This is a genomic window from Nocardia terrae (assembly GCF_009760405.1).
GTDB classification, from domain to species: Bacteria; Actinomycetota; Actinomycetes; order Mycobacteriales; family Mycobacteriaceae; genus Nocardia; species Nocardia terrae.
The window spans coordinates 115,344-171,194 of sequence record NZ_WRPP01000004.1; the positions used below are offsets into that span (position 1 = coordinate 115,344).

Annotated in this window: 54 protein-coding genes and 4 tRNA genes (1 of these 58 cut by a window edge); 27 read left to right on the plus strand and 31 right to left on the minus strand. The window is 67.5% G+C overall.

Going from position 1 to position 55,851, the window contains the following annotated elements:
- Nucleotides 1–744, plus strand: partial view of a tRNA glutamyl-Q(34) synthetase GluQRS gene (gene gluQRS / locus GPX89_RS20690; RefSeq protein ID WP_328602093.1) — the 3' portion only. 207 nt of this gene lie to the left of the window's left edge; the window shows 744 of its 951 coding nt (coding positions 208–951); its start codon lies beyond the left edge, outside the window; it ends in the stop codon at nucleotides 742–744.
- A 59-nt stretch (nucleotides 745–803) separates the two neighbouring features.
- Complete coding sequence (locus tag GPX89_RS20695; protein WP_157389317.1) at nucleotides 804–1,625, plus strand: RDD family protein; 822 nt, start codon at nucleotides 804–806, stop codon at nucleotides 1,623–1,625.
- 74 nt (nucleotides 1,626–1,699) lie between these two features.
- Here the strand turns inward: GPX89_RS20695 and GPX89_RS20700 are convergent, their stop codons facing one another.
- The gene (locus tag GPX89_RS20700; protein ID WP_157389318.1) at nucleotides 1,700–2,254 is read right to left on the minus strand and encodes a DUF4190 domain-containing protein; all 555 of its coding nucleotides are present in this window, start codon (nucleotides 2,252–2,254) and stop codon (nucleotides 1,700–1,702) included.
- A gap of 76 nt (nucleotides 2,255–2,330) precedes the next feature.
- Between GPX89_RS20700 and GPX89_RS20705 the strand changes: the two genes are divergently transcribed.
- Nucleotides 2,331–3,086, plus strand: a complete 756-nt coding sequence (locus GPX89_RS20705; RefSeq protein WP_157389811.1) for a queuosine precursor transporter — start codon at nucleotides 2,331–2,333, stop codon at nucleotides 3,084–3,086.
- 20 nt (nucleotides 3,087–3,106) lie between these two features.
- Here the strand turns inward: GPX89_RS20705 and tgt are convergent, their stop codons facing one another.
- The 5 genes from tgt to GPX89_RS20730 all read right to left on the minus strand — a co-directional run bounded on the left by tgt (nucleotide 3,107) and on the right by GPX89_RS20730 (nucleotide 9,353).
- Complete coding sequence (gene tgt, locus GPX89_RS20710; protein WP_157389319.1) at nucleotides 3,107–4,375, minus strand: tRNA guanosine(34) transglycosylase Tgt; 1,269 nt, start codon at nucleotides 4,373–4,375, stop codon at nucleotides 3,107–3,109.
- Nucleotides 4,376–4,437: 62 nt separating this feature from the next.
- Entirely contained in the window at nucleotides 4,438–6,402 is a 1,965-nt protein-coding gene (locus tag GPX89_RS20715) for an ABC transporter ATP-binding protein (RefSeq protein WP_157389320.1), read from the minus strand.
- Entirely contained in the window at nucleotides 6,399–8,132 is a 1,734-nt protein-coding gene (locus GPX89_RS20720; protein WP_157389321.1) for an ABC transporter ATP-binding protein, read from the minus strand. Before GPX89_RS20720 ends, GPX89_RS20715 begins: the two co-directional genes overlap by 4 nt.
- A gap of 55 nt (nucleotides 8,133–8,187) precedes the next feature.
- Nucleotides 8,188–8,727, minus strand: coding sequence for an RrF2 family transcriptional regulator (locus GPX89_RS20725; RefSeq protein WP_328602094.1), 540 nt, complete (start codon nucleotides 8,725–8,727; stop codon nucleotides 8,188–8,190).
- Between the two features lie 38 nt (nucleotides 8,728–8,765).
- Nucleotides 8,766–9,353: a TetR/AcrR family transcriptional regulator gene (locus GPX89_RS20730; RefSeq protein WP_157389322.1), complete on the minus strand. Its 588-nt coding sequence runs from the start codon at nucleotides 9,351–9,353 to the stop codon at nucleotides 8,766–8,768.
- A gap of 217 nt (nucleotides 9,354–9,570) precedes the next feature.
- On the opposite strand from GPX89_RS20730, the gene GPX89_RS20735 reads away from it, so the two are divergent.
- A complete protein-coding gene (locus tag GPX89_RS20735) occupies nucleotides 9,571–11,904 on the plus strand; it encodes an MMPL family transporter (RefSeq protein ID WP_328602095.1) in 2,334 nt (777 codons plus the stop codon).
- Between the two features lie 180 nt (nucleotides 11,905–12,084).
- Here the strand turns inward: GPX89_RS20735 and GPX89_RS20740 are convergent, their stop codons facing one another.
- Together GPX89_RS20740 and GPX89_RS20745 are read right to left on the minus strand one after the other, a co-directional pair.
- Nucleotides 12,085–12,573 carry a hypothetical protein gene (locus GPX89_RS20740; RefSeq protein WP_157389323.1) on the minus strand — a complete coding sequence of 163 codons (489 nt, stop codon included), beginning with the start codon at nucleotides 12,571–12,573 and terminating at the stop codon, nucleotides 12,085–12,087.
- Between the two features lie 189 nt (nucleotides 12,574–12,762).
- On the minus strand, nucleotides 12,763–13,872 hold the full coding sequence (locus GPX89_RS20745) for an FAD-dependent oxidoreductase (protein WP_198347524.1): 1,110 nt from the start codon (nucleotides 13,870–13,872) through the stop codon (nucleotides 12,763–12,765).
- A 97-nt stretch (nucleotides 13,873–13,969) separates the two neighbouring features.
- On the opposite strand from GPX89_RS20745, the gene GPX89_RS20750 reads away from it, so the two are divergent.
- Nucleotides 13,970–14,527 (plus strand): TetR/AcrR family transcriptional regulator, encoded by a 558-nt coding sequence (locus tag GPX89_RS20750; RefSeq protein WP_157389325.1) that lies wholly within the window; start codon nucleotides 13,970–13,972, stop codon nucleotides 14,525–14,527.
- Nucleotides 14,528–14,573: 46 nt separating this feature from the next.
- Here GPX89_RS20750 and GPX89_RS20755 read toward each other — a convergent pair whose 3' ends face one another.
- The 5 genes from GPX89_RS20755 to GPX89_RS20775 form a co-directional block, all read right to left on the minus strand.
- On the minus strand, nucleotides 14,574–15,008 hold the full coding sequence (locus tag GPX89_RS20755; RefSeq protein ID WP_157389326.1) for a hypothetical protein: 435 nt from the start codon (nucleotides 15,006–15,008) through the stop codon (nucleotides 14,574–14,576).
- Between the two features lie 107 nt (nucleotides 15,009–15,115).
- Complete coding sequence (locus GPX89_RS20760; RefSeq protein WP_157389327.1) at nucleotides 15,116–15,334, minus strand: hypothetical protein; 219 nt, start codon at nucleotides 15,332–15,334, stop codon at nucleotides 15,116–15,118.
- Between the two features lie 110 nt (nucleotides 15,335–15,444).
- A tRNA-Ser gene (locus GPX89_RS20765) sits at nucleotides 15,445–15,535 on the minus strand.
- Nucleotides 15,536–15,590: 55 nt separating this feature from the next.
- Entirely contained in the window at nucleotides 15,591–16,046 is a 456-nt protein-coding gene (locus GPX89_RS20770) for a nucleoside deaminase (protein ID WP_157389328.1), read from the minus strand.
- Between the two features lie 26 nt (nucleotides 16,047–16,072).
- Entirely contained in the window at nucleotides 16,073–16,612 is a 540-nt protein-coding gene (locus GPX89_RS20775; protein WP_157389329.1) for a tRNA adenosine deaminase-associated protein, read from the minus strand.
- Nucleotides 16,613–16,670: 58 nt separating this feature from the next.
- On the opposite strand from GPX89_RS20775, the gene GPX89_RS20780 reads away from it, so the two are divergent.
- Entirely contained in the window at nucleotides 16,671–17,621 is a 951-nt protein-coding gene (locus GPX89_RS20780; protein ID WP_157389330.1) for a prephenate dehydrogenase, read from the plus strand.
- On the opposite strand, the gene GPX89_RS20785 is transcribed toward GPX89_RS20780, so the two are convergent.
- Nucleotides 17,618–18,220 (minus strand): putative glycolipid-binding domain-containing protein, encoded by a 603-nt coding sequence (locus GPX89_RS20785; RefSeq protein WP_328602096.1) that lies wholly within the window; start codon nucleotides 18,218–18,220, stop codon nucleotides 17,618–17,620. The two genes, GPX89_RS20780 and GPX89_RS20785, sit on opposite strands and share 4 nt — an antisense overlap.
- Before the next feature lie 275 nt (nucleotides 18,221–18,495).
- Between GPX89_RS20785 and GPX89_RS20790 the strand changes: the two genes are divergently transcribed.
- The 4 genes from GPX89_RS20790 to GPX89_RS20805 all read left to right on the plus strand — a co-directional run bounded on the left by GPX89_RS20790 (nucleotide 18,496) and on the right by GPX89_RS20805 (nucleotide 21,751).
- On the plus strand, nucleotides 18,496–19,638 hold the full coding sequence (locus GPX89_RS20790; protein WP_157389814.1) for a DNA cytosine methyltransferase: 1,143 nt from the start codon (nucleotides 18,496–18,498) through the stop codon (nucleotides 19,636–19,638).
- A 70-nt stretch (nucleotides 19,639–19,708) separates the two neighbouring features.
- Nucleotides 19,709–20,131 carry a very short patch repair endonuclease gene (locus tag GPX89_RS20795; protein ID WP_157389331.1) on the plus strand — a complete coding sequence of 141 codons (423 nt, stop codon included), beginning with the start codon at nucleotides 19,709–19,711 and terminating at the stop codon, nucleotides 20,129–20,131.
- Nucleotides 20,132–20,245: 114 nt separating this feature from the next.
- On the plus strand, nucleotides 20,246–21,007 hold the full coding sequence (locus GPX89_RS20800; protein ID WP_157389332.1) for a DUF998 domain-containing protein: 762 nt from the start codon (nucleotides 20,246–20,248) through the stop codon (nucleotides 21,005–21,007).
- Between the two features lie 27 nt (nucleotides 21,008–21,034).
- A complete protein-coding gene (locus GPX89_RS20805) occupies nucleotides 21,035–21,751 on the plus strand; it encodes a maleylpyruvate isomerase family mycothiol-dependent enzyme (protein WP_328602097.1) in 717 nt (238 codons plus the stop codon).
- A gap of 33 nt (nucleotides 21,752–21,784) precedes the next feature.
- Here the strand turns inward: GPX89_RS20805 and GPX89_RS20810 are convergent, their stop codons facing one another.
- Nucleotides 21,785–22,684: a LysR family transcriptional regulator gene (locus tag GPX89_RS20810; RefSeq protein ID WP_157389334.1), complete on the minus strand. Its 900-nt coding sequence runs from the start codon at nucleotides 22,682–22,684 to the stop codon at nucleotides 21,785–21,787.
- A 96-nt stretch (nucleotides 22,685–22,780) separates the two neighbouring features.
- Here GPX89_RS20810 and GPX89_RS20815 point away from each other — a divergent pair, with 96 nt between their 5' ends.
- The gene (locus GPX89_RS20815; protein WP_198347525.1) at nucleotides 22,781–23,866 is read left to right on the plus strand and encodes a quinone oxidoreductase family protein; all 1,086 of its coding nucleotides are present in this window, start codon (nucleotides 22,781–22,783) and stop codon (nucleotides 23,864–23,866) included.
- Between the two features lie 81 nt (nucleotides 23,867–23,947).
- On the opposite strand, the gene GPX89_RS20820 is transcribed toward GPX89_RS20815, so the two are convergent.
- The 3 genes from GPX89_RS20820 to GPX89_RS20830 all read right to left on the minus strand — a co-directional run bounded on the left by GPX89_RS20820 (nucleotide 23,948) and on the right by GPX89_RS20830 (nucleotide 24,929).
- Nucleotides 23,948–24,020, minus strand: a tRNA-Arg gene (locus tag GPX89_RS20820).
- Nucleotides 24,021–24,058: 38 nt separating this feature from the next.
- Nucleotides 24,059–24,148 (minus strand) — tRNA-Ser (locus tag GPX89_RS20825).
- An 88-nt stretch (nucleotides 24,149–24,236) separates the two neighbouring features.
- Nucleotides 24,237–24,929 (minus strand): dienelactone hydrolase family protein, encoded by a 693-nt coding sequence (locus tag GPX89_RS20830; RefSeq protein WP_157389335.1) that lies wholly within the window; start codon nucleotides 24,927–24,929, stop codon nucleotides 24,237–24,239.
- 146 nt (nucleotides 24,930–25,075) lie between these two features.
- Between GPX89_RS20830 and hisC the strand changes: the two genes are divergently transcribed.
- Entirely contained in the window at nucleotides 25,076–26,155 is a 1,080-nt protein-coding gene (hisC, locus tag GPX89_RS20835) for a histidinol-phosphate transaminase (protein ID WP_328602098.1), read from the plus strand.
- On the opposite strand, the gene GPX89_RS20840 is transcribed toward hisC, so the two are convergent.
- Both GPX89_RS20840 and nicT read right to left on the minus strand, forming a co-directional pair.
- Complete coding sequence (locus GPX89_RS20840; RefSeq protein WP_328602099.1) at nucleotides 26,152–27,198, minus strand: alpha/beta hydrolase; 1,047 nt, start codon at nucleotides 27,196–27,198, stop codon at nucleotides 26,152–26,154. The genes hisC and GPX89_RS20840 overlap by 4 nt on opposite strands.
- Before the next feature lie 23 nt (nucleotides 27,199–27,221).
- Nucleotides 27,222–28,253, minus strand: a complete 1,032-nt coding sequence (nicT, locus tag GPX89_RS20845) for a Nickel transporter NicT (protein WP_157389816.1) — start codon at nucleotides 28,251–28,253, stop codon at nucleotides 27,222–27,224.
- Between the two features lie 173 nt (nucleotides 28,254–28,426).
- On the opposite strand from nicT, the gene GPX89_RS20850 reads away from it, so the two are divergent.
- Nucleotides 28,427–29,233, plus strand: a complete 807-nt coding sequence (locus GPX89_RS20850; protein WP_157389337.1) for an alpha/beta fold hydrolase — start codon at nucleotides 28,427–28,429, stop codon at nucleotides 29,231–29,233.
- On the opposite strand, the gene GPX89_RS20855 is transcribed toward GPX89_RS20850, so the two are convergent.
- The 4 genes from GPX89_RS20855 to GPX89_RS20870 form a co-directional block, all read right to left on the minus strand.
- Nucleotides 29,222–29,959, minus strand: coding sequence for an MmyB family transcriptional regulator (locus GPX89_RS20855; protein ID WP_157389338.1), 738 nt, complete (start codon nucleotides 29,957–29,959; stop codon nucleotides 29,222–29,224). The two genes, GPX89_RS20850 and GPX89_RS20855, sit on opposite strands and share 12 nt — an antisense overlap.
- Before the next feature lie 355 nt (nucleotides 29,960–30,314).
- Nucleotides 30,315–30,399: transfer RNA gene (locus tag GPX89_RS20860), tRNA-Ser, on the minus strand.
- A gap of 64 nt (nucleotides 30,400–30,463) precedes the next feature.
- A complete protein-coding gene (locus GPX89_RS20865; RefSeq protein ID WP_407939437.1) occupies nucleotides 30,464–30,979 on the minus strand; it encodes a MarR family winged helix-turn-helix transcriptional regulator in 516 nt (171 codons plus the stop codon).
- 92 nt (nucleotides 30,980–31,071) lie between these two features.
- A complete protein-coding gene (locus tag GPX89_RS20870) occupies nucleotides 31,072–32,250 on the minus strand; it encodes an alpha-hydroxy-acid oxidizing protein (protein ID WP_157389339.1) in 1,179 nt (392 codons plus the stop codon).
- Between the two features lie 324 nt (nucleotides 32,251–32,574).
- Here GPX89_RS20870 and GPX89_RS20875 point away from each other — a divergent pair, with 324 nt between their 5' ends.
- Nucleotides 32,575–33,567 carry an NAD(P)H-quinone oxidoreductase gene (locus tag GPX89_RS20875; RefSeq protein ID WP_157389340.1) on the plus strand — a complete coding sequence of 331 codons (993 nt, stop codon included), beginning with the start codon at nucleotides 32,575–32,577 and terminating at the stop codon, nucleotides 33,565–33,567.
- On the opposite strand, the gene GPX89_RS20880 is transcribed toward GPX89_RS20875, so the two are convergent.
- The gene (locus GPX89_RS20880; protein ID WP_157389341.1) at nucleotides 33,564–34,769 is read right to left on the minus strand and encodes a cysteine desulfurase-like protein; all 1,206 of its coding nucleotides are present in this window, start codon (nucleotides 34,767–34,769) and stop codon (nucleotides 33,564–33,566) included. The two genes, GPX89_RS20875 and GPX89_RS20880, sit on opposite strands and share 4 nt — an antisense overlap.
- A gap of 226 nt (nucleotides 34,770–34,995) precedes the next feature.
- Here GPX89_RS20880 and GPX89_RS20885 point away from each other — a divergent pair, with 226 nt between their 5' ends.
- From GPX89_RS20885 to GPX89_RS20915, 7 genes are all read left to right on the plus strand, one after another.
- The gene (locus GPX89_RS20885) at nucleotides 34,996–35,592 is read left to right on the plus strand and encodes a bacterial proteasome activator family protein (RefSeq protein WP_157389342.1); all 597 of its coding nucleotides are present in this window, start codon (nucleotides 34,996–34,998) and stop codon (nucleotides 35,590–35,592) included.
- A 153-nt stretch (nucleotides 35,593–35,745) separates the two neighbouring features.
- The gene (wzm, locus tag GPX89_RS20890) at nucleotides 35,746–36,579 is read left to right on the plus strand and encodes a galactan export ABC transporter permease subunit Wzm/RfbD (RefSeq protein ID WP_328602100.1); all 834 of its coding nucleotides are present in this window, start codon (nucleotides 35,746–35,748) and stop codon (nucleotides 36,577–36,579) included.
- A 7-nt stretch (nucleotides 36,580–36,586) separates the two neighbouring features.
- Nucleotides 36,587–37,408 carry a galactan export ABC transporter ATP-binding subunit Wzt/RfbE gene (gene wzt / locus GPX89_RS20895; protein WP_157389343.1) on the plus strand — a complete coding sequence of 274 codons (822 nt, stop codon included), beginning with the start codon at nucleotides 36,587–36,589 and terminating at the stop codon, nucleotides 37,406–37,408.
- A complete protein-coding gene (gene glfT1, locus GPX89_RS20900) occupies nucleotides 37,405–38,331 on the plus strand; it encodes a galactofuranosyltransferase GlfT1 (protein WP_157389344.1) in 927 nt (308 codons plus the stop codon). The genes wzt and glfT1 overlap by 4 nt, the downstream gene beginning before the upstream one ends.
- A 316-nt stretch (nucleotides 38,332–38,647) precedes the next feature.
- Entirely contained in the window at nucleotides 38,648–39,754 is a 1,107-nt protein-coding gene (gene rsgA, locus GPX89_RS20905) for a ribosome small subunit-dependent GTPase A (RefSeq protein WP_157389345.1), read from the plus strand.
- Nucleotides 39,755–39,946: 192 nt separating this feature from the next.
- Nucleotides 39,947–41,248 carry a sensor histidine kinase gene (locus GPX89_RS20910; RefSeq protein WP_328602101.1) on the plus strand — a complete coding sequence of 434 codons (1,302 nt, stop codon included), beginning with the start codon at nucleotides 39,947–39,949 and terminating at the stop codon, nucleotides 41,246–41,248.
- 28 nt (nucleotides 41,249–41,276) lie between these two features.
- Nucleotides 41,277–41,924: a response regulator gene (locus GPX89_RS20915; protein WP_157389346.1), complete on the plus strand. Its 648-nt coding sequence runs from the start codon at nucleotides 41,277–41,279 to the stop codon at nucleotides 41,922–41,924.
- Nucleotides 41,925–41,933: 9 nt separating this feature from the next.
- On the opposite strand, the gene GPX89_RS20920 is transcribed toward GPX89_RS20915, so the two are convergent.
- Nucleotides 41,934–43,421: an alpha/beta fold hydrolase gene (locus tag GPX89_RS20920; RefSeq protein WP_157389347.1), complete on the minus strand. Its 1,488-nt coding sequence runs from the start codon at nucleotides 43,419–43,421 to the stop codon at nucleotides 41,934–41,936.
- 47 nt (nucleotides 43,422–43,468) lie between these two features.
- Nucleotides 43,469–44,656 carry a serine hydrolase domain-containing protein gene (locus tag GPX89_RS20925; protein WP_157389348.1) on the minus strand — a complete coding sequence of 396 codons (1,188 nt, stop codon included), beginning with the start codon at nucleotides 44,654–44,656 and terminating at the stop codon, nucleotides 43,469–43,471.
- Between the two features lie 262 nt (nucleotides 44,657–44,918).
- Between GPX89_RS20925 and GPX89_RS20930 the strand changes: the two genes are divergently transcribed.
- Nucleotides 44,919–45,767: an SDR family oxidoreductase gene (locus tag GPX89_RS20930; RefSeq protein ID WP_157389349.1), complete on the plus strand. Its 849-nt coding sequence runs from the start codon at nucleotides 44,919–44,921 to the stop codon at nucleotides 45,765–45,767.
- A gap of 8 nt (nucleotides 45,768–45,775) precedes the next feature.
- On the opposite strand, the gene GPX89_RS20935 is transcribed toward GPX89_RS20930, so the two are convergent.
- A complete protein-coding gene (locus GPX89_RS20935; RefSeq protein WP_235947725.1) occupies nucleotides 45,776–46,540 on the minus strand; it encodes a hypothetical protein in 765 nt (254 codons plus the stop codon).
- Between the two features lie 141 nt (nucleotides 46,541–46,681).
- On the opposite strand from GPX89_RS20935, the gene GPX89_RS20945 reads away from it, so the two are divergent.
- A complete protein-coding gene (locus tag GPX89_RS20945) occupies nucleotides 46,682–47,269 on the plus strand; it encodes a TetR/AcrR family transcriptional regulator (RefSeq protein ID WP_157389350.1) in 588 nt (195 codons plus the stop codon).
- Between the two features lie 59 nt (nucleotides 47,270–47,328).
- Here GPX89_RS20945 and GPX89_RS20950 read toward each other — a convergent pair whose 3' ends face one another.
- Nucleotides 47,329–49,221 (minus strand): glycosyltransferase, encoded by a 1,893-nt coding sequence (locus tag GPX89_RS20950; protein ID WP_157389351.1) that lies wholly within the window; start codon nucleotides 49,219–49,221, stop codon nucleotides 47,329–47,331.
- Nucleotides 49,222–49,350: 129 nt separating this feature from the next.
- A complete protein-coding gene (locus GPX89_RS20955; RefSeq protein ID WP_328602102.1) occupies nucleotides 49,351–49,848 on the minus strand; it encodes a GtrA family protein in 498 nt (165 codons plus the stop codon).
- A 96-nt stretch (nucleotides 49,849–49,944) separates the two neighbouring features.
- Between GPX89_RS20955 and GPX89_RS20960 the strand changes: the two genes are divergently transcribed.
- The 3 genes from GPX89_RS20960 (at nucleotide 49,945) to GPX89_RS20970 (ending at nucleotide 53,585) form a co-directional block, all read left to right on the plus strand.
- Entirely contained in the window at nucleotides 49,945–50,907 is a 963-nt protein-coding gene (locus tag GPX89_RS20960; protein WP_328602103.1) for a glycosyltransferase, read from the plus strand.
- A gap of 50 nt (nucleotides 50,908–50,957) precedes the next feature.
- Entirely contained in the window at nucleotides 50,958–52,514 is a 1,557-nt protein-coding gene (locus tag GPX89_RS20965; protein WP_328602104.1) for a DUF2142 domain-containing protein, read from the plus strand.
- 93 nt (nucleotides 52,515–52,607) lie between these two features.
- A complete protein-coding gene (locus tag GPX89_RS20970) occupies nucleotides 52,608–53,585 on the plus strand; it encodes a glycoside hydrolase family 18 protein (RefSeq protein WP_328602105.1) in 978 nt (325 codons plus the stop codon).
- Here GPX89_RS20970 and rfbB read toward each other — a convergent pair.
- Nucleotides 53,582–54,586 (minus strand): dTDP-glucose 4,6-dehydratase, encoded by a 1,005-nt coding sequence (gene rfbB, locus GPX89_RS20975; RefSeq protein ID WP_328602106.1) that lies wholly within the window; start codon nucleotides 54,584–54,586, stop codon nucleotides 53,582–53,584. The two genes, GPX89_RS20970 and rfbB, sit on opposite strands and share 4 nt — an antisense overlap.
- Nucleotides 54,587–55,020: 434 nt before the next feature.
- Between rfbB and GPX89_RS20980 the strand changes: the two genes are divergently transcribed.
- Complete coding sequence (locus GPX89_RS20980; protein ID WP_157389354.1) at nucleotides 55,021–55,740, plus strand: hypothetical protein; 720 nt, start codon at nucleotides 55,021–55,023, stop codon at nucleotides 55,738–55,740.
- The last annotated feature ends 111 nt before the right edge of the window (nucleotides 55,741–55,851 follow it).

Consider the following 55,851-nt stretch of genomic DNA (forward strand, 5'->3'; position numbering starts at 1 on the left):
CAACTGGCGGACCTCGCGGCCATCGGATTGGACTGGGACCCGCCGGTGGTGTGGCAGTCCGAGCGACTGCTCCTCTACCGGGCGGCCATCGAACGCCTGATCGCGGCGGAACTGACGTATGAATGCTTCTGCACCCGAAAGGAAATCCAGCAGGCGGTCACCGCACCGCACGGACCGATGGGCGCGTATCCCGGAACCTGCCGGAATCTGACCGACCTGCAGAAACGGCAGCGCCGCGCCGAGGGCCGCCCCGCCGCACTCCGATTGCGCGCGGGCGTCACCGAATTCACCGTCACCGACCGACTGCTCGGTGAATACCGCGGCGCGGTCGACGATCTGGTGCTGCGCCGCGGCGACGGGACTCCCGCCTACAACCTCGCGGTCGTCGTCGACGACGCCGACCAGGGCATCGACCAGGTGGTCCGGGGCGACGACCTGCTGCCCTCCACCCCGCGCCAGGCCTATCTGGCGACCCTGCTCGAACTGCCCGTGCCCGAATACGCCCACGTGCCACTGGTACTGAACCCGGCCGGGCAGCGCCTCGCGAAACGCGACGGCGCGGTCACCCTGCGGGATCGGATGGCCCTCGGCGAGTCCCCGCAGCGTGTGCTGGGCCTGCTCGCGGAATCATTGGGCTACACCGACGCAACCACGCCATCCGGGCTTCTGAAACAATTCCGCCCGGAAACCCTGCCGCGCGAGCCGTGGAGACTCGACCCGAACGGGTTGTTGCAACCGAGCTGATATCCGTAACGTACGCACTCGACCAGATCCCGAACGAATTCGACGAGGACGGCGAAACAATGACGAGCGGTGGGTACGACCCCAACCAATATCCGCAGGGTGGCCAGCCGTATGGGCAGCAGCCGTACGGCCAGCAGCCCCAGCAGCCGTACGGGCAGCAGCCCTACGGCCAGCAGTCCGATCCCTACGGTCAGCAACAGCCGCAGCAGCCTTACGGTCAGCAGCCTTACGGTCAGCAGCCCTACGGTCAGCAGTCCGACCCTTACGGTCAGCAGCAGCCGCAGTACGGTCAGCAGCCCTCGTACGGTCAGCAGTCCGATCCTTATGGCCAGCAGCCCTCGTTCGGGCAGTCCGACGCCTACGGTCAGCAGCAGCCCTACGGTCAGCAGCCCTACCAGCAGTACCCGGGCGGCCAGCCCGGTTACGGCGCACCGGGTTTCGGCGGCACGCAGCCGGGTGACCTGTGGACCCGCTTCGGCGCGCGTGTCATCGACTGGCTCATCGCCGGTATCCCGGCCGGTATCGTCGTCGGGATCCTCGAGGTCGCCATGGGTGGCGGAACCGTCGCCTCCATCATCGGCATGGCCCTCATCTACCTGGTCATCACCGCGTACTTCGTGCTGATGGAGACCCAGATGGGTGGCCAGACCCTCGGCAAGAAGCTGCTCGGCCTGCGGGTGATGGGACCGGGCGGTGCGCCGCTCACCATCGAGACGTCGCTGAAGCGCAATATCTTCGTCGCGGCCAACATCGTCTACTGCCTGGGCAACCTGCTCAGCCTCGGCCTGATGATCTACATCGCGGTCACCATCGAGCAGGACCCGAACAAGCAGGGCTGGCACGACAAGTTCGCGGGCGGCACCCAGGTGCTGAAGGGCTGACGCCCTCCGCTGTACAGAAATGGGGACGCATCCTTTCCGGATGCGTCCCCATTTCTCTTGCTATCCAGCGCTTTTCAGTTGTACGGCGCGGACATGCCGAAAGCGAGGAGCGCCAGCAGCAGACCGAGGCCGATGACGGTGCCGACCGCGCCCACCCAGATGCCGGCCAGCGCCTGACCGCGACCGCCCTGCGGGTTGCTCTTGATCTGATTCAGCGCCACGATGCCCATCACCAGGCCGGCGATCGAGACGACCGGGACGAAGACGCAGATGAACAGGCTGGGCAGGCCGATGATCGACACCACCATGGAGGCGATGGCCAGCGAGTTGTTCTGCTGGACCGGCAGCGAGTAACCGTAGGGCTGGTAGCCCGGATAGCCGTAGCCCTGCGGCTGTTGGGCGGGCGCGGGATAGCCCGGAGCCGGATTCGCCTGCGGCGGCGGGTAATTCGGGTATACCGGCTGTGGCGGCGGGGTCATCGGCTGCTGCTGGTACTGCGGGGCGGAGCTGTATCCGGCCGGCGGTTGCGGGGGCGTCGGCTGCTGCGGTGCCGCGGGCGGGGTCTCGGGCGAGACGCCCTCACCGCCGTACTGCTTCCACCACTCGTCGGAATCGCCGGGATTCGTCATTCGCTCAGCCTAGGTCACCCACCTGCCGGTGCGTATCGCTCCAGGCAGGGATACTTTCCGCGTGAGTGAATCGAAAATGGTCGATACCGACCGATCTGGACACCCCACGTCGGAGCACGCGGCTTTCGCGGACGCGGCGGGGGGATATTTCACACCGGTGGCCGTCGCCTTCACGGCCGTACTGCTGATCTCCAATGTCTGCGTCGCCAAGGGCGTGCAGTTCTTCTCCGGGTCCCATATCTCCTTCGGGCCCATCACCGTGCTGCCGCTGACCATGGACGGCGCGTTCTTCCTGTTCCCGCTCGCCTACGTCATCGGCGACATCCTCAGCGAGGTCTACGGTTTCCGTGCGACCCGCCGCATCGTCTACTACGGGTTCGGCGCGCTGCTGCTGATGATCATTTGCTTCCAGATCGTCATCAAGCTGCCCACCGGCGACCTCGATCAGAACGGCTCGGCCTTCGGCGATGTCCTCGGCCATACGCCGCAGCTGGCCTTCGCCGGAATCGCCGGGTACTTCGTCGGCCAGTTCCTGAACTCGATCACCCTGGTGCTCATCAAGGAGAAGACCAAGGAGAAGCACCTGTGGGCCCGACTACTCGGCTCCACCGTGGCCGGCGAGGTCGGCGACACCTTCGTGTTCTGCTCCATAGCCGCCACCGCCATCGGCATCCACAGCTGGGGTGACTACTTCAACTACACGATCGTGGGCTTCGTCTGGAAGACCCTGGTCGAGATGTGCGTGCTGCCGATCAGCTACCGCTGCATCGCCTTCCTGAAGAAGCGTGAGCCCTCGTACCGCCCGCGCGAGCGCTCGGCCATCTACGAATAGGGGTTTCGGCGCGGTCGCGTCTAATTCCCTTGCAGTCCAGGGGCTTTGATGCGACCGCGCCAACGGCCGAGGAAATCGGTCTTGTAATCGTCGAAATAGCCGCCGTCCAGGCTTTCCCGCACCCGGTCCACCAGCCGAACCGTGAACCGCTCGTTGTGGATGGTGCACAGCGTCGCCGCGAGAATCTCTTTCGCCTTGAACAGGTGATGGATATAGGCGCGGGTGTAATTGGCGCAGGTATAGCAGTCGCAGGTCTCGTCGATGGGCGTGAAGTCCCGCTTGAACCGCGCCGTATTGATATTGAAGCGGCCCTCGTCGGTGTAGAGCGCCGCATTGCGGGCCACGCGTGAGGGATTCACGCAGTCGAAGGTGTCCGCGCCGTTCTCCACGGCGGTGAAAATATCCTCGGGCTCGCTGATGCCGAGCAGATGGCGCGGCTTGTTCTCGGGCAGTTCGTCGCAGCACCAGCCGACGATGGTGCCGAGATTGTGCTTCTCCAGCGCACCGCCGATGCCGTATCCGTCGAATCCGGTTCCGGCCTCGCCGCGCAGCGCCTCCAGATCGCGACATGCCTTGCGGCGCAGGTCCTCGTACTGCGCGCCCTGGATGACGCCGAACAGCGCCTGATACGGCCGATGCGAGCGCGCCGCGGTGAGCCGCTCGTGCTCGTCGAGGCAGCGCTTGGCCCACCGACGCGTGCGCTCCAGCGATTCCTCCTGGTAGCCACGGGTATTCATGAGCGTGGTGAGCTCGTCGAAGGCCATCATGACGTCCGCGCCCAGCTGATGCTGGATGCCCATGGACACCTCGGGAGTGAAGCGGTGCTTCGAACCGTCCAGGTGCGAGCGAAAGGTGACGCCGTCGTCGTCGACGTGGGCGAGGCGCTCCTTGCCCTTGGCGATCACGTCGTCGCTCTGCACGCCGACCGACTCCATGGCCAGCACCTTCTTGAACCCGACGCCCAGCGACATGACCTGGAAGCCGCCCGAGTCGGTGAAGGTCGGGCCCTTCCAGTTCATGAACGCGGCCACGCCCCCGGCCTCGTCGACGATGTCGGGACCGGGCTGCAGGTACAGGTGGTAGGCATTCGCGAGCAGCGCCTGTGAACCGAGTTCCTTCATGGTCTCCGGCAGTACGGCCTTGACCGTCGCCTTCGTGCCGACCGGTGTGAAGGCGGGCGTGGCGATGTCGCCGTGCGGCGTACTGATCACGCCCGTCCTGCCGTGCCGCCCTTCCAGACGGGTACCGACCTTGAACGAGAACTCGGAGGCAGCAGACACGAAGCCCATCCTCTCACTTCGTGAAAAGTGGCCTGGCCCGCACCTCTGGGTGCGGGCCAGGGCGGGCCGGACTACTTGGTCAGCGCGACCGCGTCCGGTTCCGGATCGTCCACATTGTTGCCCTCGCCATCGGTGATGGCGGCGGCGAACTGCGCGTTGTAGAGCCGGTAGTACGCACCCCGGGCCTGCAGCAGCTGCTCGTGCGTGCCCTGCTCGACGATCTTGCCCTTCTCCATCACCACGATGGTGTCGGCGTCGCGGATCGTCGAAAGCCGGTGCGCGATCACGAAACTCGTGCGATCCCGGCGCAGCGCCGCCATGGCGTGCTGCACCAGCAGCTCGGTGCGGGTGTCGACCGAGCTGGTGGCCTCGTCCAGGATCAGGATCGAGGGCTTGGCCAGGAACGCGCGCGCGATCGTGATGAGCTGCTTCTCGCCGGCGCTGACGCCGGAGCCCTCCTCGTCGATCACCGTGTCGTAGCCCAGCGGCAGCGCGTGCACGAACCGGTCCACGTACGCCGCCCGGGCGGCCGTGAGGATCTCCTCCTCGGAGGCGTTCGGATTGCCGTAGGCGATGTTCTCGCGGATGGTGCCGCCGAACAGCCAGGTGTCCTGCAGCACCATGCCCATGCGCGAACGCAGGCGGTCGCGGGAGATGCCGGTGATGTCGACGCCGTCGATGGTGATCGCGCCCGAATCCACCTCGTAGAACCGCATGAGCAGGTTGACCAGCGTGGTCTTGCCCGCGCCGGTCGGCCCGACGATGGCCACCACGTGTCCGGGTTCGGCCACCAGCGAGAGGTTCTCGATGATCGGCGTCTCCGGCTCGTAGCGGAAGGACACGTCCTCGAACGCGACCCGGCCGCGATCCACCGGCCGCGAATCCTCCGGATCCGGATCCGCCGACTGCTCCTCGGCGTCGAGGATCTCGAAGATGCGCTCGGCCGAGGCCACACCCGACTGCAGCAGGTTCATCATCGAACCGATCTGGGTGAGCGGCTGGGTGAATCCGCGCGAGTACTGGATGAACGCCTGCACCTCACCCAGCGACAGCTGACCCGACGCCACCCGCAGGCCGCCGACCACGGCGATCAGCACGTAGTTCAGGTTCCCGAGGAACATGATCGCGGGCATGATCAGGCCGGAGATGAACTGCGACTTGAACGAGGCGTTGTAGAGCTTCTCGTTGGTGGCGTCGAACTCCTCGCCCACCTCGCGCACGCGGCCGAAGGCCGAGACCACCTCGTGGCCGGTGAAGGCCTCCTCGACCTGCGCGTTGACCTGGCCGGTGTACTTCCACTGGTCCACGAAGTGCGGCTTGGAGCGCTTGGCGATCTGCGCGGTCACGATGATCGCCAACGGCACGGTGAGCAGGGCGATCAGGGCCAGGACCCAGGAGATCCAGAACATCATGATCAGGATGCCGATCACCGACAGCACGTTGATGAGCAGCTGCGACATGGTCTGCTGCAGCGTCTGCGCCATATTGTCGACGTCATTGGTGACGCGGGAGAGCACATCGCCGCGCGGCATGGAGTCGAAGTAGCGCAGCGGCAGCCGGTGCAGCTTCTCCTCGATCTGCGCGCGCAGCCGCTTCACGGTCCGGTTGATCACGATGATCAGCAGCTGCGCCTCCAGCCACTGGAACACCGCCGCCCCGATGTAGAGCGCCAGCACCCCGGCCAGCACATGGCCGACCGCGGTGAAATCGATTCCCGTACCGGGAATCACGTTCATGCTCGCCAGCATGTCGGCGAAGGTGTTGTTGCCGTTCGCGCGCAGCCCCGCGACCAGTTCGTCCTTGCTGTGCCCCGCGGGCAGCGACTTGCCGACCACACCGTCGAAGATGAGGTTGGTGGCCTTGCCGAGGATCTGCGGGCCCAGGGTGTTCAGCACCACCGAGCCCACGGCCAGCACGAAGACGATCGCGAGATAGAAGCGATCGGGTGCGAGCATGCGCAACAGGCGCTTCAGCGACGGGCCGAAGGACTTCGCCTTCGCGTCCGGCGCACCGGGATTGACGCCGCCGGGCCTCATCGCACCTCCTCCGCGCTGAACTGCGACTCCACGATCTCGCGGTATTCCGAACAGTCCCTCAGCAATTGGTCGTGGGTGCCGATGCCGGCCATCGCGCCGTCCTCCAGCACCACGATCTGGTCCGCGTCGCGAATGGTCGAGATCCGTTGCGCCACAATGATGACCGACGCGTTCGAGGTCTCCGGCTTCAGAGCGTCGCGCACCCGCACGTCGGTGGCCACGTCGAGGGCGGAGAAGCAGTCGTCGAACAGGTAGATGCGCGGCTTGCGCACCAGCGCGCGGGCGATGGCCAGGCGCTGACGCTGACCACCCGAGACGGTCGTACCGCCCTGTGCCACAGGCGTTTCCAGGCCCTGCGGCATCTCGCGCACGAAGTCGGCGGCCTGCGCGATCTCGAGCGCGTGCCAGAGCTCCTCGTCGGTGGCGTCGGGCTTGCCGTAGCGCAGATTGGAGGCGACGGTGCCGGAGAACAGGTACGCCTTCTGCGGCACCAGGCCGATTTCCGAACGCAACGTCTCCAATTGGAGGTGGCGCACATCGGTGCCGCCCACGTAGACCGCGCCGTCGGTGACGTCGATGAGCCGCGGAATCAGATTGACCAGCGTGGTCTTGCCCGAACCCGTCGCACCCACGATGGCGGTGGTGGTGCCCGGCGCGGTCTGGAACCGGATGGCCCGCAGCACCGGCTTCTCCGCGCCCGGGAACTTGAACTCCGCGAACTGCAGGTCCACCGTGCCCGGGTCGCCCTTGAACGGCTGCGGCAGTCGCGGTTCGGCCACCGAGGACTCGGTGTCGAGCACCCCGCCGATGCGCTCGGCGGAGACCGCGGCGCGCGGGGCCATCATGGCCAGGAAGGAGGCCATCATGACCGCCATCAGGATCTGCATGATGTAGGCGAGCATCGCGGTCAGCGTGCCGATCTGCATCTCACCGTTGTCGATGCTGTGGCCGCCGAACCAGATGACGCCGACCGTGGTCACATTGGAGATCAACATGACCACGGGGAACATGAGCGCCATGTACCGGCCGACATACAGCGACTGGTTGGTCAGCTCGGTATTGGCGACCCCGAAGCGCCAGGTCTCCTGCCGCTCCCGCACGAATGCGCGCACCACGCGGATGCCCGTGATCTGTTCGCGCAGTACGCGGTTCACCGCGTCGATGCGCTCCTGCATGCGCCGGAACCCCGGCACCATGCGGCTGATGATGAAGGCCATGGACAGGCCCAGCGCCGGCACCGCGATCAACAGCAGCCACGACAGCTGCACGCTCTCCTTCAACGCCATGAAGATGCCGCCGACGCACATGATCGGGGCCATGACCAGGATGGTGGCGCTCATGACCACGAGCAGCTGCACCTGCCCGACGTCATTGGTATTGCGCGTGATGAGCGACGGCGCACCGAACACGCCGACCTCGCGCGCGGAGAAGGTGCCGACCCGGTGCAGCAGGGCCGCGCGCATATCGCGCCCCGCGCCCATCGCGGCCTGCGAGCCCAGGTAGACCGAGAGCGCCTGGGCGACGATCTGGATGGCGGTCACCAGCAGCATCCAGCCGCCGGTGGACCAGATATAGCCGATATCGCCCTTGGTGACGCCGTTGTCGATGATGTCGGCGTTCAACGTGGGCAGATACAGCATGGCGATGACCGAGATCAGCTGGAGCACGACGACCCCCGCCAACTGCTTGCGGTAGGGCCACAGGAAGGTGCGTAGGAGTCGGATCAACATGATGGTGGCAGGCTACCGCCGAAACCGAACCGCCGCCGCGACGTTTTCCGGTCTGTCAGATGTCAGGCTGATCCAGATCACGCCACTCCACCGCGATCGGACCGCGCTCCGGGGTGGGGGCCGGGGTGGCCTCGGGACGGGGGCGGCGGGTCCAGGCGTCGGGGTCGCGGAGCAGTTCGTCCAGGAACGAGGGCAGCAGGTCGTGGGCGATGTCGGCGATGGTGACCCGCTCCAGGATCGAGCGGATGTTCACACGCAATCCGATCCACACCCGCTGCAGCGATTCGGCGGCGCCCGGGTAGGTCACGTCCTCGGGCCGCTGTCCGCGCACCGAGGCCAGCGGACCCTCCACCGCGCGGATCACATCCGCGACGCTGATCTCCGCCGCCGGGCGGGCCAGCCGGTAGCCGCCGTCGGGTCCGCGGCGGCTGGTGACCAGTCCGCCCTTGCGCAGATCCGCGACCACCGATTCCAGCACCTTGGGCGGGATGTCCTGGGCGGCCACGATGGCGTCGGCCTTCACCGAATCCGGTTGCGCCTTCGCGATTTCCACGAGCGTGCGCACCGCGTAATCGACCTTCGCGGTGATGTGCACGGGAGCTCCTGATCAAGATCGGTGGTAAGAGAAAAACCCTATCGCGCCGGATAGAGCACGCCGAGTGCGGCATTCAACAGTGTCGCCTCGATGTGATCGATATCGGTGTCGGGCACGATCTCCTGGGACATCATGGCGGTGCTGAGCACCTGCATGGCCGCGGTGGCGCGCAGCAGGGTATCGGCGTCGGCATGGGGCCCGGCCAGCCATCGGCAGGTGCGGTGGTGCAATTCGATCAGGTCGGGGTAGCGATTGCCGAGGGCGTTGACGATGGCGACCGTGTCGCGCATGCACAGCGCGCCCACTTTCCGATTGGCGAGGGTCGAACGCAGGCGTTCCCGGATGACCGCGCGCACGTTCTCGGGAGTGTGCGCGATCTCGTCGAGGCCCTCGACCTGCGTGCGCACCTCGTCGAACATCGGCTCGATGATCGCGACCAGCAGATCGACCTTCGAGGCGTAGTGATAGTAGAGCGAGGCTTTTGTGATTCCCACCGCATCGGCGACCTCACGCAGACTGCTGTGATCGAAGCCCTTGGTCGAAAACAGCTGGAGAGCCGCGTCCCGGATCGCGTCCTTGGTGCTGCGACCTGCGACGACCGTTCCGGAAACGACTGGGGCACCCATGGTCTCATCCTCTCACCCGCCCTCGAAATGCGACGCACGCCACCTAGAGTCGAGGTTGTTCCTCCGCTTAACCGCTCGGTAGTCTACCTACCGCACGGTAGGCAGAATTAGTTTCGTGGAGGCGGGGGGCCTTGGAGCTCCCGGCGGCAGTGCCTGTCTACGCGCTCGCGCAAGCACCCTGTTTCGCCCGATAACCATTCGCCCAGGAGAACCCCTCGTGTCCGTATACCTCTATCGGTGGGGAAAGTTCGCCTTCCGCCGGAAATGGATAGTCATCTCGGCGTGGATCGCCGGGCTGCTCATCATCGGCGGCACCGGCGCCGCCCTCGCCAAACCCTTCCAGGACAGCTTCTCCATGCCCGGCCTGCCGTCGGAGCGGGCCACCGAGATCCTCGACAAGCACTTCCCCGGTGCCTCCAAGGATTTCGACGCCAACGCCGTCAGCGGCACCTATGTGATCGCCGCGCCCGAGGGTAAGAAGCTGACCGACCCCGAGTACGCGAACGCGCTGCAGGGGTTCATGAACGACCTCAACGGTCTGTCGATCGTGGACAAGTCGGACCCGAAGAAGGCGCCGATGAATCCCGTCGACGTCACCAAGCAGATCGGCAAGGCCGCGGGCGTCGACTGCCTCGACGGCGATCGATCCGCTGCGAACTTCGCCGCCAGCTGCTCGAACGCACCGCTCAACGTCCTGAACAAGACCAACCCGGACTCGGTCGCGGTCGTCAAGGTCACGTACACCATTCCCAAGTTCTCCGACATCAAGCCGGCCGACCAGGACGCGGCCTATGACATCGGCAAGAACGCCCGGGCCGCCGGGCTGCAGGTCGAGCTCACCGGCAATATCGAGCAGAAGCAGGCCGCCGGTGGCGCGTCCGAGATGATCGGCATCGGCGTCGCGCTGGTGGTCATGATCATCGCGTTCGGTGCGATCGTCGCCGCGTTCGTGCCCATCATCACCGCGATCTTCGGTGTCGGCACCGCCATGGCCATCATCATGTTCGGCACCCACTGGCTGACCATGCCCAGCTTCACCCCGACGCTGGCGTCGATGATCGGCATCGCCCTGTCCATCGACTACGCCATGTTCGTCGTGTCGCGGTACAAACACGAACTGGCCGTATCGGATTCGCCGGAAGAGGCGGCGGGCACCGCGGTCGGCACCGCCGGTTCCGCGGTCATCTTCGCCGGTCTGACCGTCATCGTCGCGCTGGCCGGGCTCAGCTTCGTGGGCGTCAGCTTCCTCACCTACATGGGTATCGGCGGCGCGATCACGGCCGCGATGGCGGTGCTGGTCGCCGTGACCCTGATGCCCGCACTGATCGGCGCGTTCGGCAAGACCCTGTTCAAGCCGAAGCTGCCGCTGGTCGCCCAGCACGATCCCGAGGACGAGAACTCGGTCACCAATGGCATTCGGTTCGCGCGCTTCATCGGCAAGGCTCCGTGGCTGACCCTCGCGGCGTCGGTGGTGCTGCTGGGCCTGCTGGCCGCACCGGCCGCGAATCTGCAACTGGGCCTGCCCGGCGGCGACTCGATGCCCAAGGACACCACCCTCTACAAGGCATACGACTTGCAGACCAAGGGTTTCGGTGAGGGCTCCAACGGCACGCTGATGGTGGCCGTGGACCTGTCGAAGACGCCGGAAGGCGAGCGCGACAAGGCGCTCGGGGACCTGCGCAAGACACTGGCCGACTACTCCGGCATGGACTACCTGACCGCCACCCAGCGCAGTCAGGACGGGCAGGCCGCCCTGTTCATGGGCGTGCCCAAATCCGGGCCGAACAACAAGGAAACCAAGGATCTCGTCGAGAACGCGCGCGACGCGGAATCCAAGTTCAACAGCCAGTACGGCATGGAATACGGCATCACCGGCACCACCGCCATCTACACCGATGTCTCACAGGCCCTGCTGCACAAGATCATTCCGTACCTGTCCATCGTGGCCGGCGCGGCGTTCCTGCTGCTGCTGTTGGTCTTCCGCTCCATCCTGGTCCCGCTGACCGCCGCCCTCGGCTTCCTGCTCTCCATGGCGGCCACCTTCGGCGCGACGGTGCTGCTGTTCCAGGAGGGCAAGGGCGGCCTGTTCGACCCGCACCCGCTGGTCAGCTTCCTGCCGATCATGTTGATCGGCTTGGTATTCGGCCTCGCCATGGACTACCAGGTCTTCCTGGTCACCCGCATGCGTGAGGAATACGTCCACGGCAAGTCCGCCAAGGACGCCATGATCAGCGGCTACCACCACGGCGCCCGCGTCGTGACCTCCGCCGCCATCATCATGATCTCGGTCTTCAGCGCCTTCATGCTCGACGACAACGTGGTGGCCAAGTCCATGGGCTTCGCCATGGCGGCGGGCGTCTTCTTCGACGCCTTCATCGTCCGCATGGTGCTGATCCCGTCCCTGCTCGCCCTGCTGGGCAACTGGGCCTGGTGGATGCCCAAGTGGCTCGACCGCATCCTCCCCGACATCGACGTGGAAGGCTCCAAGCTCACCGAGCTGAAGCAGAACTCCGCGGTTGTCGAGGACAAGCAGCCGGTCACGGTCGGCTGATATATCGCTGAACGACGCGGCCCCCATCCGATTCCCGGATGGGGGCCGCGCCATATTACTGCGACCCCAGCGATCCCGGTCCCCACCCGACGGATTCGAGGTTCTTCATATCAATCTCCCCTTCGTGCATGAGATGCCCCGACGATGACGTCTGCCTGTCCCGACTTCCATCACCAGGCGCTAGCCGGAGAGGGAGCTCAGCAGCGGCCCGATCACCGGAATGGAACTCGCGCTACCGGTTCCGGCTCCACCGCCGGTGGGCTGGGTGCAACTCGATCCGGCCGGAGCGGACTGCACCACGGTGACCGCCAACGGCCCAGCGAAGGGGGTGCCATAGCCGCCCTGACTGAACGGGGCCATCATGAGCTGCCACTGCCCGGCCGCGGGCGGCGTCCACTGCACGGTCACGTCCCGGCCGGCGACATACTTCACCGGGGCCGAGACGGTTGTCGACAGCCCGCTACCGGCGGACGGTGTTTCCACCAGCGCCCACTCGTTCTGAGCGGTTTCGATGGCGGGCATCTGCGCCCACAGCGCAGAGGCGTCCGCCGCGGGGAGGGTGACGGCATAGGTCGTGCCGACACAGTAGGCCGGCGAGGTCGCAATGGTCATCTGGGCCGACGCGGTCGCGGTCACGAGGGCGGTAGCCGCCCCCGCGGTCGCAACCATAACGGCCACCCTCATCGGCACAGATCCCGCAATCCCCTTGCCTGCCAGACGGATTCGAGAGTTCTTCACGTAGCTTCCCCTTCACTCTTCCGACGTCGTCACGATCAACGCCATCGCAGAAGCTACAAGACCCCACCGACAATTTGAACTGCTAACATTTCAAATGGTGGATACGGTTGACGATCCACATCAGCGCATGAAACGGGTGATGGCGTTGCGGATCGTGATGCCTGTCGAAGTGGCGGGAACCATGAGGGCGCGCGCCGCGCGGAAGCCGCGTTGCCTGGGTTCGACGAGTCGGCGGTGGCGCTGTTCGTAGGCAGAGAGGGCGGCATGCGGATGATCCGGGGTCCGGGCGAGTTCGTGAGCGAGGGTGTGCGCGCCCGCGATGGCAAGAGTGGAGCCGTCGCCGAAGAGGGACAGGGATGATCCGGCGTCACCGAGCAGACCGACGCGGCCATTGAACCACTGCGGCAAGCTGATTCGGCTCACCGAGTCGAAGTAGATGTCATCGGCGGCCTTCAGCTGATCGAGGACTTCGGCGAAGATTCCGATCGGTTCGGCGAAGGCGTCGGTCACCAGCCGCTTGTGCTGGTCGAGGTCGCGGTGATCGAAACCGGGCACCGCCCGGCTGCGGAACAAGAAGGCCGCCACGGCTTTTCCCTTGGACGGATGAACCGAGACGGCGCGGCCCGGCAGATTCAGCATCACCACCTCGCGTTCGTCGCCGAAGGCGCGGTCGACCGGCAGTGTCGCGACGTACATGCCCATGTGGCCGATGAATTCGGACTCCGCGCCGAAGGCGAGCCGCCGGACGTTCGAGTGCAGGCCGTCTGCGCCTATGACGTAGTCGTAGCACCCGGCCGCACCGTTCTCGAACGTCACGTCAACCCCCGCCGAATGCTGCGCGATCTCGGAAATCGAATCAGACCAGCGGAGTTCGGCGAAGTCCCGTGCCGCCTCGAGCAGGATCGCCGCCAAGTCGGCACGGGTGATCTCGACTTCACGAGCGCCGGCCCCGCCTTGAAAAGCGCTCAGTCGCAGCCTCGATCGCTCTCGCCCCGCCGGATCGACGAAGCTCATCCGATCTACCCGCGACGCGGCCGCCCGCACACTCGGCATCACCCCCATCCCCTCGATCACATCGACAGCGGGGCCCTTCACATCGACGGGATTCCCGCTGGATCGCTGCGCGCGGGCCCGTTCCACCACGGTCACGTCGAATCCGTTGCGCCCCAGCCAATACGCGGCGGTCGAGCCGGCGATGCCCGCTCCGGAGATCAGCACTGTCTTGCTCATCGTCATCACCTTCGATCCAAGTGGACGATTTTCGTCCACTTCCACGAAGGTACGCTAACCGGAAGAATCTCGTCCACTTTTTCCGGAGGTGAGGACAATGGCCGAGCTCAGGGCCGACGCCCGCAGCAATCGCGACCAGATCCTGGCCGCCGCCCAACTGGTCTTCCGGGAACAGGGCGTCAATGTCTCCATGAAGGACATCGCCGACGCGGCAGGCGTCGGCGTGGGCACCCTCTACCGCCGCTTCCCCGACCGCGGCGCGCTGATCTCCGCCGCCGCCCACTCCTATTTGTCGGCCCTCGCCGACCTGGCCGCCACCGCCGAACGCGAATCCATCGACGCCTTCGACGCCATTTCCCGACTCCTACGCGAGTGCGCCGAACTTCGCCTCGGCGCCCTGGCCGCCGCCGTCGAGCCCGCCCTCCACACCGACATCAAGGCCGACTCGACCCTCATCGAAGTCCGCACCTCCATTGCCGACCGCATCGCGCGCCTGACCACCCGGGCCCACGCGGAAGGCACCCTCCGCCCAGACGTCACACCTGCCGATCTCTCCCGCCTGATGACCCTCCAGATCTACGCCACCCCGGACGAGTCCTACCCCACCGCCGTGAACCGCATCCTCGACTTGCTCTTCGACGGCCTCCGCCCTTGAAAACCAGGCCCCACAACGGTTTATCTGCGTGAGGCCGCGCCAGTGATCATGGGCGGGTACGAATCCAGCGGGTGGTGGAGGGGTGGGCGGCCAGCACGATGATGGCCAGGTAGAAGGAGAAGAAGGCCAGGGGGAACACCATGTCCGCGAAGCCATGGGGCCGGTACTCGGACAAGTCCGCGAAGCCGTCGGCGAAAGCGCCCAGCACGCCGACGATCACGAAGACACGGCCGACGGTGAGGCGGCGCAGCAACAGGATGCCGCCCAGGACGAGCAAGAGGGCCGCGAGCGGGCGGTAGATCAGGTGGGTTTCGGTGCCGAGAATCGAGTCCGAAGCGAGCTGGTAGCTCGCGAGTGTGCCCAACGTGAACCACACACCGAGGCAGAGCCCGAAAATGGCGGCCAGAACCGTGGTGGCATTGTTCGGACGAGGCGCAAGCGCCGGGTAGAAGTGGCCAGGCTGGTTGTGCGGGTACGACATCGAATCCTCCTGGCTGCTCGCTCACAGGGAATCCCCTGCGCCGCATCGATCTTGGTTGGCACCTCTTAAACAAACCTTTCGACTTGGATAAGAGCCATAGCCAGGACTCACCGAGGCCCGTTAACGACCGGCGGCATCTGTGGATTCGTGCCGTCGGGCGAGACTCCGGTCGGGTGGTGGGACAGCACCCAGATGACCGCGGCGGCGGCCGCGAGGGCGACTGCGATGACTGCGTACTTCTGCCAGCGCACGGTTCCGTAGGTCTCGGGCTTACGCCAATACCACCAGATCACCACCAGCAGAACGGCAATCGCGATCCATAGCATGATGCCATGATGGAAAGCGCACCTTAACCAAGGCTTTTCATTCGATTAAGAGCTGCGCCCGGTCCAGGGAATGAGAAGGGCCCCGACCTGAATCAGGTCGGGGCCCTTCTTGGCGGTGGCGGAGGGATTTGAACCCTCGGAGGGGGGTTACCCCTCACACGCTTTCGAGGCGTGCTCCTTAGGCCGCTCGGACACGCCACCGGTGGTGACTTTACCTGAGGACCCCGAGGATTCTGAAATCGGCTGGAGAAGGGGGTCAGGGGCGCTGGGATTTGAAGAAAACGTCGAGGAGGGCGGCGCATTCGGGTTCGAGGACGCCGGCTCGGACTTGGGGGCGGTGATTGAGACGTCGGTCACGGACCACGTCCCAGAGGGAGCCGACGGCTCCCGTCTTCGGTTCCCAGGCGCCGAAGACGAGGCGACCGACGCGAGACAGCACCAAGGCTCCCGCGCACATGGTGCAGGGTTCGAGGGTGACGGCCAGGGTCGCGCCTTCGAGGCGCCAGCCGTCGCCCATCACCCGGGCCGCCGCGCGCAGGGCCAGGACCTCGGCGTGGGCGGTCGGATCGCCCAGGGCCTCACGGGCATTGGCGGCGCGGGCCAGCTCGCGGCCCTCGGCGTCGAAGACGACCGCGCCGACGGGGACGTCGCGCGGGTCGGCGGCACGCGCCGCGGCGATGGCGGCGCGCATCATCGCCTCGTCAGATCTCATCCCCTGGTCGGGGGCGAGCGAGCCGATCAACGCGGGAGCTTGTCCAGGACCGCGGAGAACTCGTTGGCGAAGCCGAGGCGCTGGGCGATCATGCCGAGCTGCTCGTCGGGGTAGAGGTCGGCCTCGGCGAGGATGACGGCGAGCACCGGCTCGGGCAGGCCGAGATCGGACAGCACGCCGAGGTCGCCCTCCTCCCAGGGCTCGATGTCGTCGATCTCGTCGGGGTCGATGTCGGGGATCTCGATATTGAGTTCCTCGAGGACATCGGCCGCGATGTCGTAGTCGATGGCGGCCGTGGCGTCCGACAGCAGGATGCGGCTGCCGGTGGGGCCCGGACGCAGGATGATGAAGAATTCGTCGTCGACGTCGAGCAGGCCGAAGACCGCGCCGGAACTTCGCAGCGCGCGCAACTCGTGCTCGGCCGCGGACAGACTGGACAGTGCCGCCTCGCTCAGGGGCGTCACTTTCCAGTTGGCTTCCTCGCGGACAACCGCCACTGCGAACCCTTCCACGTCGTCGAACTCATCCGACGCCGCCCTGTTCGTGCTCGAGCGCTGTGCTGCCATGGGCGCAACGGTAGTCCGCTTCGGGGGAAATGTTGAAGTCGTATGCGAATCTGATCGCATGACGGGCTCTCCGAAACCAGCTGTGTGCGTCCTGGGTACCGGTTTGATCGGCGGATCGGTGCTGCGCGCCGCCGCCGCGGCCGGGTACGAGGCGTTCGGCTACAACCGCTCCGAGGTCGGCTCGAAGGCCGCCCGCATGGACGGATACGACGTGATCAGCGATGTGGAGGCGGTGCTCACCCGGGCCGCGGAACGGGACGCGCTGATCGTGATCGGTGTGCCCATGACCGCCATCGACGCCGTGTTGTCGGATGTGAAGACCTTCGCGCCCGATTGTGTGCTCACCGATGTGGTGAGCGTGAAGGCCCCGGTCGCCGCGGCCGTGCAGCGCCACGAACTGGGGGCGCGCTACATCGGCGGGCACCCCATGGCGGGGACCAGCGAATCCGGTTGGGCGGCATCGGCTCCCGACCTGTTCAAGAACGCGGCCTGGGCGGTCAGCGTGGATCCCGGCGTACACGCCGACCCCTTCCGGCGTGTCGTGCGGCTGGCGCTGGACTGCGGCGCGGTGGTGGTGCCGGTGCTGGCGGTGGAACATGACCGCGCGGTCGCCCGCATCTCGCACCTACCCCACGTCCTGGCGGAGGCCCTCGCCATCGAGGGCACCAACGGCGGTCCGCTGGCCCTCGGCCTGGCGGCGGGCTCCTTCCGCGACGGCACCCGGGTCGCGGCCACCGCCCCCGACCTGGTCCGGGCCATCTGCGAACCGAACGCCGCCGCGCTGCTGGACGTGCTCGACGACACCCTCGAGGTCCTCACCCAGGCCCGCGACAGCCTGCGCGCGAACGGCACCATCACCGAACTGGTGGAGGCCGGGCACGACGCCCGCACGGACTTCGACGACAACGAGCGCTGGTTCATCACCGATGTCACCCCGGGCGAGCACAACTGGCTGACCAAGTACATCGACGCCGGCCGCGCGGGGGGCGTGATCAACTCCCTGGACTAGATCCGTTCGGCCAGGCCCGGGTAGTCGAGCAGGAAGCCGTCCTCGTCGACGGTGACGGTCGCGCTGGAGACGGGCGAGAGCACGTGGATGCCGTCGGGGCCGCTGCTGTAGGTGAGGCTGGCTTCCTGCACGAGGAGGTCGGGCAGGCGCACGTAGACGACGGGGACCTGGACGTCCTCGTTCGTGTGCGCCAGCCCGTAGCGGCGGATGGGGAGGGTGTTGAAGAACGGGCTCAGCACCACGTCCACATCCAGCGCGCCGCCGAAGGTGGAGCGCACGTGGGTGTTTCCGGCGTCGATGAGCCAGTAGTTCTCCTCGTCGCGGGCGATCGAGGCGTGGCGTTCGCCGGTGGCGAGGGTGCTGCGCAGCGAGAGCCGCTTGGTGACCCCGGATTCGTCGGTGACCAGGTCGTAGGAGGCGCTGAAGGCGGGATGGTCCTCGCAGTCGCCGGCGATGATGCGGCCCGCAGCGCGAATCCGGTTGCCGCTCAATACCACCCGCACCGATTCCATCCGCGATGCGTTGTGCGCCCGCCAGGTGAGAATGGCCGGCCACCGCGGCGCACCCGGCTTGGCTTCCTCACTCCCGTTATCCGTCACGCCTATAACCGTAGTTGCAGGTGTCCGCGCACCCGTGCTCCCCGGCCGGTATCACTCCGTGCGCGCGACATCGTGATCAACATGCAATGGTGCGGGCCGCTTCTCGGCGTTTGCCCACGCCATCGCCTGCTGATCGAGCGTCCTGGTGATAGCCGCAGGCTCTGGAACGGGGCTGTGGAACGGTGTTGATCACGATGCGGCCGGGGGGACTCGAGTAACCTGCTCTGGGCACGGGGGACTCCGGGGTGAAAGGGACTGTTGTGACGGGCGCGCGGATGGTCGGCCTGTTCGCCGGCATCGGCGGACTGGAACTCGGGCTGGCGGCGCACGGGTGGCGCAGTGAACTGCTGTGCGAGATCGACTCGGGGGCGCAGGCGGTACTGCGGGCGCACTTCCCGGACGTGCCACTGCATTCCGATGTGACCAAGCTGCGCGCGCTGCCGTCGGGGACCGAGCTGGTGGCGGCCGGATTCCCCTGCCAGGACCTGTCGCAGGCCGGGCGGACCGCCGGAATCACCGGGCCCCGTTCGGGTTTGGTGGACGAGGTGTTCCGGCTGGTCAAGCGCAAGAAGGGGCCGCGCTGGCTGCTCATCGAGAATGTGCCGTTCATGCTGCAACTGGGCAGCGGCGCAGCCATGCGCCACATCACCGACGCGCTCAGCGAACTCGGCTACACCTGGGCCTACCGGGTGGTGGACGCGCGCGCGTTCGGGCTGCCGCAGCGGCGCGAGCGGGTGCTGATGCTGGCCTCGCGCACCGAGGATCCGCGGCCGATCCTGTTCGGGACGGACGCGGGCCCGCGCGAGATGGGCGATCCGTCGAATCACCCGTGCGGCTTCTACTGGACCGAGGGCAATCGCGGGCTGGGCTGGGCGGTGAACGCGGTGCCGACACTGAAGGGCGGTTCGGGCCTCGGCATCGCGAGCCCGCCCGCCGTGCGGCTGCCGTCGGGTGAACTGGTGACGCCGGGCATCACCGACGGCGAACGCCTGCAGGGTTTCGATCGGGATTGGACCACACCGGCTTTGACGGTTCCGGGCATCCGGCACGGGCATCGCTGGAAGCTGGTCGGCAATGCGGTGAGTGTGCGCATGGCGTCCTGGATCGCCGAGCGCGTCACCAACCCGTCCGATGATCCGGTCCCGGACGGCGAACCGCTGACCCGCCGCAGCTGGCCCACGGCCGCGTGGGGACATCGCGGGACGGTACAGCGGGTTCCGGTGTCCACCTGGCCCGTTCACGCGCCCTACGAGGACCTGCGCTGGTTCCTCGACGATTCGCGGCTGCTGTCGGCCCGGGCGACCGCGGGCTTCCTGCGCCGCACGGCCATGGGCTCGCTGCGTTTCCCCGAGGGCTTCCTCGACGATGTGGAGAACCATCTCGAGCGGATGGGAGGCACGCCGCGCGAGGCGGCGTGACGGACTGTGCGGGATCTTGCCGGCCGTGCGGGATCTTGCCGGCCGTGCGGTGCGCGGCGAGGATGGCCGGATGTCGACAACGCGGCGGCCGGGTACCGATGCGGCGACCAGCGCCCGCATGGCCAAGCAGCGCCGGGTGGATACGAAACCGGAACTCGAGCTGCGCCGGGAATTGCATCGCCGGGGAAAACGGTTCTTTGTGGACAAGGCTCCGCTGCCCGGTCTGCGTCGGCGAGCCGACCTGGTGTTTCCCCGGCGAAAGGTGGCTGTCTATGTGGACGGATGCTTCTGGCACAGCTGCCCCGAGCACGCGACACACCCGAAGAACAACGCCGAGTGGTGGGAGCGGAAGCTGGCGGGGAATGTGGCGCGGGATCGGGATACCGATACCCGGCTGACGGCGGCCGGATGGGCGGTCGTGCGGGTGTGGGAACACGAAAGCGCGGAAGCGGCGGCCGACCGGGTGATGCGGGTACTGGCACGCGGGGCGTGACGACCATGTTTCCGAATGGGAGACAATGGTCCTACGACCGGACGACCAGTCCGACAAAACAGACTGCGGGCAGGCAGTACGAGTAAGCGAGGCCAGGCGAAAGCGAGCGCGGTGATGCCAACCGAGCAAAAACTAGCCGAGGCGGCTCCGAGCAAAGTAGCTCAGCAGCCGCGATGGCGTCGGGCGCTCCGCTGGTTCATCGCGATCTTGATCGCCGTCGCCGGATTCGGCTACTCGTCCTGGGTCCTCGAATTCATCCTCCCCATCCAGAGCAATCCCACCAACACCTTCCTCAGCCAGCTGGCCGAGAAGGGCGCACCCTTCCGATGGGTGTTCACCACCGGCGACACCGTGTCCGGTTCGCTGCTGGTGCTGGCGGGACTGGGCGGGCTGCTGCTGTTCTCGCGGCGGCGCTACTCGACCATCGGCTGGGTGGCGCTGACCTGCTTCGGCGCGGCCACCATCGCCGACGCGCAGTGGCCGATCGTGCCGGACGATCCGGACGGGCCCAAGCGCTATGTGGATACCGGCCTGTTCCCGCAGCTGCACCAGATTCACGCGCTGACCAGCACTTTGGCCGTGTTCTCCATCTATATCGCGATGATCGCCTTCACCGTGGCGGCCTTCAAGTACCGGCGCTGGCCGATCCTGCGGCACACCGGATTGTGGATTCTGATCGTCGGTTCCGCGGTGACGGCGTGGATGCTGATCGCCGACAACCTGCCCGGCAACTACGGCCTGGGCATCGCCCAGCGCATCCAGGTCGGGGCCATGTCGCTGTGGCTGGTGGCGCTGGCGGTGCAAATCGTTGTCGCCGAACGGGATTCCGGCATTCCGGCCGCGCACCGGCGCACCGCGGCGTCGTCCGGCCGCTGACCGTCCGCACCCACTATGGTCGGAAATGTGACCAGCGACGCCTCGCAACTCGCCGACACCAACGCCCAGCTCGACACCGTCGCCGCCGCCACCGCGCGGCTGCTGCCCGCGGTGGCCGCCCTGACCGAGGCCGACCTGGTCGAGCCCTCCCTGCTGCCCGGCTGGACCCGCGGCCACGTCCTGGCCCACCTGTCCCGCAATGCCGACAGCCTGGTCAATCTGCTGCTGTGGGCCCGCACCGGGATCGAAACCCCGCAGTACGCGAGCCAGTTCCTGCGGGAGGCCGATATCGAGGCGGGTGCGCCCCGGCCGCTGCGCGAACAGCTCGAGGACCTCACCGCCTCGCACGAACGCTGGCTGGCGCTGGCCCGCGTCATGCCCGCCGACCGCTGGCCCACCCTGGTCCGTAACCGCAAGGGCGGCGAGATGCCCGCCACCCGCGTCCCGTGGATGCGGCTGGTCGAGGTGGAGATCCACCACGTCGACCTCGATATCGGCTACGCCCCGGCCGACTGGTCCCCGGAGTTCGTGGCCCGTCTGCTGCCGCAGTGCGTCACCGAGACCGAACCCGCCGACGGCACCGGCTTCACCGTGCACGCCACCGACACCGGCTACACCGGCACGGTCGGCACGCCCGCCACCACCATCAGCGGCCCCGCCGCCGACCTGGCCGCCTGGCTCATCGGCCGCTCCCCCGGCACCGACCTCACCGGCGACCTTCCCACCCTCGGCGCCTGGAAATAGCCCCCGCGGGCCGGGTTGTTCGGTGCGTGGTCGTCACGATCCGGATGTCGAGGTGATCGCCCGGGTGACCGCGGTGATCGCGGGGGTGGCCGGGCCGGGGAGCCGGGCCACGAGGATTCGGCGGGATTCCGGCGGCGCACCCTGGACTCGGAGAGCGATCACACCGGGCGGGAAGATCGGCGACAGGCTTCCCGGAACCGTGGTGACGCCGAAACCGCCTGCTACCAAGTGCAGTTTCGTCAGCCAGTCGCGGGCGCTGTGGACGATGCGTGCTCGTCCCGGCAGCCCCGGCCATACACCGAGCAGTGGCTCCGCGCTGGAGGACGGGGTCGCTATCCAGGGGGCGTCGACGAGTTCGTCGACCTGCACCGAGGTACGGCCCGCGAAAATGCCGGTGGCCGAAGCCGCCACGACCAACTCGGTGTCCTGAATCGTCGTGAGGTGCAGACGCGGGGACTCGCCGTCCGGCGGCCGATGCGGTGGACGCGAGGACAGGACGGCCAGATCGATCGCGCCGGTGCGCAATGCCCGGGTCAGTCCGGGGGTCGTGCCTTCCCTGGTGGTGACCCGGACCTGCGGCGCGACCGTGGCGAGCCGGGCGAGCGCGGCGGGCAGGATCACCGGCCCGGCGCTGAGGAACAAACCCAGCCGCACCTCCTCGGCCCGGGGAGTCTCGCCGTTCAGATCGCGTTCGGCGGCGTCGACCGACTCCAGAATCGTTCGCGCATAACGCAATAGCGTGAGGCCGGGCCCGGTGAGCCGGACCCCGTCGGGACGCCGTTCGAACAGCGTTGCCCCGGCGCTGCGTTCGAGGGCGAGCGCCTGACGCGAGATCGCCGACTGCGTGTAGCCCAGGCGCGCGGCGGCCGCCGTGAAGCTGCCCGATTCGGCGATCTGACAGAGCACTCGCAGATTCGCGCTCGAAACGTCCATGCCGACTACGCATACCAGAGATGCCTGATCGTCGCTTCCCGCATGACGCGTGCCTGCTTAGCGTGGGGGAAGACGAGACGACGGAAAGGCTTTCCCATGCGTGCGGCGACACTGACCGACTTCGGCAAACCGCTGACCGTGCACGATGTGCCCGACCCCGAAGCCGGCGGCGGTGAGGTGCTGGTCGAGGTCCTGGCGACCTGTGTACTCCCGTATTCGGCCGAGATTTTCAGCGGCGAACGACGCTACCCACTGGAGCCGCCGGTCGTGCCGGGCGTCGGCGGTATCGGCCGCATAGCGCGCATCGGTCCGGACGCGACCAAGCTCCGCGTCGGCGATCTGGTGTGGTGCGATGCGACGGTCCGGGCCCGCGACGACGCCCTGACACCGGATATCACGCTGCAGGGCTGGAGTTCTCGCGGTGAGGGCGGTGCCCGGCTGGCCCGGTACCTGCACGACGGCCCCTTCGCGGAACTGATGCGCGTCCCCACCGAGAACGTCTATCCGCTGCCCGCCGCGGCGGCCGCCGATCCCGCCCGATGGTCCAGCATGACCGTGTACGCCGTCCCCTACGGCGGCTTGCTGGCCGGCGGGCTCGAGGCCGGGGAGACCGTGCTGATCAGCGGCGCGACCGGCAATTTCGGCAGCAGCGCGGTGGCGATCGCCCTCGCCATGGGAGCCGGGCGGGTGGTGGCCCCCGGTCGTAATCGGTCGGTCCTGGACCTGCTCGCCGACCGTTTCGGCCCCCGGCTGTGCCCGGTCGAACTCAGCGGCGACGAGGAGACCGACCGCCTCGCCATGACCACGGCGGCCGACGGCCCGATCGACCTGGTCCTCGATCTCCTGCCGCCCCAAGCGCCCAGCTCGGCCACCCGCGCGGCGGCCATGACCGTCCGCGAATACGGCCGGGTCGTCCTGATGGGCGGTGTCGGCATGCTCGGCGGCCCGGATCTCGCCCTCCCCTACCCCTGGATCATGCGCAATTCGGTGACCGTCCGCGGCCAGTGGATGTTCTCCCGCACCGCGAACGTGGGCCTGATCCGCCTCATCGCCTCGGGCACCCTCGACCTCACCCGCGACCACCTCACCCGCTTCGACCTCGACGAGGTCAACGACGCGATCGCCCACGCCGCAACCCACGGCGGCCCCTTCGACCGCACCATCCTCACACCGAACCCCTGAAAGCCCGGCCGCCCCCGAACACCGGCACAACCACGAAAACGCCAGTGGCCCCACACCATTCGGTGTGGGGCCACTGTATTGCGCGCCCGGAGAGACTCGAACTCCCAACCTTCTGATCCGTAGTCAGATGCTCTATCCGTTGAGCTACGGGCGCAAGATTATTCAAATGTGGTCACTCGGCGTACCGAGTGGTGGCGGAGGCGAGAGGATTTGAACCTCCGGTCCCCGTGAAGGGACAACTCATTAGCAGTGAGTCCCATTCGGCCGCTCTGGCACGCCTCCTGGTGCCCCTCTTCGAGGGCGCCGGTTCCTTTCGAACCGCCGGGACAGAAGATTACACAGCGGGTGACCAATAGGCCAAATCGGCTGGTCAGCGTAGGTGCGAGTCGAACCATTCGTAGATGCGGGTCTGGGCGTCGAGGACGGAGACGTCGTCCAGGGCGGAGGGGTCGAAGCCGGGATGGTCGGGGCGGTGGTGCAGACCGGGGTAGGTGACGACGAGGGTGGCGACATCGGCGCGGGCGCAGGCGTCGCGGAGGCGGTCCACCTCGTCGGGCGGGGTGAGCGGGTCGTCCTCGCCGAAGAGGCCGAGCCAGGGGGCCTTGAAATCGGGGGCGGCGGCGAGCAGGGCCACGGCCTGCGGGGTGAGGGGTGCGCCGATGCCGGGGGCCGCGACGCTGACGGCCGCGCCGATGCGGCGATTGGTGGCGACCAGGGCCGCGGCGGTGCCGGCCGAGTCGAACCCGAGCACGCCGATGCAGTCACGGAACACGCCGTGCGCGGTGAGCCAGTCGAAGCAGGCGTCGAAGTCGGCGAACAGGTCCTCGCCGAAGACGCGGTCGGGAGTGCTGCCGTTGGCGGGTCGATGGAAGAGATCCGGGGCCAGGACGGTCCAGCCGTCGGCGGCGAGCGCGTGCATGAGTTCCAGCAATGGCTCGGTGAATTCGCGTGATTCGTGCAACACCACAATGCCGCCGCGGGCATGACCCTCGGGTTCGAGCACCGTGAGCGGGACCGTGCTCGTGTCGTGCACAGGGGCGTGTTCTCGATAGATGCCCGACATAGGGCCACTGTAGTTGCGCTAGGTAAAAACGGGATAAATCTTTCCCGGGGTCGGATATTCCGGAGATATTCCGGCTGAGCGGCATTCGAGCAAACCGGGTGGCACCGCGAGTCGGCCACTCGGGGGGCGGGACATAGGGTGGAGGGGTGAGTGCGCACATTCGCCCGGACCTCGATGCCATCCCCGCGTACGTCGCCGGAAAGACCCACCCCGGCGCGGTGAAGCTGGCCAGCAACGAGACCACCTTCCCGCCGCTGCCGTCGGTGGCCAAGGCCATCGCCGAGGCGGTCGAGCTGTCCAACCGGTACCCGGACAACCACGCGATCGAATTGCGCGGCGCCATCGCGGATTTCCTGGGCGTGGAGCTCGAGAACGTGGCCGCCGGCTGCGGCAGCGTGGCGCTGTGCCAGGAGCTGGTGCAGATCACCTGCCGCAACCCCGAGGACGAGGTGCTCTTCGCGTGGCGCTCGTTCGAGGCGTACCCGATCGTGACGCAGGTCGCGGGGGCCAAGGCGGTGCAAGTACCGCTGGACGGTGAATTCGCCCACGATCTGGATGCTTTGGCGGCGGCCATCACCCCGAACACCCGGGTGGTGTTCGTGTGCAACCCGAACAACCCGACCGGCACGGCGCGCGGCAAGGCCGAGATCGTCGAGTTTCTCGACAAGGTGCCGAGCGATGTCCTGGTGGTGCTGGACGAGGCGTACTTCGAGTACCTGCGCATTCCCGCCGAGGACTTCCCCAATGGCGTCGAGCTGGGCCGCACCCGCCCGAATGTGCTGGTGCTGCGCACGTTTTCGAAGGCGTACGGACTGGCGGGCCTGCGCGTCGGGTACGCGGTCGGCGCGCCCGAGGTGATCACGGCGCTGATGAAGGTGCACATCCCGTTCAGCGTGAGCCGGGTGGCGCAGGCCGCGGCCATCGCCTCGCTGGAGGCCCGGCACGAGCTGCTCGAGCGCACCGATGCCGTTGTGGCCGAACGTGATCGCATGCGCGCGGCGCTGCTGGCGGCGGGCTACCGGGTGCCGGTGAGCCACTCCAACTTCGTGTGGCTGCCACTGGGCGACCGCAGCGCCGAATACGGTGCGGCCAGTACCGAAGCCGGGGTCATCATCCGCCCCTACGGCACCGACGGCGTGCGCGTCACCGCGGGCGACCCGCACGAGAACGACGCCTTCCTGCGCTTCGCCACCGACCCGGAGACCATCGCGCGGTTCTTGGGCTAGCCGAGACCGAGCCCCGCGGCCATGGTCGGCCACGAGCGGGGCAGTTCGTCGGCCCAGTAGGGCCAGGAGTGCGTGCCGACCGGGCGGCGGTTCACCGTCGCCGGGATGCCCAATTGCGTGAGCCGGTCGGCCAATTGGCGGGTGCACATATCGGCCCCGGCCTCGATCGGGCCGCCGAAGAGCACCGCGTTGCGCAGATCCGGATTGCCCGGGGCCTCGTGCTCGCCGGGGACGCCGCTACCGGAGGACAGGTAGATGGCCTTGCCGCGCAGCGCTTCCGCGTGGGCGACCACATCGTGCGCGGCCCACTGCGGATTGTCGGAGGGCCCGAACATATTGTCCGGATCGCCGCCGAAGGTGCCGACCACCGCGCGGGCCTGAGCCTGACCGAAGTCGGAACTCATTGCGTAGCAGCCGCTGTGGGCCGCCACGGCGCGATACAGGCCCGGATTGCGGGTGGCCAGCATCATGGCGGCCTCCGCGCCCATGGAGACGCCCTCGAGGCCGTTGCTGCCGTCCCCGCCGAAGCTGGCGTCGATGAGCGGGGGCAGTTCGCGGGTGAGGAAGGTTTCCCAGCGATTGGTGCCGAGCTTGGGGTCGCTGCGCAGCCAGTCGGTGTAGTAGCTGGCGGGGCCGCCGAGGGTGAACACCACGTTCACGGTCTTGTCGGCGAAGAAGCGGAGCGCGTCGCCGCGGGCGGTCCAGTTGTTGACATCGGGTGCGGCGCTGCGGCCGTCGAGCATGTAGACGGTGGGGCGGGGTGCGTCGTGCCGCGCGGGCAGCAGCACTTGGATCCGGACCGTGCGGCCCATGGCCGGGGAGGCGACGAAGACGTCGAAGAGGTTGCCGCCGAGTGGTTCCACCCGCTCGACCCGGGCCTGCCCGGGATGGACCGGGTCCACACCGGGCGGGGATTCCTCGTTGGAGCCGGTCTCGACGGGTGGATCGGTCAGGGCGAGTGGGGCTTCCGCGATCGCCGACCCGGCCACGAGGATGGCGCCGGCGAGGGCACCGAGAAGGCGAAACGCTCTGCGTCTGACCACCCAGCCACAATTACCAGAAACGGTCAATCAGCGGCGATATCACGTTCCCAGCGCGTCTCGATATCGGTGAAACGCCACACCGCCAGCGCCAGTGCCCAGGTGAGCACGAACAGCCCGACGATGAGGTAGCCGAGTCCGCCCAGGTCCAGGTTGCCGAGCCAGGCCACGAAACCGGATGAGATGTCCAGCTTTTCGACGAGGATCGAGACGATCTCCTGCACGCCGATCAGCAGCGCCACCGCCACCGACAGCCCGGTGATCACCAGGTTGTAGTAGATCTTGCGGACCGGGCGCGCGAACGCCCAGTCGTAGGCGTAGCTCATGAACGCGCCGTCGAGCGCGTCGAACAGCGCCATGCCCGCCGAAAACAGCAGCGGCAGCACCAGAATCGTGTACCAGGGCAGTCCGGTGGCGGCCGCGCCGCCCGCGATCACCAGCAGGCCGACCTCGGTGACGGTGTCGAAGCCGAGTCCGAACAGCAGGCCCACCGGGTACATCTGCCAGGGTTCGCGCACCAGTCTCATGACCGGGCCGAGTACTCGGTTGAGCAGGCCGCGGTCCGCGAGCGCCCGTTCCAGCGACGCCTCGTCGAAGTCGCCGCCGCGCATGCGCCGGTACACGCGCCAAATGCCGATCAGCGAAACCAGATTCAGCAGGCCGATGGCGATCAGGAAGGCGCCCGAGACACCGGTCCCCCACAGCCCGGTCCACTTGTGCAGGCCCGACCCCTCGTCCTCGATCGACCCGGCCAGCGCGCGCACGCCGAGGGCGAGCAGCGCGACCATCACGAACACGATGCTCGAATGCCCGAGCGCGAACCAGAGTCCGACGGTGCGCGATCCGGCACGGCCGTTCTCGGCCACCAGTTTTCGCGTGGTGTTGTCGATGGCGGCGATGTGATCGGCGTCGAAGGCGTGCCGTGCGCCGAGCGTGTAGGCGGTGATGCCCAGTCCGACCCCGAAGACCGAGCCCTGCACCTCGTATCGGCCGGGCACCACGACCAGCAGCAGGACACCCCAGCCCAGCAGGTGGAGGGCGAGAACGGCCAGACCCATACCGATCCAACCGCGCAAGCGAACACCTCATCATCGATAGAAACGGCGAAGCGGAGGGGAGTCTAGCGGCGGGCTCGACACGCGACCAACTAGAACGTGTTCCTGTTAATGTCGGGCGAGCGCTTCGGATCCGCACCGGCGCAGTCGAAGACCTACCCAGGGAGGGTGCCCCCGTGCCATATGTGACGACCGAAGACGGCGCGCAGATCCACTACCGCGACACCGGAGGCGACGGCCCCGTCGTGCTGATGCTGCACGGGTTCTTCATGGACTCGGTGATGTGGGAGCCGCAGGAGAAGTCTCTCGCGCCGCACTACCGCTTGATCTCGATCGATCAGCGCGGACACGGTGGCACCACCGACAACGGCGACCCGTTCGACCATTGGCGGCTGGCTTGGGACGCGTGGGCCGTGGTCGATCACCTCGGCATCGACAAGGTCGCGATCATCGGGCAGTTCCAGGGCGGCTGGATCGGCATGCGCATGGCGCTGCAGCACCCCTCGCGGGTACGCGCGCTCGCGCTCATCGGTTCCCGCGCCGATGCCTACGATCCGTACGAGTACGCCGGATACAAGCAGATCATCATGGATCAGTGGATCCTCGGCGACGGGCCGCTCTGGGAACTCGCCAAGCCGATCGTCGTGCAAATGGTCGGCGGCACCCGCGAGCAGCACGAGTTCTGGCTCGACCGCTGGCTCGCGGATGATCGCCGCCGCCTCGAACAGGCCGGCTGGGCGCTGCTGGACCGCGAGGGAATCGAGCCGCTGCTCGCGGACATCACGGTTCCCGTGCTGGTGATGCACGGCATCTCCGATCCGGTGTACAACCGCGACCACCAGGAGAAGCTGGCCGCGTTGTTCGGCGGCCCGACGCGGGTGGAGACGATTCAAGCCATCGGCGCGAATCACTCCCCCAGCTTCTCGCATCCCGAGCTGACCGACCCGATCCTGCGCGACTGGCTCGACGGCCTACCCGCCTGACTCCGCCTGCTCTGCCCCGGCCGGAAACCCGACGACGATCACGCCGGAGTCCGAGGTCGGATAGAACGCCTCTCGGAGCGTGATCCGCGATTCGGTGGCCGGGGACCAGATGCGCCGCACCCGGGCGGACCGGCCTGCGACATGGACGACTCCGGTATTCCAGATCCGCCGGAATTCGGGATGGTCGCTCAGCGCCTGGATCATCTCGACCGTGTGCCCCTGCCCGCGCTCGAGCACGGCCCGGTGCCGCATGACGCCGACCAGGAAGGTCGCCTCGTCCCGCCAGTCCGGCAGTACCAATTTCGCGCGCGGATCGCCGAACATCCACTGCGGCAAGGATTCCGCCGCCATCAGGCCCGGCATGAGCCGACGATGAGCGTCGTTCGCGATCCGGACCCGCCAATCCTGGATCCAGGCCGCCGGCGTCGGATCCAGGGCCGAGACCAGCATGGCGACGTCGTCCGGGCTGCCACCGGCGAAGGATCGGCCCGGCCGGCCCGCGAGCGCCCACCAGTGCGCGCGTTCCTCGCCGGTCGCGCACAGCACATTCGCCAGGCTCTCCAGGGTGTCCTCCCGGAAATCCGCGGCGGAGTTCTGCTCGATCTTCCGCAACGTGGACACACCGACCTTGGCCTCGTCGGCAGCCTTCGGCTGTGTCCAGCCCTGCCGGTCACGCAGTTGTCTGGCGTATGCGCCCAGCGTTGGCATCAAGATCTCGGCAGTCACTCGGCAACCTTCCTTCTACTCGCGAATCCCACTATCAGGAGTAGCCGATAAACCGCTACTCGGTAAGTGGGTAGTCGAAAAAGGCTGCGGCGCTTGTGGATCGGACAAAACCGGTGTTTTGATATTGATCACGCATCTGACCAGCCGATGCGGACTCGGTGGACGGGCCGAAGGGGGGCCCGTTCACTCGATGGGGCCGAAGGCCGAGAGGGAGCGGCGACCGGCGAAAGCGGTCGGCGGGTGCCGATCGAGGTCCGTGAACGAAGGTTCGGAGCCCGGCGTCACCGCTTCGAGCTACCACCGGGAAACTGGTGGACGAGGATCCGAAAACCCTTGCCCACCAGCATCATCACAGCGGAAGCGGAGGGATTTGAACCCCCGGTTGCTTTCACAACGCTCGCTTTCAAGGCGAGTGCATTCGGCCGCTCTGCCACGCTTCCAGGCAGCTGATCGTAACTGATGGCGCGTGCGGTCTGCCTCCCACTTCCGATTGGCGGGCGCGGATCAATCCAGTTCGGCATCCGCGCGGGTGACGGCGCGGTGGTCGGCGGCCAGGTTCACCAGGTCCAGGGCGGCCGCGACGGCGGCCAGCTGCTGGGGTGTGAGCAGGTCCACGAAGAAGCGGCGCACCGCGGCGACGTGGCCGGGGGCGGCGGCGCGTAGTCGGCGCAGGCCCTCGTCGGTGAGCTGGGCCAGCACGCCGCGGCCGTCGTCCTCGGCGGCGACGCGGCGGACCATCCGCTGGGATTCCATGCGCCGGATCTGGTGGGTGAGGCGGCTGCGGGAAGAGAGCACGCCGTCGGCGAGGTCGCTCATGCGCAGCGAACGGCCGGGCGCCTCGGAGAGCTTCACCAGGATTCGATAGTCGGCGAAGGAGAGCTGGGAGTCCTGCTGGAGCTGGCGGTTGAGGTCGGCCATGAGGCGCTGGCTGCCGTCCATGTAGGCCCGCCAGGCCCGCTGCTGTTCCGGGGTGAGCCATCTCGGTTCGGCCGCGCCCCGGCCGTCGGTGTCGACGACCACTCGCTCATTGCTGTGACGGCGGTTGATCGCCCCTCCTCGACTCGGCCGGACCGGACACGCATCCCAGAGCAGTGTTCCTCCCCGGGGCGGAGCTAAACGCGATACGAGGAGATCATGGTGCGGCTCAGGTCGTGCAGGCTGGTGCAGCCCGAAAGTCCCATGGCCGCATCGAAATCCGCGAGCAGGGCGCGCAGCGCGTGCCGGACGCCGTCGGCCCCGGCCAAGCCCAGGCCGTAGACCCAGGGGCGGCCGTAGAGGACGGCCTTGGCGCCCAGCGAGAGCGCGATCATGGCGTCGGAACCGGTGCGGATCCCGGAATCGAACAGCACATCGGCGCGATCGCCGACGGTGGCGACAATGGTGGGCAGGGCATCGAGCGCGCCGACCGCGCCGTCCACCTGGCGGCCGCCGTGATTGCTCACCACCACCGCGTCCGCGCCGGCGTCCACCACCTGGCGGGCGTCGTCGGGATGCAGCACCCCCTTCACGGCGATGGGCAGTTCGGTCCAGTCCCGCAGCCGGGCGATATCCGCCGGGCGCAGGCTGTGATTCCCGAAGAGTCCGATCCAGGTGAGGACGGCGGCCCGCATGGCGTCCTCGCCCTCCTCGGGCGGGGCCGTGAGCTTGGCGCGGAAGACCGGGTCGGACAGGTAGTTGGCGATGCCCTTGCCCTGCAGGAATGGCAGGTGCCCGAGCTGCAGATCACGGGGACGCCAGCCCAGGCTGGGGGTGTCGGCGGTGACGACAATGGCCTTGGCTCCGGCCTTTTCGGCCCGTTCGACGAAGGAGCGGGCCAGCTCCATGTCATTGGGCCAGTACAGCTGATACCACCATTCGCCCGCGCGCTCGCCGACCTCCTCGATGGTGGTGGAGGAGGCGGTGGACAGGCACATGCCGATGCCCAGTTCCCTGGTCACCTCGGCGACCACGGCCTCGCCCCGCTCGTGCAGCAAGCCCAGCACGCCGACCGGCGCGGTGAGAATCGGTGCGGCCAAATGGGTTCCGAGCACCTCCACCGAGAGGTCGCGGGCCCCGGGACCGCTCGCGCCGCGCAGGATGCGGGGCAGCAGCCGGTACTTCTCGAAGGCCGCGAGGTTGGCGTGCGCGGTGCGTTCGGCGGACGCACCGCCCGCCACGTAGGCGAAGGCCGCCGGATCCAGTACTTCCCGAGCCTTCTCTTCCAGCCCCGCCGCCGTCATCGGTAGCGCCGGGACGATGCCCGCCAGGCCGGAGAGATAGATCTCGTTCTGGAAATCGACGAAACTGCTCATGCCCCGGAACGCTAGTACCTTCCACCCCGGCGCGGAGGAGGTCGAAATTACTTTCCCGGAGCGTGACTTTAGAGTCCGGGAATGTCGGTTTTCGTCAGCGCTTACGCACGCGGACCAGGGCGCGGGGCGCCTCTTCGGCGACGAAACCGGACATCGCCATAGCCGCCAGGATGACCATGCCGCCGAGGACGGCCAGAGTGGTGAACACGGAATCTCCCTTCGAATGCCTCCCCCTACGGTGACGGCCGAAGCTGACAGGATGCTGTGCCGACGCCGAGGACTGCCTGACACTAATCGGTGAGCTCCGGCCGTACGCTCGTTTTCATGTATGCGGTGACGCTCGACGGTTTCGGTGGGCCCGAGGTCATGAAGTGGGCGCAGGTGGACGACCTGCCCGCGCCCGGACCGGGCGAAGTGGCGATCGATGTGGTGGCCGCGGGGGTGAACCGCGCGGACCTGCTGCAACGGCAGGGTTTCTATCCGCCGCCGCCCGGAGCCAGCGAGATCCTGGGCCTGGAGGTGTCCGGGGTGGTCGCGGAAGTCGGTGCCGGGGTGCGGGATTGGCGGGCCGGGGACCGGGTGTGCGCGCTGCTGGCCGGCGGCGGCTATGCCGAGCGCGTGATCGCGCCCGCCACCCAACTGCTCCCCGTGCCGGAGGGACTGGATGTGGCCGCGGCGGCCGCGCTGCCGGAGGTGGCGGCCACGGTCTGGTCCAACCTGGTGATGACCGCCGGGCTGCACAGCGGGCAATTGCTGCTGATTCACGGCGGCGGCAGCGGAATCGGCACGCACGCCATCCAGGTGGCGCGGGCGCTGGGTGCGCGGGTGGCGGTGACCGCGGGGTCGCAGTACAAGCTGGACCGGTGCGCGGAATTGGGCGCGACGGTGCTGATCAATTATCGCGAGCACGATTTCGTGACCACCTTGCACAGCGAATATCCCGGCGCGGACATCATTCTCGACGTCATGGGCGCGGCGTATCTGGAGCGCAACGTCGAGGCGCTCGCCGAGGACGGGCACCTGGTGGTGATCGGTATGCAGGGCGGGGTGAAGGCGGAATTGAATCTGGCCGCGCTGCTGGGCAAGCGGGGTTCCATCCACGCCACGAATCTGCGACGGCGGCCGGAACACGGACGCGGATCGAAGGCGGAGATCATCACCGAACTGCGCCGCCACCTCTGGCCGCTCATCTCGGACGGAACCGTCGTACCGGTCGTGTCGGCCGAGATCCCCGTGACCGACGCCGCCGAAGCCCACCGACTGCTGGACTCCGACGAGACCGTCGGCAAGGTGCTGCTGCAGATCCGGGAGCTCTAGGTCTCCAGGGCCGCGAGCGCGCGGCCCAGCTGTTCGATCTCGAATCTCGTTGTGTAGGGCGCGAGTCCGATGGTCACGGCGCCGCCTTCGTCATTGACGCCCAGGGCGTCGAGGAGGCGGCTGCCGCCGTGGGATCCGCTGAGCGTGCCGATGCGGGCGTCGGCCAGCTTGGCCGAGACCTTCTCCGCCTGCATGCCCGCGATGGTGAAGCTCACCGTCGGGATGCGGGTGGAGGCGCGGCCGATGACGGTCAGGTTGGGGATGGTGTCCAGCACCGCCATCAGATCCTCGAAGAGCTGATCGTGGTGGTCCTGCAGGGACGTGATCGACATCTCCAGGCGTTCGCGGCGGGTGCCCTCGGCGCGCTCGTCCAGCGAGGCCAGGTAGTCGATGGAGGTGGTGAGCCCGGCCAGCAGCGCGTACTGGTGGCCGCCCACCTCGAGCCGTTCCGCGCCCTTGGCATAGGGATTCAGCGACATGGACGGAATCCGGTCCAGGAACGCGGGATCGCGGAAGACCAGCGCGCCGATCTGCGGACCGCCCCAGGCGGGGGCGCTCAGCGCGACCACATCGGCATTGAGCTCGTCGATGTCGATGAGCGCGTAGGGCGCGGCGCCGAAGCAGTCGGCGACCAGCAGACCGCCGACCTCGTGCACCCGGTCCGCGGCCACCCGCACCGCGGGCGCGGAGCCCACGATCGGTGAGGCGGCGGTCAAGGCCACCAGGCGGGCGGTGGGTCCGATGAGCTCCTCGAACTGCCAGGCCGGCATCTCGCAGGTCTCGATCTCCACTTCCGCCCAGCGCACGTGCGCGCCATAGCGATTCGCGATGCGCAGCCAGGGCGCGACATTGGCCTCGTCGTCCAGACGCGACAGCACGATCCCGGTGCCCAGACCCAGGCGGGAACTCAGCGATTCGGCCAGCCAGGCCAGCAGGACCGCACGGTCCGGTCCGAGCACCACACCCGCCGGATCGCCGCCGACCAGATCGGCGACGGCCTCGCGCGCGGCCTCCAGGATCGCGGCGCTGCGCTTGGCCGCGCCGTGCCGGTTGGTGTGCGAGAAGGCCGAGGTGCGGAAACCCGTTGAGACGGCCCGGGATACCGAGTCCGGGACCAGCATGCCCGCTTGCGGGTCGAGGTGGATCCAGCCGTCGCCCAGGGACGGTATGAGGCCCCGCACCCGTGCGACGTCGTAAGTCATGCTCGCCACTCTAAAGGGAGAGGGCACAACTGGGTAACGGTAGGCATGGAAGCGGCCGAGAGGACCGGGACGACCTGCATCTACCGTACAAACTGGACGGGACGTCTCGGTCCGGTCTACCGACGGCTTCGCTCCGGGCCCGGCAGTAGTTACACGTTGGCTCCCGAATGCTTGCGAAGTGGGGTGGCGCTGGGCAGGTTCGGCCCGCATTGGGCAGGATGGGGTTATGACGCAATCGGATGGGGTTCCGGAATCCATCGTCGTGATCGGGCCCGAGGGAAAGCCGCTGTTCATCCCGGCGGCCGCGCAGATCGGCGGCGAGCCGGTGGAGCTCACCGGACAGTTTGTCGGCGAGGACAATTCGGAGGCTTCCGACGATTCCCGCGAGAAGGAATCGCTCGCGGACATGGTCGAACAGCCCGCGAAGGTCATGCGCATCGGCACCATGATCAAGCAGCTGCTCGAGGAAGTCCGGCACGCGCCGCTGGACGACGCCTCCCGCACCCGGCTGCGCGAGATCCACCGCACCTCCATCCGCGAACTGGAAACCGGCCTGGCCCCGGAACTCCGCGAGGAGCTCGAGCGGCTGGCCCTGCCCTTCACCGACGACACCGTCCCCTCCGACGCGGAACTGCGCATCGCCCAGGCGCAATTGGTGGGCTGGCTCGAGGGCCTGTTCCACGGCATCCAGACCGCGCTCTTCGCCCAGCAGATGGCGGCCCGCGCCCAGCTGGAACAAATGCGTCAAGCCCTCCCGCCGGGCGTGAGCCACGGCGGCGACCCGCGTGGACAGCAGAGTTCCGGCGGCGGGCAGTACCTGTAGGACGGTGGCGCAGCACACTCCTGCCGCTGATTTGTCGGGGTCGGCGGCAGGTTCCCACCGCAACGTAATAGCAATTAGATAAGGTCGGGTGCTGTGCCTGCTGCTGCTCCCCCCGACTCCGCTACGGCGGAAGTGCGCGCGGACAATTCTTCCGTGCCGCTAGTGTCGGACTCCCAGACGTTCCGTCGCGCGTTCAAGGACTTCCGTGACGGGTTCGCGCAGCGTGAGCTGTGGCTATCGCTCGGCTGGCAGGACATCAAGCAGCGCTATCGCCGCTCGGTGCTGGGTCCGTTCTGGATCACCATCGCGACCGGCGTGCAGGCCGCGGCCATGGGATTCCTCTACGCCACCCTGTTCCATCAACCGCTGCACACCTATCTGCCCTATGTGACGGTCGGCCTGATCGTCTGGAATGTGATCAATGCCAGCATTCTCGAGGGCTCCGACGTCTTCATCGCCAACGAGGGCCTGATCAAACAGCTGCCGTCGGCGTTGAGCGTGCACGTCTATCGCCTGGTGTGGCGGCAGTTCCTGTTCTTCGCGCACAACCTGGTGATCTATCTGGTCATGCTGGTCGGCTTCGGCGTCTGGCGGGATCTGCACTGGACGGCGATTCTGGCGATCCCGGGCATTCTGCTGCTGTTCGCGAACGCCATGTGGGTGAGCATCGCCTTCGGCATCTTCAGCACTCGCTACCGCGATATCGCGCCGATTCTCGGCAGCATGACCCTGATGCTGTTCGTGCTGACCCCGGTCATGTGGAGCACCAAGTCGCTGCACGATCAGGGCGGTTCGGTGAGCGAGCGCGCCAAGCTCGTCGAGCTGGTGCCGACCTACCATTACCTGGAAATCGTGCGCGCGCCCCTGCTGGGCGAGCCGCAGCCATTGCGGTCCTGGATCGTGGTGCTGGCCATCACGGTGGTCGGCTGGACCGTCGCGGTCATGGCCATGAAGCAGTTCCGTTCCCGTGTCCCCTACTGGGTGTGAAGGCTCGATGACCGACCATGTGAGTATCGAAACCCAGAACGCGTGGGTGGAGTTCCCGATCTTCGACGCCAAGTCCCGTTCGCTGAAGAAGGCGTTCATGGGCAAGGCGGGCGGCGCCATCGGACGCAATCAGTCCGATGTCGTCGTGATCGAGGCGCTGCGCGATATCAACCTCTCGCTCAAGGAGGGCGACCGCGTCGGGCTGGTCGGCCACAATGGCGCGGGCAAATCGACGCTGCTGCGCCTGCTTTCGGGCATTTACGAACCGACCCGCGGCAGTGCGCGCATTCGCGGCCGCGTGGCGCCGGTCTTCGATCTCGGCGTCGGCATGGATCCGGAGATTTCCGGGTACGACAACATCATCATTCGCGGTTTGTTCCTGGGGCAGACGCGCAAGCAGATGCTGTCCAAAATCGATGAGATCGCCGAATTCACCGAGCTCGGCGAGTATTTGGAGATGCCGCTGCGCACCTACTCCACGGGCATGCGGGTCCGTTTGGCGATGGGCGTGGTGACCTCCATCGATCCGGAGATCCTGCTGCTCGACGAGGGCATCGGCGCGGTGGACGCGGAATTCATGAAGAAGGCGCGCATCCGCCTGCAGGAGCTGGTGTCCCGCTCCGGCATTCTCGTTTTCGCCTCGCACTCCAACGAATTCCTGGCGCAGCTGTGTGATTCCGCTCTCTGGATCGACCACGGCAACGTGCGGATGCACGGTGGAATCGAGGAAGTCGTGCGAGCCTACGAGGGCCCGGAGGCGGGTGATCACGTGGCGCAGGTGCTGCGGGATCTGGAACGTGAACGTGAACCGGAACGGAATCCCGCATGAGTGAGCAGTCCGCCACCCCCGTCTATGGCGATGATGCGCGCATCGTCGCCATCGTGGTCACGCACAAACGCCGGGAGCTGCTGGCCGAGTCGCTGAAGGTGCTCGGCAGCCAGACCCGGCCGATCGACCATTTGATCGTGGTGGACAACGGCAACGAGGCCGAGGTCGGCGAGCTGGTGAAGCAGCAGCCCATGGAGACCACCTACCTGGGCTCGGAGCACAACCTCGGCGGCGCGGGCGGTTTCGCGCTCGGCATGCTGCACGCGCTCACCATGGGCGCGGACTGGGTGTGGCTGGCCGACGACGACGGGCGGCCCGAGGGGCCGGATGTGCTTGCCACGCTGTTCGATTGCGCCAAGCGGCATCAGCTGGTCGAGGTGTCGCCGGTGGTCGCCGATATCGATGATCCGGACCGGCTGGCCTTCCCGCTGCGGCGGGGCGTGGTGTGGCGGCGGCTGCGCTCGGAGCTCGGGGACGAGGACTTCCTCCCGGGGATCGCGTCGCTGTTCAACGGCGCGCTGGTCTCCGCGGAGGCCGTGGACAAGATCGGCGTGCCGGATCTGCGGCTGTTCGTGCGCGGCGACGAGGTGGAGGTGCACCGGCGGCTCGTGCGCTCGGGCCTGCCCTTCGGCACCTGTCTGCAGACCGCCTACCTGCACCCCAACGGCTCGGCCGAGTTCAAGCCGATCCTGGGCGGGCGCATGCACACCCAGTACCCGGACGATCCGGTCAAGCGGCACTTCACCTATCGCAACCGCGGCTACCTGATGGCGCAGCCGGGCATGCGAAAGCTGTTGCCGCAGGAAGTCGCCCGATTCGGGTGGTTCTTCCTGGTGCAGCAGAAGGACCCGGCCGGGCTCATGGAGTGGCTACGCCTGCAGCGGATGGGACGCCGCGAGCAGTTCGACAAGCCCTCGTCGTAGGGAGAGCCAACTCTCGGGACTCTCAGGGGTGCCCCCTGAAACCCCTGGAGGCCGGCCGAGAAAATACGTTGCGCGCACGGGGACAGCCTGACAAGGTTGTCCCCGTTCTTGTTGGACTGTGGACTCCTCTGGGGTTTCAGGGGCTAGCCCCTGAGAGTTTCGAGAGTTGAGTCCCTCGAGTGAGCGAGGGAGGTGGAGTACGTGACGGAGACAGTGCGGATTGTCGTGCCCGGGCGAGTTGTCGCCCCGCGCGTATCCATCTCGAATTCCCCTCGCTGAGTCCACTTCCGGGCTCGGCCCGTCGAAGGACTCACCAATGTCTTCGGTCGATCTCGACCTGCTCGTCCCCTACGGCTGGAACTCCGCCTACGCCGCCGACTATCTGCCGCTGCTCGGCGATGATCTGATTCCGGCCCGCGTGATCCGCATGGATCGCAGCGAATGCGATATCGCCGCACCGCTTCCCACTCCCGACTACGAGAGCCGTCTCAGGGCCGCCGTCGTCCGTGCTCAGCTCCCGCGCTCGGACTCCGAGATCAGCGGGCTGTGCACCGGCGACTGGGTCGCCATCGATCGCGGGCGCACGGTGCGCGCGCTGCTGCCGCGCCGGACCGCCATCGTCCGCGCGGCCGTCTCCGGACAGCCCGATTCCCGCGCCAGATCCGCCCATCAGGTGCTGGCCGCGAATGTGGACACCGTGCTGGTGTGCACCGCCGGTGACGGAGACGTCGATCTCGGGCGCATCGAGCGCCTGCTCGCGCTGGCCTGGGAATCCGGCGCGCAGCCGATCGTGGTGCTCACCAAAGCCGATCTGGCGCAGGACATTCCGATCGAGGACGTCCGCGCCGCCGCGCCGGGCGTCACCGTCCTGGCCGTCAGCGCCGCCGGCGGTGTCGGAATGGAGGTGCTGGCCGGGCTGCTGCACGGCACCGTCGCCCTGATCGGCGCTTCGGGCGCGGGCAAGTCCACCCTCGCCAATGCCCTGCTCGGCGCGGATGTCTTCGCCACCAGCGAGGTTCGCGAGGGCGACAAGCGCGGCCGCCACACCACCGTGCATCGGGAACTCCGCCCCTTGCCCGGCGGCGGCACCCTCATCGACACGCCGGGCCTGCGCTCGGTCGGACTCTGGGATGCCGCCGAGGGCCTCGGCCGCACCTTCGGCGAGATCGAATCCCTGTCCGCCCAGTGCCGTTTCAGCGATTGCGCGCACGAGAACGAACCGGGCTGCGCGGTGCTCGCGGCCATCGAGTCGGGCGCGCTGCCGCAGCGTCGGCTGGACAGCTTCCGAAAGCTCAGCCGCGAGAACGACTGGCTCGCCGCCCGCAGCGACGCCCGCGCCCGCGCCGAACGCGCCAAGGTGTGGAAGGGCATCGCCAAGGAGCAGCGCCGCATGTACAAGGAACGCGGCGGCAAGCGGCGCTGACCGTCGCGGGCAGTCCCGGTGCGCGGGTAGCGCCGGCCGTCGTGCCCGATAGGTTGGGCAGATGCTCGGAGCCCACGCACCACTCGATCACCGGCCCACCCGGGTCACGATCGTGCCTACCGCGTGGTGGTTGACGAACGGACCGCGCGGACTGCCCGTGGCGAGCCGGCCGGCCGACAAAACGGTGGCGGGGTGATCACCGCAGCGAATCCCCCGGCCGCGGATCGATCCGTGGCCGGGTGGATCCGTGCCAGGCTGCGCTCGCTCCCCGGTGCCATCGGGTATCTGCTGGTCGGTGGTTTCACCGCGTTCGGGGCGCTGTTCGCCGTTTTCGCGCTGTCGGTCGTGGCGGCGGCGAGTCTGGTCGGGGTGGGCATTCCGGCGATTCCCGAAGTCATCCGGCTGATCCGGCCGCTGGTCGAGTTCGAGCGACGGCGGGCGGGCAAGCGGCTCGGCGCGCCGATCGTGGTGGTCTACGAACCGCTGAGCGGCAGCCTCGGCGCGAAGCTGGCGACCGTGTTCCGGGATCCGGCCAATCGGCGGGATGTCGCCTGGCTGATCCTGCACCTCGTGCCCGGTGTCCTGTTGGCGGGGCTGGCGGCGGCGCTGCCGGTGGGCACGCTGCAGCAGGCCGCGATTCCGGTGTACTGGCGGCTGCTACCCGGACCGGTGGAGACCTTCGGGATCACCGTGACCTCATGGCCGCTCGCCCTCGGGGCGGCCCTGGCCGCGATTCCCCTGGGGTGGATCGTTTTCCAGGCGCCCGTGGCGGCACGGGGACAGGCGCTGGCGGCACGGGCGCTGCTCGGCCCCGCCCCCGGCGCACGGCTGGCGGTGCGGGTAGCCGAACTGACGGCCACGCGGGCGGCCGCCCTCGACGCGCACGGGGCGGAGCTGCGACGCATCGAACGGGATCTGCACGATGGGGCGCAGGCGCGGATCGCCGCGGTCATCATGCAGCTCGGGCTGGCCGATCAACTGCGGGAACGGGATCCGGACGCGGCCGCGGACCTGGTGCGCAAGGCCCAGGACACGGCGACCTCGGCACTGAGCGAACTGCGTGACGTGGTGCGGGGCATCTATCCGCCGGTGCTCACCGATCGCGGCCTGGTGAGCGCGATTTCGGCGCTGGCCGCCCGCTCCCCGATTCCGGTCGAACTCGATCTGGCCACCGAGGGGGAGAACGCACCGCGTTCCGAACCGGGGCGGTGGCCCGCGGCGATGGAGGCGGCCGCCTATTTCGTGATCGCCGAGGCGATCACCAATGCGACGAAACACTCCGGTGCTCGGCTCCTTCGGATCGCGCTCGGCGGGAGTGCCGAAGAACTGATCGTCGAGGTGTGGGACGACGGCGCCGGAGCCGCGTCCGAGACCGAGGGCGGCGGGCTGGCCGGGATCCGCCGCCGGGCCGAGGCGCTCGACGGGCGGATGCTGCTGAGCAGCCCGCCGGGCGGGCCTACCGTGGTGCGCGTGGAGTTGCCGTGTGGATCGTGAGCGAAAGGGCGGACGAGGTGGTGGCGTCATGCGCGTCGTGATCGCGGAGGACGACGCGCTGCTGCGGGAGGGGCTGGCGCTGTTGCTGAAGACCGCGGGCATCGAGGTGGTCGCGGCGGTCGACAATGCCGATGATTTCCTGCGGGTGGTCACCGAGGACCGGCCCGACGCGGTCGTCGTGGATGTGCGGATGCCGCCCACCTTCACCGACGACGGCCTGCGGGCGGCCGTGCGCGCCAGGGAGATTCACCCCGGGCTGCCCGTGCTGGTGCTGTCGGCGTGGGTGGAGGACAGCTATGCCGCCGAACTGCTCGGGGACGGGGCGGGCGGCATCGGATATCTGCTCAAGGAGCGCGTCGGGAAGGTGGATCGATTCCTGGACTCGCTGCGGCGGGTGGCGTCGGGCGGGACCGCCATGGATCCGGAGGTGATCTCGCAGCTGCTGGTGCGGCGCAAGACCGGCGATCCGCTGGCGGCATTGACCCCGCGTGAACGCGAGGTGCTGGCGTTGATGGCCGAGGGGCTCGACAACGGCACCATTGCCGAGCGCCTCGTGGTCTCCGAAGGCGCTGTGCTCAAACACATTCGGAGCATCTTCGCCAAACTGGGGTTGTTCGCCGACGAGGTGGGACACCGCCGGGTGCTGGCCGTACTCGCCTACCTCAATGCCGGATGATCGCGATGATCAGTCCTCGCGGCAGGTGAGGTCTGCGGCGGGCAGGATGCCGTCGGCCAGGTAGGTGTTGACGGCGTCGTAGACGCAGGCGTTCGGGTAGCGGCCCAGGATCGAATGGATGGCCACATCCCGCAGTGTCACCATGCGGGAGCCGGTGAGCACCTTGTGCATGGCAAGCGCGCCGCCGTAGTTGGTGCGGGTGTCGCCGGTGGCCTGGATGATCAGATTCGGCACCGAATTGCTCAGGGCCGTGGGGGTTTCGATGGGCGGCGCCCAGAACGCGCAGGGCGTGATGTTGTCGGCCAGCGCGCCGAAGACCGGCTGGGCGGCGCGGGACGCCTCGAGATTGCGCCGGTACCAGGCGGGATCGCGCGGGACGCCGACATCGCCGCACAGGATCGCCATCTGCGGTGACAGGTCGCGGGGCTGCGAGCGCAGCATGATGCCCAGCTTGCCCGCCAGATCCGCGTCCGGGCGTACCGGTGTGCCGTCCGCGGCATCGGCCAGTTCCCGGATCTGCTGGGCGGCAAGGCCGTAATCGTGCGGCGAGTCGAAGGCGATGTACAGGACCAGCGGCAACATATGCTCGTTCAGCTCGAAGTCGCCGATCCGGATCGGCTGGACGGCAGCGCGTTCGATCAGCCGCTGGACCGCACCGCGCACCTCGGCACCGGTCGCGCCGAGGTGGTATTCGCCGTCGCGTTCCGCGGTCCAGGCCGCCCACGCATCCAGCGCGGCCTCATTGGGCGCGCCCATGTCCTGGACCATGCCGACCGCACCGTAGCGGTACGGGTCCACGGTGCCGTCGAGCACCATCCGGTCGGAGCGCTCCGGGAACATCTGCATGTAGACGGCACCCAGATAGGTGCCATACGACGTGCCGAGATAGCTGATCTTGTCCTGGCCGAGCACCGCGCGGATGACATCCATGTCGCGAGCGGTATTGCGGGTCGTGAAGTGCGGCAGGCGATCCCCCTCCACCGCGGCGCAGCGCGCCGCCAGATCGGCCTGATCGGCGACGGATTCGGCGAAGCTCCCGGCATCGGGTCCGGCGAATTGCAGGCCGAATCCGTGCGGCCAGTGGCAGTTCACCGCCGACGAGCGCCCGACGCCGCGCGGATCCATGCCGATCAGGTCGTAGCGGGCACGGACCTCGGGAGTCATGGCCTTGCTCGTCTCGACGAAGTAGTCCAGGCCCGCGCCGCCGGGGCCGCCCGGATTGGAGAGCATGACACCGTGCCGCCGCGAAGGATCGGTGGCGGGGATGCGGGAGATGGCGACGACGATCGTGCGGCCTTGCGGCTCCGCGTAATTCAGCGGCACGGTGACATCGGCGCACTGCGCGCCCACGCCGTCCAGGCCGGGATCGTCGCAGGACCTCCAGTTCAGCGACTGCTGTTGGAAGCGGTCCAGCGGGGCGGCGGCGGGACGTTCGGTCACCGCGGCCGTCGTGATGGCGGCGGCCGTCACCAGAGCGGTGACCGCCAACGCTGCCATGCCTTTTCGGGTACGGGCGAGCTCGCGAAAACGCAACACGGTTCCTCTCACGAGCAGAAAGCGGTGTCGAAGGCCTTGTTCACCACTTCGGAGGCGGCCCGATCGGCCAGGAGCTGATTGACGGTCACCACCACGGCGGTGCCGTCCGTGGCCACCCCGGTGTGGGTGCCGAAGCCGGGGATGCTGCCGCCGTGGCCCCATATTTCCTTGCCACACGAACTCGCCTGACGGATCAGGCCCAGCCCGTAGCCGGAGCCGGGTTCGCCGCGGTCCCAGGGGACGGTCTTCTTCATCTCCGCCAACTGCGCGGCGGGGAGCAGTTTCCCGGCGAGCAGGGCGGTGAAGAAGCGGTTCAGGTCGGTCGGGGTGGCGATCATCGCGCCCGCGGTGTCGGCCCAGGACGGGTCCAGATCGGTGTAATCCTCACGGTGGCCGTTGATTTCGTGGTACCCGCGCGGATGCGGTCCGCGGATCCCGGTTTCGCGCGAGTCCGGGAAGTAGGTGTCGTGCAGGCCCAGTGGTTCCAGGATGCGGCTGCCGATCTCGGCGGCGGCCGGGCGGCCGGTCACCTGCTGGATCAGCATGCCCAGCAGGATGTAATTGGTGTTCGTGTAGACCGAACGCGCGCCGGGCTCGAACCGCGGCGGCATGGCCATGGCGATGCGCACCAGGTCCGCGGGTTCGTAATGGGCGCTGCGGAGTCGATCGGAATCGGCGGTCAACTGGCCGGAGCCGGGTGCGGCGGGGTCGCGGCCCGCCAGATATTCGGGCAGTCCGCTGGTGTGCTGCAGCAACTGGCGGACCGTGACGCGATTGCCGTCGTTGCCGTTGCCCCGGACGACGCCCGGCAGATAGCGCTCGATCGGGGCGTCCAGGTCGACCCGGCCCTCACCGACGAGTTGCAGCACCACGGTGGCGACGAAGGTCTTGGTATTGCTGCCGATCCGCACCCGGGCGTCCTCGGGGATGGGCGCGCCGGTGCTCAGATCGCCCGCGCCCGCGGTGAGCACGTGATGGCCGTCGGGACCGTCGAAGACCACCTGCGCGCCGGGGAAACCGCTGCGGACCACGGTGTCGAGCGCCTCGGAGACGGCACGGTACACCTCCTTGCGCGACGATTCGCCCGTGCGAGAGCCGGTGGCGGAGTCGGTGCCGCAGGCCGTGGCCGCGAGCACGGCCAGCACGCCGACTCCGGCCAGCAGGGCCCGGCCACGCGGTCGCCGCAATGCGCTCATAGCAGATATTCCTCCTGTTCAGGCCGGTTTTCCGGCCCTTCGAGCGTAGGAATCCGGGCGGCCGCGGCCCATGCCCCACGCACCCGGATCGGGGTCGTGCGCGGTACCGGATCGGAGGTGGTGTCAGCACTACCTATATGCACCTTGTTGCATAGTCGGCATTTCTTGCCTACTGTCCGAGATGCGAGAGTTTCTGCCCCGCCGCATCAACCGGGCGCGGATGATCGGAACGGGGCGACAACAGCAGAAGAGGAGTGGATCCATGACCGGAGCACAGAGGCAGCTGGCGGGTCGGACCATGATCATGTCGGGTGGGAGTCGCGGAATCGGGCTGGAGATCGCCAAGCGGGCGGCGGCCGACGGCGCGAACATCACGCTCATCGCGAAAACCGATACGCCGCATCCCAAGCTGCCCGGCACCATCCATACCGCGGCGGCCGAGCTGGAGCAGGCGGGCGGCAACGTCCTGAAGTACCTCGGCGACGTTCGTGACGACGGGGCGGTGGCCGAGGCGGTGCGGCAGACCATCGAGCGCTTCGGTGGCATCGACATGGTGGTGAACAATGCCTCGGCCATCGACATCTCTCCCACCGAGACCCTGTCGATGAAGAAGTACGACCTCATGCAGGACATCAACTGCCGCGGCAGCTTCCTGCTGTCCAAGCTCAGCATCCCGGCGCTGAAGGAATCCGCGCAGGCCGGACGCAATCCGCACATCCTGACCCTGTCGCCGCCGCTCAACCTGGATCCGAAGTGGGCGGGCATGGCGCTGGGCTACACCATCGCCAAGTACGGAATGTCGCTCACCACACTGGGTTTGAGCGAGGAGCTGCGCAAGTACGGCATCGGCGTGAACTCGCTGTGGCCGCGCACCACCATCGCCACCGCCGCGGTCAAGAATCTGCTCGGCGGGGAGGAGATGATCGCCACCTCACGCACGCCGGACATCTACGCCGATGCCGCGTATCTGGTGCTCACCTCACCGGCCAAGGACACCACCGGCAACTTCTTCATCGACGACGAAGTCCTTGCCGCACACGGGATCACCGATCTCGACAAGTACCGAGTGGTGCCCGGCGACGGACCGCTCACCACGGACCTGTTCCTCTAGCGGCCGGTTCAGCCGAGCGCGAGGGCCTCGCGCTCGGCCAGCTCCTTCAGCGTGCGCAATTGCTTGCGCATCATCAGGAAGTCACCGAAGATCGGCAGCGCAAGCAGCCAGGACGGGCCCCGGAATCGAACCCGGGCGTGCAGCCGACTGCGCGTGCGGGTTTCGGGGTGGACCGCGTAGGTGACCGCGACTCCATCGGCCAGCAGAGTGACCTGCGCACCGGGCGTATAGCCGACCAGGTCGAACAGGCCCATGAAGCGTTGGCCCACAGCGAGATCCATCAGCAGCGGATCACGCTCCCGCGGACTCCGGCGCCCGAAATTGTCGAGCAGGTCATAGCTGTAGGGGGCGACCCGCAGCTGACAGAGCCAGGCGAAGACCGCACCGGCGGGCGCGGATACGGACACGGCTCGGTCGCAGACGACCACCTCGCCGGAAAGCTGACTGTCGCAAGGCAATTCCATGGCCACCTCCGCATCGGTGGCGCCCCACCGTTGCCCCGGAAGTCGCATGCCGGACCCCTCCGCGGCAACGGCTATGTCGCGCAACAGCATCCGCCGCACCATCAGTTGATGCATCCCGCTGTCGATCACCAGGGCGCGATAGATCCGGCCGTGAATGCCGGGGAAGACCGCGCGGGATTCGGCGGTGACGCGGGTGTGGCCGGGATCGACCTCGTCGAGCCGGTAGGTCAGCGCGTAGCGGGAGAACCAGTGGTGGCCTTCGAGGGCCAATCGTTTCAGCGGGTCGGCCTCGTCGAGCACGAAACCCATGGGCACTGTGCTGAGATCGTCAGGATTCTTGCAGGTCGCACGGACAAGGGCGGCCCATGTCCGCTCACGATCGGCATTGATTACCCTGGAATGCTCATCGATATAGGGCAAACGCTCCATATAGAAGGAACGTACTAGTTCATGGCGCCACCTCGCAAGCACGACACCGACGTGATCCTCGACGCAGCCCGCACCCTGGTCCTGCGCGACGGCCCCCGCGCGGCCAGCGTCGCCGCCATCGCCGAGGCCAGCGGCGCGCCGGTCGGCACGCTCTACCACCGCTTCGGCAACCGCAACGGCGTTCTCACCGAGGCCTGGATCCGCGCCCTGGACCGCTTCCAATCCCGCGTCCTCACCGCCACCGCCGTCCCCGACCCGATCGAGGCCGCCGTGACCATGACGACGGCCGCGATCGGCTTCGGCCGCGACTGCCCCGACGACGCCAGGCTGCTGCTGAACCTGCGCCCCAGCGACCTGCTGGACGGCGCGCCCGACACCGAGTTCCGCGAGCGCCTGGCGCGCATGAACGAGCCGCTTTTCGAACAGCTCCATCGCATCGCGACCGGTGTCTACGGCGCCGACGGCGAACGAGAGATCGACGCCGTCAGCCGCGTCGTGGTGGACCTCCCCTATGCCGCCCTGCGCCGCCACGCGCCCGCGCCTGAACTTCCGGACTGGCTGGAGGCCGACCTGGCCGCCGCCGCCCGCACGCTGCTCACCGTCCGCTGAGACGAGACATGGCCCGGGACTGGAGGTCCCGGGCCATGGTCAGGCGATTATGTTGCCGTCTAGTCGATTCCGTAGAGGCGTTCCCAGTTCTCTCGACTGGTGAGCTCCGGCATGGCGGCGCGCCAGCGGCGCTGCAGGTCGGGCAGGTCCTTGCGGAGCCGGCGAAGCACCCGGTAGGCGCGGATCAGCAGACGGCGGGCGGTTTCCTTGTCGCGCACGCGGACTCGGACGCCGGACTGGGAGGCGTCGGTGACGACCACGTGGTTGAACAGGCCCACATGCCACCAGTGGGCGTCCTCGCGGGTGACCGCGACCGGGCCGGGGATGACGCGGCCGGTCCACTGCTTGAGGGCGCGCTTGTAGAGGACCAGCAGCGGGTGGCTGGGCTCGCCGCCCGCGCGACGCACGTGCAGGTGCGCGTTGGGGACCGGGGCGGTGGCGCCCGGGTGCTTGATGGTCTCCGGGTAGTCCGAGCGCGAGCCACGGGCCTTGGCCAGCGCCTCGATGCCACCGTCGCGCAGGATCTCCGGGCCCTTCAGGTAGTCCTCGATGCCCTGCAGGGTGGTGTGCGCCAGGCCGTACTGCATGCCGACCAGGTACTCGCTGATCTCCCGGAACAACTGGCGGGTGATCGATTTCGCGTCCAGGTCGTGGTGCAGGGAGGACACGATGAGCGAGTTGCGCGAGGAGAAGTAGCGCGCCCAGTCGTCGAAGTCCTTCCAGTAGAAGTCGGCGTGCCACACGGCGGCGTTGGGCAGGGTGACGGTGACGAAACCGTTCTCCCGTGCGCGCAGGCCGTATTCCACGTCGTCCCACTGGAAGAAGATCGGCACCGGCAGCCCGATCCGCTTGACCACCTCGGCCGGGATGAGGCAGGTCCACCAGGCCTGGTAGCCGGCGTCGACGCGGCGTTCCTGGTGCTTCTTGAGCATGGAGGTGTTGCGCAGCGCCTTGGCCACCTTCTGGCCGTGGCGCAGCTTGCCCAGATTCGTCTCCTCCGCACCGACATTGAGGTAGTCGGGGTTGAACAGGAACAGCATCTGCGCGCCCACCAGGGTGGGTTCGACGGTCAGGTTCGCGAAGGCGTTGAGACGCAACACGGTTTCGGGCTCGCACAGGATGTCGTCGTCCATGAGGATGACGTCGGCATGCTCATTGGCCGCGGACACCTCGTAGAGGCCGCGCGTGAAACCGCCCGCGCCACCGAGATTCGGCTGCCGGATGTAGCGCAGCTTGTCGCCGAACTTGGGCTGTGTCTCGGTGAACAGCGCCTGATCCTGCACCAGGTCGGTGCCCTGGTCGACGACGTAGACGGCGTCGATGAGCGAGAGCACGGTGGCGTCGGAGGCCAGGGCCGCAACCGTATTGGCGCAGTCCTGGGCCCGGTTGAAGGTGCAGATGGCGATGGCCACCGGGCGCACCTGCTCGGGCGCGGCCGCGGTCCAGGCCAGATCGGTGACCACGGCCTCGCCGCCGAGGGCCTCGATCTCGAGCCAGATCGCGCCGCCGTCGATGTACATGTCCAGCGGTGCGCGCAGCACCACCCGGCCGGTCTCCTTGACCACGGCGGTGTCGACCACCCGGCGGTGACCCGCGATATCGGAGGCGGCCAGCCGGATTCGCACCTTGCCGGTCACCTCGAGGGTCATGCCCACCTCGACCTCGGTGACCTTGGTCCAGCGCTGCCAGTAGGCGGCGGCGAAGCGGCCGAAGTAGGTGTTGGTGTTGACCGACGCACCCTTCTCCAGGCGTAGCGTCTGCCGCTCCCGGGTGACCTTGCCCTTGGCCACCGCGTACAGCTCATCGCTGATCTTCGGCGCTGGTCCGCAGAAGATGCCGCGGGCCAGCACCAGCCGCTCCGGAGCGGCATGCTCGGCGCGCAGAGTCGCGGGAGCCCCAGCGCTCTTCCGGTCCTCGGTTTCGGTCACGGCCTGCCCAGCCGACGCATCCATGAATCCCTCGACATCCTTTGAATATGTAGACACCGGCACATCCGACGTGGTCGCACCGCCACTGTCACTGTCTTGCTCGGCCGGGCGAGAATATCAATCGCTATTGGTAGTGGCAGCGTGAACCCGCACTTAGCGTTCGTCCCCGCGTGTTCCGGTGAAGACGAATTTCCCGTATGCCCAGAAGCGGAAGCCCATGGCGACGGCCTGGCCGATGAGCGTCCCGGAAACGTTGTCCGCCAACGGACTGTCCAGTCCGAGAACGTAGCGGGAAATGCCGAGGCACCCGAGTTGCAGCCCGATGGCCATCACATTCAGTACTGCGTATACAAGTATGTGCCGGGCCCCGGTTTCGCCCTTGTGGTCGGAGTAGGTCCACCACTTGTTGCCGAAATAGGTGACGACCGTGGCCACCCCGATGGAAATGATCTTGGCGATCAAGGGCTGATGGAACAGCGGGCCCTCGCCACCGGCGAAGACCAGCAGGTTGTAGGTGCCCGCGTCGACGACGAACCCGATCGCGCCGACCACCAGAAACGCGCCGCCGCGCTGCAGCAGGGCACGGATCTTCCCGGTCAGAGAGGCATCCGGCGGGTTTTCGCTCACCGCCGTGGACTCGTTCGCAGACACCGGCCGACGGTACCGCAACCCGCAGCACCCATATACCTGTGAAGGTCGGGTACCCTCCCGGTGTTCATATTCGCCTCCGATCAGAGGATTGACCGGGTGGACTCCACCGAGCTTCGTATTGCCGCCATTGTGCCGTGCCACAACGAAGAGGCCGCCGTCGCGAAGGTCGTCGCCGACCTGAAGGCCGCCGTCCCGGGCATTGTCGTCTACGTCTACGACAACCTGAGCACCGACGCCACCGCCGAGAAGGCGCGCGCGGCCGGGGCGATCGTGCGCACCGAGAACCGCAAGGGCAAGGGCAATGTGGTGCGACGCGCATTCGCCGATATCGAGGCCGACGTGTACCTGATGGTCGACGGCGACGACACCTATGACGCCGCCGCGGCCCCCGAAATGATCAAGACCCTGCTCGAGGGTCCGTACGACCACGTGCTGGGCGTGCGCCGCGAGGTCGAGGCCGGCTCGGCGTACCGCGCCGGGCACGAGACCGGCAACAAGGTGCTGAACGGCGTGGTGGGCAAGGTCTTCGGCGAGAACGTCGAGGACATGCTCAGCGGCTACCGGGTCTTCTCGCGCCGTTTCGTGAAGTCCTTCCCGGCGGTCTCGCGCGAGTTCGAGATCGAGACCGAGCTGACCGTGCACTCGCAGCACCTGGGCGTCCCGCAGACCGCGGTCCCGGTCGGCTTCCGCGATCGGCCCGCCGGCAGCGAATCCAAGCTGCGCACCTACAGCGACGGCTTCAAGATCCTGCGCCTGATCGTCGGCCTGGCCCGGCACGAGCGGCCGGTCGCCTTCTACGGCCTGTTCGGCACGCTGGCCTGGATCATCTCGGTCATCCTGATCACGCCGATAGTGATCGAGTTCTACCGCATTCACGAGGTCCCGCGGTTCCCGACGTTATTCCTCGGCTTCACGCTGCTGCTGCTGGGCAGCCTGGCCTGGACCGCCGGCCTCATCCTGGACGGCATCCGCCGCTCCCGCCACGAGGCGGCCAGACTGATGTACCTGCGTTATTCCGCCGTGGGCGCGGACAGCGCGGCGGCCGGTTCGACGCGATGACGGTGGAGCTTGCCGGGGAAAATCAGAACGGCAAAGCAGAATCGGACATCGTGGTTACCGAAGCAAACGAGAATCCCGCCGTCGCCGCGCCGGAGAAGATCCCGGCCGCCGCGCCCGAGCCCAGGGCCGGACTGCGGCGCGCGGTGATCGGCGTGGAACGGCGATTCGGTTCCGCCGCTCTGGCTTTCGTGCTTATCGCGGGCATCTTCGGCGCGGTGTGGTCGGTCCTGACGCCGCCGTTCTGGGGCCACGACGAGATCACCCAGTTCGGCCGCGCCTATCAGGTCGCGCACGGCGGATTCCTGCCGGAGAAGATCCATGACGATCGCGGCCCCGCGTGGGGCGGCGACGTGCCGGTCAGCATCGACGCGCTGATGAGCTACGCCTTCCACGACTATCAGAACAAGCCGGATGAGCCGGACCCGATCGTCGTCGATCCGCACGCCTACGACCAGCTCGGCGCGGCCGCGGTGTCGGAGGAGACCAAGCAGGTCTGGTTCACCAATACCGCGGCCTACTCGCCGATTCCGTACCTGCCGCCCGCCGCGGGCATCCGGATCGCCGAGGCCCTCGACCTGAATGTCGGCGGCATGGTGCTGGCCACCCGCTGGGCCGGGCTCCTCGCCTACCTGCTGATCGTCGGCTTCGCGCTGCGCGTGCTGCGCGGACATCGGGTGCAGTGGCTGGCCTTCACGGTCGCGGTGCTGCCGATCGCGCTGTTCCAGGCCGGGACCGTGACCGCGGACACCGTCACCAACGCACTGGCCCTGCTGGTTTCGGCGCTGGTGGTGAAGGGCCTGTTCCTGGGTGAACGGCTGTCCAAGCCGGAGACCGTCGCCGCCCTGGCCGCCACGATCCTGCTGCCGGTGTGCAAGCCGACCTACGTGCTGATCGCCATGCTGACCGTGTTGATTCCCGCACGGCGCTTCGGCTTCGGCGGCGGCGAGCGGGTCGCGACCTGGCAGCGGGTGCTGCCCTGGGCGGCGGCCGGTATCGGCGCGATCTCGTTCGCGGTGTGGATGAAGATCGCCGCGCCGACCGGTGACGGCATGAGCCTGATGCGGCCCGAGAAGGATTGGGGCAGCGTGCGCCCGGGCGACCAGCTGCACGGCATCCTCACCGATCCCGCGCATTTCCTGCGGGTCTTCGGCGACAGCATCGCCCGCCGCGATCAGCACTGGTTCGTCCAGTTCTTCGGTGAGCTCGGCTTCTCCTACGTCGAGGTGCCGTCGCTGACCGTGCTGGCGAGCCTGCTGGCCTTCGCGGTGAGCATCGGTGCGGCCGAGCGCTTCTCGCCGCGGGCCGCGAACCGGACCCGCACCTGGCTGGTGCTGCTGACCGTGGCCGCCAGCGTGGCCATGATCTACGTGACCCTGTACATGTCGTTCACGCCGGTCGGTTACTTCATCATCGACGGCGTGCAGGGCCGCTACTTCGTTCCGTTGGCGGTGCTGGCGCTCGCGGTGCTGCTGCGCTGGATGCCTTTCCGGCTCACCGACGCCGCGGGCCGGTTCCCGACGCGGGGCGCGGCGATCACCGTGGTGGCGGCGACCTCGGTCGCGCTCATCGCCGCGGTGGTCAAGTACAGCACCCTGGTCTGGGGCTGATACCCGCTCGCCGAGCACGGAATTCGTCTCTAGCCTGCGGTGGTGGGGATACGGGAGAAATGGTGTGGTCACGGCCGCGCTCGGCGAATCACGGTGGTATTGCTGGTTGTTGTCTGCATCCTGCTGACACCGGTCCTCGCGGCCACGGTATACCTCCGACTGGAAGATGCGGGCACCCTGCGCGAGGACGCCCGGACCCGCGGCCGGGACGCCCTCTGGCTCGGTCACGCCTGGATCGACGGGCGCAAAAGCGACACCGATATCGCTGAACTGGGAATTCGGCTGGCCGGGACCGGAATCAAGGATCTGTACGTCCATACCGGGCCGCTCGACAATGACGGCACGCTGTCTCCACAGCTTTATCCACAGGCTCGTTGGTTCATCGACGCCGTGCATCGGAGTCTGCCCGGAATTCGCGTGCAGGCCTGGCTCGGAGATCTGCTGACCCCCGAATTCGACGGCTTGAATGCCGACGATCCGGCGACCCGTGAACATGTCGTCGCGACATCGATCCAAGCCCTCGATCTCGGGTTCGACGGCATTCACTTCGATTTCGAACCGGTGCGCTCCGGATCGACCGGCTATATCGCCATCCTCGAACAAGTGCGGACGATCACTTCGGACCGTCGTGCACTCTTGTCGGTGTCCGCTCCGGTTATCGATCCGCTACCCGGATTGCATTCGGCGGGAGCGGCGCTGTTCGATCACGGAAAATGGTGGTCCCAAGCCTATTTCGCACAGGTGGCACGGCACGTCGATCAGATCGCGATCATGTCGTACGACACGGCGATGCCGGTCCGTTCGCTCTACGCCGGATATGTCGCCGAACAAACCACTCTCGCCCTGCAGGTGACCCCGCCGCCGGTGGATCTGCTGATGGGCCTGCCCGCGTTCTGGGCCGACGATCTCGGCCACCACGGTGCGGCCGAAACGGTGGCGGCCGCGATCCGTGGCGTCCGTGTAGGTTTGGGCCGCACCGATCGCGGTCGCCGTGCATTCGGTGTCGCGCTGTATGTGGATTTCGCCGCCACCCAACAGGATTGGGCGGACTATCGACGGGACTGGTCCTAGAGCACCTTTTCGCCGGCCGCGGCATAGGCCGATTCGGTCGCGGCTTTCCGTGGCCGCCACCAGGATTCGTTCTCGCGGTACCAGTCGATGGTGGCCTCGAGGCCCGTGCGGAAGTCGCGGTAGCGCGGCTCCCAGCCGAGTTCGGTGCGCAGCAGCGAGGAGTCGATCGCGTAGCGCAGATCGTGGCCCGGACGGTCGGTGACGTGGTCGAAGTCGTCGGGCGCGCGGCCGAAGGCCTCGAGGATCATCTCCACCACGGACTTGTTGTCGCGCTCGCCGTCGGCGCCGATCAGATAGGTCTGGCCGATGCGCCCGCGCTCCAAGATCTCCCAGACCGCACTGTTGTGATCGTCCACGTGAATCCAGTCGCGGACCTGGTGGCCCGTGCCGTAGAGCCGGGGGCGGATGCCGTCGATGAGATTGGTGATCTGACGCGGGATGAACTTCTCCACGTGCTGGCGCGGGCCATAGTTGTTGGAGCAGTTGGAGATTGTGGCCCGCACCCCGAACGACCGCACCCACGCGCGGACCAGCATGTCGCTCGAGGCCTTGCTGGCGGAATAGGGACTCGACGGGTTGTAGGGCGTGCTCTCGTCGAATGCCTTCGGGTCGTCGAGTTCCAGGTCGCCGTACACCTCATCGGTGGAGATGTGGTGGTAGCGCACCTGATGGCGGCGCACCGCCTGGAGCAGCGAATAGGTGCCGACGATATTCGTCTGGACAAACGGCCAGGGGTCGGCCAGCGAATTGTCGTTGTGTGATTCGGCGGCGAAATGCACCACCGCGTCCACACCGCCCACCAGGCGGTCCACCAGGGCGGTGTCGGCGATGTCGCCGTGCACGAACTCGATTCGGTCCGCGACCTGGTCGAGAGAGGCGCGGTTACCCGCATAGGTGAGTTTGTCCAGCACGGTGACATGGACATCGGGACGCGAAGTCACGCTCTGATGAACGAAGTTCGCGCCGATGAAGCCGGCCCCGCCGGTTACGAGCAGTCGCACACGCAAACACTACGTCGGCCGGGGCGGACGCCGCCGTCGGGTCCGGGAAGTTGCCTTCTCTACACCAGACAGCCGGACGACGTGCGCGGATTCCGACATCCTGTTGAAACAAATGCACTTAATTGAAAGGCGGCCGCGCGGTCGAAATGTCGGAATTATGTGTTCAGAGCGTGATGTACACCGTCAAATCGTCACGACTCGACAAGCATGCGATGTGACCTTCATCACACATCTGCCCTCAGGTAACGATCAGCCTGTTCAGATATATGCGTCAAAACCTTTCTCATGCAGCGGTTTTCCGCTAGCTTGCAGACCGCACGATCGTGATGGTGAACAAAAATTGAACGAACGGTCACGATGGGTTCACCGCTCGTTAGCTGTCCTCCATTTCGATTCGTGTTGTCCCCCCGAGCTCTTCGATGAGGTTTCAACAAATGCTGATGAGGAAATTCGCCGCCACCGCGGCGCTGGCCGTCGCTGCCCTTGGCATCACCGCCGGCACCGTGAATGCTGCGCCGGCCGCCGACGACAACGGCAGCATCAACTACACGATCACCCAGAACTCCGACACCAGCACCGTGCTGCGCACCGATGGTGGCTCGCTGGTCGTGGAGAACGGCAACCTGGAGCTCAAGGCTTCCAACGGCAACGTCGTGGCCGGCATGCCGCTGTCGTTCAAGGTGGACGATTTCACCTTCCCGATCGCGGCGGACATCTCCGACCACACCGCGACCCTGACTCCGCAGTTCGACATGGACCACGCGAAGTACACCCCGGAGAACGTCAAGGACGTCGCGCTGCCCTACGAGGATCAGGCTCCGTGGAAGTCGGACTACGACCGTGAGCAGGCCGCCTGGAACCGCATGAAGGACACCATCGGTCTCGGTGCGACCGTCGCGTCCCTGGTCGGTGGCCTCGGCGCCGCCGCGGTCGGCTGCGCCATCGGTGGCGTCACCGCCGGTATCGCCACCGGCCCGCTGGCCCTGATGTTCGGTGCGGGCCCGCTCGTCGGCTGCCTGGTCGGCGCGAGCGCCCTCGGCTTCGTCGGCGTCATCGCCGGCAACGTGCTGATCACCGCCCCGGTCGCCATCGCCGCCGCGATCCAGTACTTCACCACCATCAACGGCCCGCACATCTCCGCCCCGGCGAAGTAAGACACGGCCTGCTGTATTGCGAAACCCCCGCCCGGGTCATCCGGGCGGGGGTTTCGCTTTGCGCGGGAGTAGATGTGGGGCCCGAGGTCATGCGCGCCCCGAGCCCCACAT

Bases quoted from the DNA above. Each gene is read 5' to 3' on its own strand.
- GPX89_RS20695 (WP_157389317.1), top strand. From the start codon at position 804: ATGACGAGCGGTGGGTACGACCCCAACCAATATCCGCAGGGTGGCCAG.
- GPX89_RS20700 (WP_157389318.1), bottom strand. From the start codon at position 2,254: ATGACGAATCCCGGCGATTCCGACGAGTGGTGGAAGCAGTACGGCGGT.
- GPX89_RS20705 (WP_157389811.1), top strand. From the start codon at position 2,331: ATGGTCGATACCGACCGATCTGGACACCCCACGTCGGAGCACGCGGCT.
- tgt (WP_157389319.1), bottom strand. From the start codon at position 4,375: ATGGGCTTCGTGTCTGCTGCCTCCGAGTTCTCGTTCAAGGTCGGTACC.
- GPX89_RS20715 (WP_157389320.1), bottom strand. From the start codon at position 6,402: ATGAGGCCCGGCGGCGTCAATCCCGGTGCGCCGGACGCGAAGGCGAAG.
- GPX89_RS20720 (WP_157389321.1), bottom strand. From the start codon at position 8,132: ATGTTGATCCGACTCCTACGCACCTTCCTGTGGCCCTACCGCAAGCAG.
- GPX89_RS20730 (WP_157389322.1), bottom strand. From the start codon at position 9,353: ATGGGTGCCCCAGTCGTTTCCGGAACGGTCGTCGCAGGTCGCAGCACC.
- GPX89_RS20740 (WP_157389323.1), bottom strand. From the start codon at position 12,573: ATGGTTGCGACCGCGGGGGCGGCTACCGCCCTCGTGACCGCGACCGCG.
- GPX89_RS20745 (WP_198347524.1), bottom strand. From the start codon at position 13,872: ATGAGCAAGACAGTGCTGATCTCCGGAGCGGGCATCGCCGGCTCGACC.
- GPX89_RS20750 (WP_157389325.1), top strand. From the start codon at position 13,970: ATGGCCGAGCTCAGGGCCGACGCCCGCAGCAATCGCGACCAGATCCTG.
- GPX89_RS20755 (WP_157389326.1), bottom strand. From the start codon at position 15,008: ATGTCGTACCCGCACAACCAGCCTGGCCACTTCTACCCGGCGCTTGCG.
- GPX89_RS20760 (WP_157389327.1), bottom strand. From the start codon at position 15,334: ATGCTATGGATCGCGATTGCCGTTCTGCTGGTGGTGATCTGGTGGTAT.
- GPX89_RS20770 (WP_157389328.1), bottom strand. From the start codon at position 16,046: ATGAGATCTGACGAGGCGATGATGCGCGCCGCCATCGCCGCGGCGCGT.
- GPX89_RS20775 (WP_157389329.1), bottom strand. From the start codon at position 16,612: ATGGCAGCACAGCGCTCGAGCACGAACAGGGCGGCGTCGGATGAGTTC.
- GPX89_RS20780 (WP_157389330.1), top strand. From the start codon at position 16,671: ATGACGGGCTCTCCGAAACCAGCTGTGTGCGTCCTGGGTACCGGTTTG.
- GPX89_RS20790 (WP_157389814.1), top strand. From the start codon at position 18,496: ATGGTCGGCCTGTTCGCCGGCATCGGCGGACTGGAACTCGGGCTGGCG.
- GPX89_RS20795 (WP_157389331.1), top strand. From the start codon at position 19,709: ATGTCGACAACGCGGCGGCCGGGTACCGATGCGGCGACCAGCGCCCGC.
- GPX89_RS20800 (WP_157389332.1), top strand. From the start codon at position 20,246: ATGCCAACCGAGCAAAAACTAGCCGAGGCGGCTCCGAGCAAAGTAGCT.
- GPX89_RS20810 (WP_157389334.1), bottom strand. From the start codon at position 22,684: ATGGACGTTTCGAGCGCGAATCTGCGAGTGCTCTGTCAGATCGCCGAA.
- GPX89_RS20815 (WP_198347525.1), top strand. From the start codon at position 22,781: ATGCGTGCGGCGACACTGACCGACTTCGGCAAACCGCTGACCGTGCAC.
- GPX89_RS20830 (WP_157389335.1), bottom strand. From the start codon at position 24,929: ATGTCGGGCATCTATCGAGAACACGCCCCTGTGCACGACACGAGCACG.
- nicT (WP_157389816.1), bottom strand. From the start codon at position 28,253: ATGGGTCTGGCCGTTCTCGCCCTCCACCTGCTGGGCTGGGGTGTCCTG.
- GPX89_RS20870 (WP_157389339.1), bottom strand. From the start codon at position 32,250: ATGAGCAGTTTCGTCGATTTCCAGAACGAGATCTATCTCTCCGGCCTG.
- GPX89_RS20875 (WP_157389340.1), top strand. From the start codon at position 32,575: ATGTATGCGGTGACGCTCGACGGTTTCGGTGGGCCCGAGGTCATGAAG.
- GPX89_RS20880 (WP_157389341.1), bottom strand. From the start codon at position 34,769: ATGACTTACGACGTCGCACGGGTGCGGGGCCTCATACCGTCCCTGGGC.
- GPX89_RS20885 (WP_157389342.1), top strand. From the start codon at position 34,996: ATGACGCAATCGGATGGGGTTCCGGAATCCATCGTCGTGATCGGGCCC.
- wzt (WP_157389343.1), top strand. From the start codon at position 36,587: ATGACCGACCATGTGAGTATCGAAACCCAGAACGCGTGGGTGGAGTTC.
- glfT1 (WP_157389344.1), top strand. From the start codon at position 37,405: ATGAGTGAGCAGTCCGCCACCCCCGTCTATGGCGATGATGCGCGCATC.
- rsgA (WP_157389345.1), top strand. From the start codon at position 38,648: ATGTCTTCGGTCGATCTCGACCTGCTCGTCCCCTACGGCTGGAACTCC.
- GPX89_RS20915 (WP_157389346.1), top strand. From the start codon at position 41,277: ATGCGCGTCGTGATCGCGGAGGACGACGCGCTGCTGCGGGAGGGGCTG.
- GPX89_RS20920 (WP_157389347.1), bottom strand. From the start codon at position 43,421: ATGGCAGCGTTGGCGGTCACCGCTCTGGTGACGGCCGCCGCCATCACG.
- GPX89_RS20925 (WP_157389348.1), bottom strand. From the start codon at position 44,656: ATGAGCGCATTGCGGCGACCGCGTGGCCGGGCCCTGCTGGCCGGAGTC.
- GPX89_RS20930 (WP_157389349.1), top strand. From the start codon at position 44,919: ATGACCGGAGCACAGAGGCAGCTGGCGGGTCGGACCATGATCATGTCG.
- GPX89_RS20935 (WP_235947725.1), bottom strand. From the start codon at position 46,540: ATGGGTTTCGTGCTCGACGAGGCCGACCCGCTGAAACGATTGGCCCTC.
- GPX89_RS20945 (WP_157389350.1), top strand. From the start codon at position 46,682: ATGGCGCCACCTCGCAAGCACGACACCGACGTGATCCTCGACGCAGCC.
- GPX89_RS20950 (WP_157389351.1), bottom strand. From the start codon at position 49,221: ATGGATGCGTCGGCTGGGCAGGCCGTGACCGAAACCGAGGACCGGAAG.
- GPX89_RS20980 (WP_157389354.1), top strand. From the start codon at position 55,021: ATGCTGATGAGGAAATTCGCCGCCACCGCGGCGCTGGCCGTCGCTGCC.